General features: G+C 55.8%; 54 protein-coding genes and 1 pseudogene (2 of these 55 running past the window's edge). 26 read left to right on the forward strand and 29 right to left on the reverse strand.

What is annotated here, in order from left to right:
- Positions 1-874 carry the 5' portion of an ADP-glyceromanno-heptose 6-epimerase gene (gene rfaD, locus AAH446_RS18070; RefSeq protein WP_342908060.1) on the reverse strand. Its footprint begins 59 nt before the window's first position, so 874 of the gene's 933 nt are visible here — the first part of the coding sequence; the start codon lies at positions 872-874; its stop codon lies off the left edge, out of view.
- A 231-nt stretch (positions 875-1,105) separates the two neighbouring features.
- Here rfaD and AAH446_RS18075 point away from each other — a divergent pair, with 231 nt between their 5' ends.
- The gene (locus tag AAH446_RS18075) at positions 1,106-2,302 is read left to right on the forward strand and encodes a glycine C-acetyltransferase (RefSeq protein ID WP_342908061.1); all 1,197 of its coding nucleotides are present in this window, start codon (positions 1,106-1,108) and stop codon (positions 2,300-2,302) included.
- A gap of 11 nt (positions 2,303-2,313) precedes the next feature.
- Positions 2,314-3,342, forward strand: a complete 1,029-nt coding sequence (gene tdh / locus AAH446_RS18080; RefSeq protein WP_342908062.1) for an L-threonine 3-dehydrogenase — start codon at positions 2,314-2,316, stop codon at positions 3,340-3,342.
- 55 nt (positions 3,343-3,397) lie between these two features.
- Here tdh and AAH446_RS18085 read toward each other — a convergent pair whose 3' ends face one another.
- From AAH446_RS18085 to envC, 4 genes are all read right to left on the reverse strand, one after another.
- Positions 3,398-4,306 (reverse strand): hypothetical protein, encoded by a 909-nt coding sequence (locus AAH446_RS18085; RefSeq protein ID WP_342908063.1) that lies wholly within the window; start codon positions 4,304-4,306, stop codon positions 3,398-3,400.
- On the reverse strand, positions 4,299-5,534 hold the full coding sequence (locus AAH446_RS18090; protein ID WP_342908064.1) for a glycosyltransferase: 1,236 nt from the start codon (positions 5,532-5,534) through the stop codon (positions 4,299-4,301). Before AAH446_RS18090 ends, AAH446_RS18085 begins: the two co-directional genes overlap by 8 nt.
- Positions 5,535-5,600: 66 nt before the next feature.
- Positions 5,601-6,539, reverse strand: a complete 939-nt coding sequence (locus AAH446_RS18095; RefSeq protein ID WP_463322835.1) for a divergent polysaccharide deacetylase family protein — start codon at positions 6,537-6,539, stop codon at positions 5,601-5,603.
- 3 nt (positions 6,540-6,542) lie between these two features.
- Positions 6,543-7,850, reverse strand: coding sequence for a murein hydrolase activator EnvC (gene envC / locus AAH446_RS18100; RefSeq protein WP_342908065.1), 1,308 nt, complete (start codon positions 7,848-7,850; stop codon positions 6,543-6,545).
- Positions 7,851-8,178: 328 nt separating this feature from the next.
- On the opposite strand from envC, the gene AAH446_RS18105 reads away from it, so the two are divergent.
- From AAH446_RS18105 to cysE, 5 genes are all read left to right on the forward strand, one after another.
- Positions 8,179-8,610, forward strand: a complete 432-nt coding sequence (locus tag AAH446_RS18105; RefSeq protein ID WP_342908066.1) for a rhodanese-like domain-containing protein — start codon at positions 8,179-8,181, stop codon at positions 8,608-8,610.
- Positions 8,611-8,625: 15 nt separating this feature from the next.
- Positions 8,626-8,877 (forward strand): glutaredoxin 3, encoded by a 252-nt coding sequence (gene grxC / locus AAH446_RS18110; protein WP_342908067.1) that lies wholly within the window; start codon positions 8,626-8,628, stop codon positions 8,875-8,877.
- Positions 8,878-8,928: 51 nt separating this feature from the next.
- A complete protein-coding gene (secB, locus tag AAH446_RS18115) occupies positions 8,929-9,393 on the forward strand; it encodes a protein-export chaperone SecB (protein ID WP_342908068.1) in 465 nt (154 codons plus the stop codon).
- The gene (gene gpsA, locus AAH446_RS18120) at positions 9,393-10,412 is read left to right on the forward strand and encodes an NAD(P)H-dependent glycerol-3-phosphate dehydrogenase (protein WP_342908069.1); all 1,020 of its coding nucleotides are present in this window, start codon (positions 9,393-9,395) and stop codon (positions 10,410-10,412) included. The genes secB and gpsA overlap by 1 nt, the downstream gene beginning before the upstream one ends.
- 65 nt (positions 10,413-10,477) lie before the next feature.
- Positions 10,478-11,299, forward strand: coding sequence for a serine O-acetyltransferase (cysE, locus tag AAH446_RS18125; protein WP_342908070.1), 822 nt, complete (start codon positions 10,478-10,480; stop codon positions 11,297-11,299).
- Between the two features lie 55 nt (positions 11,300-11,354).
- On the opposite strand, the gene trmL is transcribed toward cysE, so the two are convergent.
- Genes trmL through cpxR form a run of 3 tightly spaced genes read right to left on the reverse strand, consistent with a single transcriptional unit; the run spans position 11,355 to position 13,951 of the window.
- The gene (gene trmL / locus AAH446_RS18130) at positions 11,355-11,825 is read right to left on the reverse strand and encodes a tRNA (uridine(34)/cytosine(34)/5-carboxymethylaminomethyluridine(34)-2'-O)-methyltransferase TrmL (protein ID WP_342908071.1); all 471 of its coding nucleotides are present in this window, start codon (positions 11,823-11,825) and stop codon (positions 11,355-11,357) included.
- A gap of 54 nt (positions 11,826-11,879) precedes the next feature.
- Positions 11,880-13,256, reverse strand: a complete 1,377-nt coding sequence (gene cpxA / locus AAH446_RS18135) for an envelope stress sensor histidine kinase CpxA (RefSeq protein WP_342908072.1) — start codon at positions 13,254-13,256, stop codon at positions 11,880-11,882.
- Complete coding sequence (gene cpxR / locus AAH446_RS18140) at positions 13,253-13,951, reverse strand: envelope stress response regulator transcription factor CpxR (RefSeq protein ID WP_342908073.1); 699 nt, start codon at positions 13,949-13,951, stop codon at positions 13,253-13,255. The genes cpxA and cpxR overlap by 4 nt, the downstream gene beginning before the upstream one ends.
- A gap of 152 nt (positions 13,952-14,103) precedes the next feature.
- Here cpxR and cpxP point away from each other — a divergent pair, with 152 nt between their 5' ends.
- Positions 14,104-14,613 (forward strand): cell-envelope stress modulator CpxP, encoded by a 510-nt coding sequence (gene cpxP, locus AAH446_RS18145; RefSeq protein WP_342908074.1) that lies wholly within the window; start codon positions 14,104-14,106, stop codon positions 14,611-14,613.
- 189 nt (positions 14,614-14,802) lie between these two features.
- Here the strand turns inward: cpxP and AAH446_RS18150 are convergent.
- A pseudogene (locus AAH446_RS18150) lies at positions 14,803-15,453 on the reverse strand (phage integrase); the annotation flags it as partial.
- Positions 15,454-15,855: 402 nt separating this feature from the next.
- Between AAH446_RS18150 and AAH446_RS18155 the strand changes: the two are divergent.
- The 8 genes from AAH446_RS18155 to AAH446_RS18190 all read left to right on the forward strand — a co-directional run bounded on the left by AAH446_RS18155 (position 15,856) and on the right by AAH446_RS18190 (position 22,341).
- Complete coding sequence (locus AAH446_RS18155) at positions 15,856-16,056, forward strand: multidrug ABC transporter ATPase (RefSeq protein WP_342908075.1); 201 nt, start codon at positions 15,856-15,858, stop codon at positions 16,054-16,056.
- Positions 16,053-16,985 carry a hypothetical protein gene (locus tag AAH446_RS18160; RefSeq protein ID WP_342908076.1) on the forward strand — a complete coding sequence of 311 codons (933 nt, stop codon included), beginning with the start codon at positions 16,053-16,055 and terminating at the stop codon, positions 16,983-16,985. Before AAH446_RS18155 ends, AAH446_RS18160 begins: the two co-directional genes overlap by 4 nt.
- Before the next feature lie 328 nt (positions 16,986-17,313).
- Entirely contained in the window at positions 17,314-17,553 is a 240-nt protein-coding gene (locus AAH446_RS18165; RefSeq protein WP_306209025.1) for an ogr/Delta-like zinc finger family protein, read from the forward strand.
- Positions 17,554-17,670: 117 nt separating this feature from the next.
- Positions 17,671-17,970, forward strand: coding sequence for a TM2 domain-containing protein (locus AAH446_RS18170; RefSeq protein WP_342908077.1), 300 nt, complete (start codon positions 17,671-17,673; stop codon positions 17,968-17,970).
- 214 nt (positions 17,971-18,184) lie between these two features.
- Positions 18,185-19,087 carry a CDF family cation-efflux transporter FieF gene (gene fieF / locus AAH446_RS18175; protein ID WP_342908078.1) on the forward strand — a complete coding sequence of 301 codons (903 nt, stop codon included), beginning with the start codon at positions 18,185-18,187 and terminating at the stop codon, positions 19,085-19,087.
- A gap of 207 nt (positions 19,088-19,294) precedes the next feature.
- The gene (gene pfkA, locus AAH446_RS18180; RefSeq protein ID WP_342908079.1) at positions 19,295-20,257 is read left to right on the forward strand and encodes a 6-phosphofructokinase; all 963 of its coding nucleotides are present in this window, start codon (positions 19,295-19,297) and stop codon (positions 20,255-20,257) included.
- A 144-nt stretch (positions 20,258-20,401) separates the two neighbouring features.
- A complete protein-coding gene (locus tag AAH446_RS18185) occupies positions 20,402-21,394 on the forward strand; it encodes a sulfate ABC transporter substrate-binding protein (RefSeq protein ID WP_342908080.1) in 993 nt (330 codons plus the stop codon).
- 182 nt (positions 21,395-21,576) lie between these two features.
- Complete coding sequence (locus AAH446_RS18190) at positions 21,577-22,341, forward strand: CDP-diacylglycerol diphosphatase (protein WP_342908081.1); 765 nt, start codon at positions 21,577-21,579, stop codon at positions 22,339-22,341.
- 281 nt (positions 22,342-22,622) lie between these two features.
- On the opposite strand, the gene yhjD is transcribed toward AAH446_RS18190, so the two are convergent.
- Both yhjD and AAH446_RS18200 read right to left on the reverse strand, forming a co-directional pair.
- On the reverse strand, positions 22,623-23,627 hold the full coding sequence (gene yhjD / locus AAH446_RS18195; protein WP_342908082.1) for an inner membrane protein YhjD: 1,005 nt from the start codon (positions 23,625-23,627) through the stop codon (positions 22,623-22,625).
- 59 nt (positions 23,628-23,686) lie between these two features.
- A complete protein-coding gene (locus AAH446_RS18200; RefSeq protein WP_342908083.1) occupies positions 23,687-24,586 on the reverse strand; it encodes a LysR family transcriptional regulator in 900 nt (299 codons plus the stop codon).
- 114 nt (positions 24,587-24,700) lie between these two features.
- On the opposite strand from AAH446_RS18200, the gene AAH446_RS18205 reads away from it, so the two are divergent.
- Complete coding sequence (locus AAH446_RS18205; RefSeq protein WP_342908084.1) at positions 24,701-25,459, forward strand: SDR family NAD(P)-dependent oxidoreductase; 759 nt, start codon at positions 24,701-24,703, stop codon at positions 25,457-25,459.
- Between the two features lie 33 nt (positions 25,460-25,492).
- Here the strand turns inward: AAH446_RS18205 and AAH446_RS18210 are convergent, their stop codons facing one another.
- Entirely contained in the window at positions 25,493-26,344 is an 852-nt protein-coding gene (locus AAH446_RS18210) for a PhzF family phenazine biosynthesis protein (protein ID WP_342908085.1), read from the reverse strand.
- Between the two features lie 44 nt (positions 26,345-26,388).
- Between AAH446_RS18210 and AAH446_RS18215 the strand changes: the two genes are divergently transcribed.
- Positions 26,389-27,012 carry a glutathione S-transferase family protein gene (locus AAH446_RS18215; RefSeq protein WP_342908086.1) on the forward strand — a complete coding sequence of 208 codons (624 nt, stop codon included), beginning with the start codon at positions 26,389-26,391 and terminating at the stop codon, positions 27,010-27,012.
- 3 nt (positions 27,013-27,015) lie between these two features.
- On the opposite strand, the gene AAH446_RS18220 is transcribed toward AAH446_RS18215, so the two are convergent.
- Entirely contained in the window at positions 27,016-28,473 is a 1,458-nt protein-coding gene (locus tag AAH446_RS18220) for an aminotransferase-like domain-containing protein (RefSeq protein ID WP_342908087.1), read from the reverse strand.
- Between the two features lie 136 nt (positions 28,474-28,609).
- Between AAH446_RS18220 and AAH446_RS18225 the strand changes: the two genes are divergently transcribed.
- A complete protein-coding gene (locus AAH446_RS18225) occupies positions 28,610-29,191 on the forward strand; it encodes a LysE family translocator (protein WP_342908128.1) in 582 nt (193 codons plus the stop codon).
- A gap of 33 nt (positions 29,192-29,224) precedes the next feature.
- On the opposite strand, the gene AAH446_RS18230 is transcribed toward AAH446_RS18225, so the two are convergent.
- From AAH446_RS18230 to AAH446_RS18240, 3 genes are all read right to left on the reverse strand, one after another.
- On the reverse strand, positions 29,225-31,624 hold the full coding sequence (locus AAH446_RS18230) for a phosphoketolase family protein (protein WP_342908088.1): 2,400 nt from the start codon (positions 31,622-31,624) through the stop codon (positions 29,225-29,227).
- Between the two features lie 303 nt (positions 31,625-31,927).
- A complete protein-coding gene (gene tpiA / locus AAH446_RS18235; protein ID WP_342908089.1) occupies positions 31,928-32,695 on the reverse strand; it encodes a triose-phosphate isomerase in 768 nt (255 codons plus the stop codon).
- A 119-nt stretch (positions 32,696-32,814) separates the two neighbouring features.
- Positions 32,815-33,402, reverse strand: coding sequence for a DUF1454 family protein (locus AAH446_RS18240; RefSeq protein ID WP_342908090.1), 588 nt, complete (start codon positions 33,400-33,402; stop codon positions 32,815-32,817).
- 91 nt (positions 33,403-33,493) lie between these two features.
- Here AAH446_RS18240 and AAH446_RS18245 point away from each other — a divergent pair, with 91 nt between their 5' ends.
- Positions 33,494-33,928: a DUF805 domain-containing protein gene (locus AAH446_RS18245; RefSeq protein ID WP_342908091.1), complete on the forward strand. Its 435-nt coding sequence runs from the start codon at positions 33,494-33,496 to the stop codon at positions 33,926-33,928.
- A 46-nt stretch (positions 33,929-33,974) separates the two neighbouring features.
- Here AAH446_RS18245 and fpr read toward each other — a convergent pair whose 3' ends face one another.
- Positions 33,975-34,721, reverse strand: coding sequence for a ferredoxin--NADP(+) reductase (gene fpr, locus AAH446_RS18250; protein ID WP_342908092.1), 747 nt, complete (start codon positions 34,719-34,721; stop codon positions 33,975-33,977).
- 305 nt (positions 34,722-35,026) lie between these two features.
- Between fpr and emrD the strand changes: the two genes are divergently transcribed.
- A complete protein-coding gene (gene emrD, locus AAH446_RS18255; RefSeq protein ID WP_342908093.1) occupies positions 35,027-36,205 on the forward strand; it encodes a multidrug efflux MFS transporter EmrD in 1,179 nt (392 codons plus the stop codon).
- A gap of 68 nt (positions 36,206-36,273) precedes the next feature.
- Here the strand turns inward: emrD and glpX are convergent, their stop codons facing one another.
- The 3 genes from glpX to AAH446_RS18270 all read right to left on the reverse strand — a co-directional run bounded on the left by glpX (position 36,274) and on the right by AAH446_RS18270 (position 39,908).
- A complete protein-coding gene (glpX, locus tag AAH446_RS18260) occupies positions 36,274-37,284 on the reverse strand; it encodes a class II fructose-bisphosphatase (protein ID WP_342908094.1) in 1,011 nt (336 codons plus the stop codon).
- Between the two features lie 232 nt (positions 37,285-37,516).
- Entirely contained in the window at positions 37,517-39,028 is a 1,512-nt protein-coding gene (glpK, locus tag AAH446_RS18265; protein ID WP_342908095.1) for a glycerol kinase GlpK, read from the reverse strand.
- A 34-nt stretch (positions 39,029-39,062) separates the two neighbouring features.
- The gene (locus AAH446_RS18270) at positions 39,063-39,908 is read right to left on the reverse strand and encodes an MIP/aquaporin family protein (RefSeq protein WP_342908096.1); all 846 of its coding nucleotides are present in this window, start codon (positions 39,906-39,908) and stop codon (positions 39,063-39,065) included.
- 448 nt (positions 39,909-40,356) lie between these two features.
- On the opposite strand from AAH446_RS18270, the gene zapB reads away from it, so the two are divergent.
- Positions 40,357-40,596, forward strand: coding sequence for a cell division protein ZapB (gene zapB / locus AAH446_RS18275; protein ID WP_342908097.1), 240 nt, complete (start codon positions 40,357-40,359; stop codon positions 40,594-40,596).
- A gap of 81 nt (positions 40,597-40,677) precedes the next feature.
- Here zapB and rraA read toward each other — a convergent pair whose 3' ends face one another.
- The 7 genes from rraA to priA form a co-directional block, all read right to left on the reverse strand.
- Positions 40,678-41,163 (reverse strand): ribonuclease E activity regulator RraA, encoded by a 486-nt coding sequence (gene rraA / locus AAH446_RS18280; RefSeq protein WP_342908098.1) that lies wholly within the window; start codon positions 41,161-41,163, stop codon positions 40,678-40,680.
- A 106-nt stretch (positions 41,164-41,269) separates the two neighbouring features.
- Positions 41,270-42,199 (reverse strand): 1,4-dihydroxy-2-naphthoate polyprenyltransferase, encoded by a 930-nt coding sequence (locus AAH446_RS18285; RefSeq protein ID WP_342908099.1) that lies wholly within the window; start codon positions 42,197-42,199, stop codon positions 41,270-41,272.
- 205 nt (positions 42,200-42,404) lie between these two features.
- Entirely contained in the window at positions 42,405-43,736 is a 1,332-nt protein-coding gene (gene hslU, locus AAH446_RS18290) for an HslU--HslV peptidase ATPase subunit (RefSeq protein ID WP_342908100.1), read from the reverse strand.
- Positions 43,737-43,747: 11 nt separating this feature from the next.
- Positions 43,748-44,278, reverse strand: coding sequence for an ATP-dependent protease subunit HslV (gene hslV / locus AAH446_RS18295; RefSeq protein WP_342908101.1), 531 nt, complete (start codon positions 44,276-44,278; stop codon positions 43,748-43,750).
- A 90-nt stretch (positions 44,279-44,368) separates the two neighbouring features.
- A complete protein-coding gene (gene ftsN, locus AAH446_RS18300) occupies positions 44,369-45,211 on the reverse strand; it encodes a cell division protein FtsN (protein WP_342908102.1) in 843 nt (280 codons plus the stop codon).
- A gap of 169 nt (positions 45,212-45,380) precedes the next feature.
- Complete coding sequence (cytR, locus tag AAH446_RS18305; RefSeq protein ID WP_342908103.1) at positions 45,381-46,418, reverse strand: DNA-binding transcriptional regulator CytR; 1,038 nt, start codon at positions 46,416-46,418, stop codon at positions 45,381-45,383.
- A gap of 182 nt (positions 46,419-46,600) precedes the next feature.
- Positions 46,601-48,799 carry a primosomal protein N' gene (priA, locus tag AAH446_RS18310; protein ID WP_342908104.1) on the reverse strand — a complete coding sequence of 733 codons (2,199 nt, stop codon included), beginning with the start codon at positions 48,797-48,799 and terminating at the stop codon, positions 46,601-46,603.
- Positions 48,800-49,013: 214 nt separating this feature from the next.
- Here priA and rpmE point away from each other — a divergent pair, with 214 nt between their 5' ends.
- Positions 49,014-49,226: a 50S ribosomal protein L31 gene (gene rpmE / locus AAH446_RS18315; RefSeq protein ID WP_024966154.1), complete on the forward strand. Its 213-nt coding sequence runs from the start codon at positions 49,014-49,016 to the stop codon at positions 49,224-49,226.
- Positions 49,227-49,301: 75 nt separating this feature from the next.
- Here the strand turns inward: rpmE and metJ are convergent, their stop codons facing one another.
- The gene (gene metJ / locus AAH446_RS18320; protein WP_125290568.1) at positions 49,302-49,619 is read right to left on the reverse strand and encodes a met regulon transcriptional regulator MetJ; all 318 of its coding nucleotides are present in this window, start codon (positions 49,617-49,619) and stop codon (positions 49,302-49,304) included.
- A 244-nt stretch (positions 49,620-49,863) separates the two neighbouring features.
- Between metJ and metB the strand changes: the two genes are divergently transcribed.
- From metB to metF, 3 genes are all read left to right on the forward strand, one after another.
- Entirely contained in the window at positions 49,864-51,024 is a 1,161-nt protein-coding gene (gene metB, locus AAH446_RS18325; protein ID WP_342908105.1) for a cystathionine gamma-synthase, read from the forward strand.
- 2 nt (positions 51,025-51,026) lie between these two features.
- Positions 51,027-53,456 carry a bifunctional aspartate kinase/homoserine dehydrogenase II gene (locus AAH446_RS18330; protein WP_342908106.1) on the forward strand — a complete coding sequence of 810 codons (2,430 nt, stop codon included), beginning with the start codon at positions 51,027-51,029 and terminating at the stop codon, positions 53,454-53,456.
- A 484-nt stretch (positions 53,457-53,940) separates the two neighbouring features.
- Positions 53,941-54,843: a methylenetetrahydrofolate reductase gene (gene metF / locus AAH446_RS18335; protein WP_342908107.1), complete on the forward strand. Its 903-nt coding sequence runs from the start codon at positions 53,941-53,943 to the stop codon at positions 54,841-54,843.
- A 141-nt stretch (positions 54,844-54,984) separates the two neighbouring features.
- Here the strand turns inward: metF and ppc are convergent, their stop codons facing one another.
- Positions 54,985-56,938: the 3' portion of a phosphoenolpyruvate carboxylase gene (ppc, locus tag AAH446_RS18340; RefSeq protein WP_342908108.1), read on the reverse strand. Its footprint extends 698 nt past the window's final position; only the last 1,954 of its 2,652 coding nucleotides appear in the window; its start codon lies beyond the right edge, outside the window; its stop codon occupies positions 54,985-54,987.

The raw sequence follows: 56,938 nt of genomic DNA on the forward strand, positions 1-56,938 counted from the left end.
ACGGCTTGTCGTAGCCCGCCGCGCGCAGTTTAGTCAGGTCGGCAAGGGTGTAAGCCTGATAGCGGCCTTTCAGCTTCTCCGGGAAGGGGATGTACTCAATTTCACCTTTCTGATGATAATTCAGCGCGGCATCCGCCACTTCCTGGAAAGATTCCGCCCGGCCCGTTCCGCAGTTGAAGATGCCCGATACGCTGTTTTCCCAGAACCACAGGTTGACGGCAGCCACGTCTTCCACGTAAATAAAGTCGCGCTTGAAGCCGTCGCTGCCTTCGAACAGTTTTGGATTTTCGCCGTTCGTCAGCTGGGTGTTCAGATGAAACGCAACGCTCGCCATGCTGCCTTTATGTCCTTCACGCGGGCCATAAACGTTAAAATAGCGGAAGCCACAAATCTGCGACTGCGCTTCAGGCAGGACCTCACGCACATAATGGTCAAACAGCATTTTGGAGTAGCCGTAGACGTTCAGCGGCTCCTCGAACTGGCGCTCTTCGATAAAGTTATCGTTACGGCCGCCGTAGGTGGCTGCTGAGGAGGCATACAGGAAGGGGATCTGGTGATCCAGGCAGTAATGAAGCAGCTCCTTGGAGTACTGATAATTATTGTCCATCATGTACTTGCCGTCCCATTCGGTCGTGGAAGAGCAGGCACCTTCATGGAACACCGCCTCCACGTCGCCAAAGTCTTCATCGGCGAGAATGGCGATCTGGAAATCTTCCTTATCCATATAATCGGCAATATCCAGATCGGCCAAGTTGGTGAACTTGGTGCCATCTTTCAGGTTGTCGACCACCAGAATGTCTTTATGGCCTTTATCATTCAACGCCTTAATAATGTTGCTGCCAATAAATCCCGCGCCGCCAGTGACGATAATCATGAGCTTTAACCTTAAAGAGTGAGGGTGAAACGGAAAGTTTCACGCGCTAATGGCTATTATCATAACATCTCATCACGACGCAGACAGCCAGATGACGCCGTAACGGCGGGAGAATGCGCTCTGCTGACGCTAATTATGCTGTGAAACTCACACATCCCGATCGGCTTCCTCGTTCCTTTCCGTTCCGTTCAGTAAGATGTTTCGCTATTCAGCCCCTTTCGGAGGATAAAAATGCCCTCATCTTTCTATCAACAGCTTTCAACCCAGCTTACCGCCCTGCATGACGAGGGCCTGTTTAAAGTGGAGCGGCCCATTACCTCCGCGCAACAGGCCGAACTGACCCTTGAGGGCGGCGGCCAGGCAATTAACTTTTGCGCCAATAACTACCTTGGACTGGCAAACCACCCCTCGCTGATTTCCGCCGCGAAGGAAGGGCTGGATAGCTACGGCTTCGGCATGGCTTCCGTGCGCTTTATCTGCGGCACGCAGGAGACGCACAAAACGCTGGAGAACCAGCTGGCGACCTTCCTGGGCATGGAAGATGCCATTCTCTACTCCTCCTGTTTTGATGCGAACGGCGGACTTTTTGAAACCCTGCTCGGCCCGGAGGACGCGGTTATCTCCGACGCGCTTAACCATGCGTCCATCATTGATGGCGTCAGGCTGTGCAAGGCGAAGCGCTATCGCTATGCCAATAATGATATGGCTGAACTGGAAGCGCGGCTTACCGAGGCGAAAGACGCGGGTGCGCGGCATATTATGATCGCCACCGACGGCGTGTTTTCCATGGATGGCGTTATCGCTAATCTGAAAGGCATCTGCGATCTGGCTGACCGCTTCGGTGCCCTGGTTATGGTCGATGACTCGCACGCGGTGGGTTTTGTCGGTGCGGGCGGACGCGGAACGCATGAATATTGTGACGTGATGGGTCGGGTGGACATTATTACCGGCACGCTGGGTAAAGCGCTGGGCGGCGCTTCAGGCGGCTATACGGCGGCGCGAAAAGAGGTGGTGGAGTGGCTGCGCCAGCGGTCGCGGCCCTATTTATTCTCCAACTCACTGGCGCCGGCCATTGTTTCGGCTTCGCTGCAGGTTCTGGACATGCTGATGGAAGGTGACGGTCTTCGCCAGCGCCTGTGGGAAAACGTGGCGTTCTTCAGAACTGAAATGACTAAGGCTGGCTTTACGCTGGCCGGAGCCGATCACGCCATCATCCCGGTGATGTTAGGAGAGGCGAAGCTGGCCCAGGAATTTTCACGTCTTTTGCAGGCTGAGGGCATCTACGTCACCGGCTTCTTCTATCCGGTGGTACCGCAGGGCCAGGCGCGCATCCGGACGCAAATCTCGGCCAATCACAGCCAGCAGCAGCTGGAGCGGGCGGTAGACGCCTTTACCCGAATTGGTCAGCAACTGGGTGTTATCGCCTGAAAGGAGACGTGATGAAAGGGTTAGCAAAACTGCATGCGAAAGAAGGCATCTGGATGGTGAATGATGCGCCAGTGCCGGAGCCGGGACATAACGATCTGCTGATTAAAATCCGCAAAACCGCCATCTGCGGTACCGATGTGCATATTTATAACTGGGATGAATGGTCACAAAAGACCATTCCTGTGCCGATGATTGTTGGCCATGAATATGTGGGCGAAGTGGTCGCCGTCGGGCAGGAGGTAAAAGGGTTCAGCATCGGCGATCGCGTTTCCGGCGAGGGGCATATTACCTGCGGGCACTGTCGAAACTGTCGCGCAGGTCGTACCCATCTGTGCCGTAACGCTATCGGCGTGGGCGTTAACCGTCAGGGCTGCTTCGCCGAATATCTGGTGATCCCCGCGTTCAATGCGTTCCGCATCCCCGATAATATTTCCGATGAGCTGGCGGCTATCTTCGATCCCTTCGGCAACGCTGTACATACCGCGCTCTCTTTCGATCTGGTGGGGGAAGATGTGCTGATATGCGGCGCCGGACCGATCGGGATCATGGCGGCTGCCGTCTGCCGACATGTGGGCGCCCGTCACGTCGTTATCACTGACGTCAACGACTACCGGCTCGATCTGGCGCGCAAGATGGGCGTCACGCGGGCAGTCAATGTCAGCCACGAAAAGCTGGATGAGGTGATGCGTGAGTTAGGCATGAGCGAAGGCTTTGACGTGGGGCTTGAGATGTCCGGCGCGCCGGCCGGCTTTCGCAGCCTGCTCAGCGTGATGAACCACGGCGGACGCATCGCGCTGCTGGGGATCCCACCTTCGGACATGTCGATTGACTGGAATCAGGTTATCTTCAAAGGGCTGTTTATCAAGGGAATTTATGGCCGGGAAATGTTTGAGACCTGGTACAAAATGGCGGCGCTGATCCAGTCCGGACTTGACCTCACCCCCATTATCACTCACCGCTTCGGCATCGATGATTTTCAGCAGGGATTCGATCAGATGCGCTCAGGACAGTCCGGCAAAGTGATTCTGAACTGGGACTGAGTCATCGGGGTCGGTGGCCGCAGACAGGCAGGCCACCGATCCTTCTCCAGCCAGTTTACTTCTGCTTTTCCGCATCCGTCAGATAGCGGACTTTACGGGTGTAGTCCTGACCTTCGAACGTTAACGGCGTCGCGGCAGATTCGAGATATTTCTGCCATTCCGACAGCGGGAAACCGCCGTGGGCGCCGACCACCTCTTCCGGAATAACGGCGGTGCTGCCGCCGATTTTCTTCGATACCGGCCAGTTCATCCAGTCGCCCAGGTTGACCGTTTTGATATCCAGCAGATCCAGCAGCGCAGCCAGCGGCAGCTGATCGGTCGGCGGCTGGGAATCGTCCATCAGCTCCCAGGTATCCTGAAACAGCGTCAGCCACAGCGGGCAAATGCGCTTCCAGGTCTGGCGCGTCGCCGCCAGAAAGGCACCGTTAACGTGATCGACGATAAAGGGGCGTACGCTGTTGCGGTAATAGGCTGGACGATTCTGTTCCGGGGCATTCATCAGCTTGGCGATCATTTTTCCCTGGCGGAAGCTGGAGTAAATATGGCCGTCATGCATCCGGATTTCCGGCATTTTCAGGAGATTCAGGTCGGAATCGATCATCAAAATCCCTTCCGTCTTCGCCTGTAACGGCGCCTGAAGCTTAATCAGCCGGCTGCGGTAAATCTGTTTATAACGGTAATTTTCTTCGCGGAAAGGCACTACCAGCGTGACGACGCGGGTTTTAGCGGGCAGCTCGCCAAATTCCTCAGCAGACCGGTCGCTGACAATGACGATCTCCTCTGCGCCAGGCGCAAAGCGGGCAGCAAACAGCGCGCTGAGCTTCGCTTCCTCAATGAAATCCACGCCCGTACAGGGAATAACAACTGAGGTGACCGGAACTTCCCCCTGAACGTCTCTGTTCTGGTAGGCGATATTGTGACGGGCACGAATGTGCCGGTACTGAGCATTCAAAAATTCAAACATGCGAGGGTTTTCCATGATCCGCATTTTTCAAAATGAGTTCCACGCCAGAGACATAATGCTCAATGGCGTAGTGCTGTTTCACGCTGGCATTGGCCTGCTGAAGGAGCTGCGTGCGCTTACCGGCGTCAAGCCAGAGCGTTTTCATCTGTTCAAACAGGGTCTGCGTATCGCCATAGTCGAACAGCAGGCCGGTTTTGTTATGTTCGATCAGCTCAGCGGTGCCGGTGACGCGTGAGCCTATCACCGCCGTCTTTAACAGCATAGCTTCCAGCACGACGCGGGGTAACCCTTCACTTTTCGAGGCCAGAATAAAAACGTCAAACGCGGCGAGGTAATCCAGTGCGTTATTGCGAAAGCCAGTGAATACTATGCGATCCTGAAGGCCAGCTTGTTCCGCCTGGCGTTGCAGTGATGAAAGTTCCGGCCCTTCGCCCAGGATGATCATCTGCCAGCGGGCAGCCGGGAAAGCGGCGGCAAACTTTTCCAGCGCCGCCAGAATGTGGTGATTCGACTTTCTGAGGCTGAGCGAGCCGATACTGCCAAATACAAAGGTATCGTCATCCACGTCCAGCAGCTGATGTCGCATCGCCTGGCGGTCTGGCAGCGGCTGCCAGATATCAATAGCGTTAAAGACCGTAAAGCATTTCTCCGCCGTGACGCCGCTTTTCAGTAACTTATCCCGTACGCCATTGGATACCGCGATCACGGCATCGACGCGCCCGTTCACCATCGTCACCAGCTCACGACTGAGCACCGGCTCAATCCGGCAGTGCTGAATCAGCGTGACGGGCAGCGTGTCGACGGCAAGATAGCCTTCCGCGTTCGATCCCGGCTGGTTATTCATATAGAGCACCCCGAACTGCTGTGAGGTCAGAATCGCTCTGATTTTGCGGGCGTTGGGCCGGATGCGCCAGAGCGTATCAACGCGCCGGGTAACGCTGTGTCGCAGCTTACGGCTGAAAAAGAGCAGCGATCGCAGTAGCTCTTTCGTGATTTTCGCCCAGCGGGGTTGCCTGCGCTGAGGGATAAAAATGACAGGGATCCCGAGCGCCTCCAGTACCTGACTGATGGATTCGCCCTGACCACGGGTATAGTTGTGGTAAAAACAGCACTGGATATCGAACTGGTTCCGGTCGATGCGCTTCAGCAGTTCAAGCATGCTGTTGGTGCCGCCGCCCCATTCGTTGCCGGTATCGAGTAAAAGAATTTTTCTATGCTGTTGATCCATCACGCCGCTTCCGTCCCCGTCAGTCCGGCCCTTCCTGTAGGTGGTTCCGGAAAGGAGGCTGAAAAATTAAGGTGTGTTTTCAGGATTAAGCCTTAATCCCGAAAAATATGTTTTTATATACTGCATCCCCCGGCTGTCGGCAATGCTTTCGGTTATCACCGTCATCGCAAGACGGGTGGGAACGGGCTGCAGTTTGACCGGACAGCTCTCCACGCCGTGGAAAGGATTGCGCGGCGGCGCAGGCTTTTTAGCCGGCGGCGATGGCGGCCTGGTGTGGCCTTGCTGGGATTCATTCAGCAGGTCACTCGGGCGCACCAGGGTAATATCCGCCGGCAGGGTGGGCAGCATTTGTTGCAATACCCGTACCGTAGTGGGATGCGGGTGCCCGATGGCAATGGCCGATCCATTCCGCTGCGCCAGGCGCACCGCGCGGCTGAACTGCTTGCGAATGTCAGCTTCGTTCTGCGTATCGTCAAGGAAGACGCGGCGCTTGATCACCTTCACGCTGGTGCCCGCGGCCGCCTTCGTGGACTGGCTGTTACCAATGGTCATGCTGTCCAGAAAGTAGAAATTATAGTGGTCCAGCACCTGCATGACTTTCTGCATGCCTGGAAGGCTGGACGTCATTGCGCTGCCCATATGGTTGTTCAAGCCAACGGCATAAGGCACGTCGGCAATCGCTTGCTGAATGATGCGGCTAATTTCGGTGCCGGACATCGTGGGGAAGAGCGTATCCTTCTCCAGCGGCTGCTTGCTGAGCGGCGCCATCGGCAGATGGATCAGCACTTCATGTCCGCGCTGGTGGGCTTTGGTCGCCATTTCACGGGCGTGCGGCGCATTAGGCAGCACCGCGACGGAGATCGCGGCGGGCATTTGCAGCACCTGATTTTCCTGAGTCGGGCGGTAGCCAAAATCGTCAATGACAATGGCAAGCTTACCCGCCTGGGCGGAACTGGCCATCATCAGGCCGGCGAGCGTAACGCTGAGTGTACGAAGTAATGACAAAAGTTATTTTCCTAACCACGGGAGTGGGTTGACGGCCTGTCCCTGGCGTCGGATTTCAAAATAGAGTGATGGCGTGCCCTGGCCGCCGCTGGTACCGACCAGCGCGATTGGCTCTCCTGCCTTAACCTGAGTTCCCACGCTCACCAGCGCACTTTGGTTATAGCCGTAGAGGCTCATATCCCCTTTGCCGTGTTCAATGACCACTACAAGGCCGTAGCCCTGAAGCCAGTCGGCCATTAACACCCGGCCATCGGCTATGGCTTTAACTTCCCTGCCTTCAGGCGCGTCAATGACCAGCCCTTTCCAGCGTAGTTCGCCCTGCATCTTTTCACCAAAGCGGTGCGCAAGGCTGCCGCGGACCGGCCAGTATGCCTGACCGCCGGGACGACCGAGGCCTCCCGTCCGTGACATAAGCGAGCGCTCGCTTTCCGTTGGCTTATAGGTGGTGCCTTTGCTTTTCGCTTTCGCCTGGCGCTGGCGTACCTGCTCTGCTTCCCGGGCTTCCCGTTCCGCTCTGGCGCGGGCTTCGCGTTCCGCTTTGGCAATTTTGTCGCGCAGACGGCTTTCGTTCTGGCGCATTTCAACCAGCTGCGCCTGCTCTTTCTCCAGCGCAGATTCAAGCGTGGTAATGGTTTTCTTGCGCGCGACACGAGCCCCTTCCAGTTTCTTCTGCTGGGCTTCCTGCTGGGTGAGGAGCGATTTTTGCTGGGTTTGCTTATCCACCAGCGTCGCTTTCTGGGCGGACAGATCGCTGCGCGTCTTTTTCAGGTCGTCGATGGATTGCTGGCGGGCGTCATTCAGATAGCCAAAATAGGCCAGGATACGCTCACTGCGCTGGCTCTCTTCTCCGCTGAGAATAAGCTGGACACCGCTGTGCTGTCCCTGGCGGAACGCCGCATCGAGCTGATCCGCCAGCAACTTTTCCTGCCGGGCCTGCTGCGTTTGCAGCTTGCCGATCGAGGCGGTCAGGGTGGCGATATCCTTATTGATGCTGCTGAGGGTAATTTGGGTTTCGCGCAGCTGCCGACTGGCCTGGGCGATGATTTTTTCCTGACTCTGCAACTGGCTGAGTAGCTTGCTACGCTGCTGTTTCTGCTGCAAAACCCGCTTTTCTTTATCCGCAATATCTTGCTGAAGCGTCGTCAGCGCGGATTTATTATCGTTCGCCGCATGGCTGACTACGGGCAGCAGCAGGATGCCTGCGTAAAACATGCAGGCGGACAGGGTGAACGCGCGCGATCGTGACAGAACGCCTGTGGCCGATCCGTTACCCTGGGTTCGTTGAAATGAAACTGTCGCTTTTTCCCTCATAGGAGGAGGATTATTCCACGATGAACAGCGGCTTACCAGCGATCTGTCGGGGGTTTTGCGTTTCCAACGGTGACAGCGCCCCGCGCTGCGGCGTGATCGGGGCAGGCGGAATCTCTGAAATGGGTGGCTGTTCGCACAATAATTAACCGCTAAGACGGGCCGTTAACAGACGGTGCAGAAAAGCGGCAGGCTACAGGCCTCTTTTTTTTGAAGTTGGGCCTCAGAAAACGTTACTCTGGGGGCTTCACGTCTGTACATGCCTGCACTGGCAGGTATACTCAGAAGCCTTGTTTTAGCTTATTAACCCTTTCGGGAGTTGTTACCCCTCATGCAAGATATTATGCAGTTCGCAGGCAACCATACCATTCTGAGTCTGGCGTGGGTTGTCCTGCTGGTTCTGGTGATCGTGACCACCGTTAAGGGCATGTTCTCCAAAGTAAAAACGGTCACTCGTGGTGAAGCTACCCGCTTAATCAACAAAGAAGAAGCCGTTGTCGTAGACGTACGTGGACGTGATGACTACCGTAAAGGCCACATTTCTAACGCGGTTAACGTGCTGGCTGCCGATATCAAAAAAGGCAGCTTTGGCGACCTGGAAAAACACAAAGCGCAGCCGATCATTGTGGTGTGCGCTAACGGTACCTCCGCCGCTGAACCGGCAACGCAGCTGAACGCAGCGGGCTTCGAGAAAGTTTACGTGCTGAAAGATGGCGTGGCTGGCTGGAGCGGTGAGAACCTGCCGCTGGTACGCGGTAAATAATACAGGAGAGTGGGTATGGCTAATGTTGAGATCTACACCAAAGCAACGTGTCCCTTTTGTCACCGTGCGACAGCACTGCTGAGAGAGAAAGGCGTCCATTATCAGGAGATCGCGATAGATGGTGATGCTGATAAGCGGGAAGAGATGATCAAACGCAGCGGCCGTACCACCGTTCCGCAGATTTTTATTGACGCACAGCACATTGGCGGCTGTGACGACCTTTATGCGCTTGATGGCCGGCAAGGTCTCGACCCGCTGTTAAAATAAGATGGGCGAGTGGCGCGATAACGGATTATTAACCCATAGGATTACGTAACCATGTCAGAACAAAATAATACCGAGATGTCTTTCCAGATCCAGCGTATCTATACCAAAGATATCTCTTTCGAAGCGCCGAACGCGCCTCAGGTTTTCCAGAAAGAGTGGGAACCGGAAGTGAAGCTGGATCTGGACACCGCTTCCAGCCAGCTGGCTGATGAAGTGTACGAAGTCGTTTTGCGCGTTACCGTGACGGCGAGCGTGGGCGAAGAGACGGCGTTCCTGTGTGAAGTTCAGCAGGCCGGTATCTTCTCTGTCTCAGGCATCGACGGCAGTCAGATGGCGCACTGCCTGGGCGCTTACTGCCCGAATATTCTGTTCCCGTACGCGCGCGAATGCATCACCAGCCTGGTCTCCCGCGGTACGTTCCCGCAGCTTAACCTGGCCCCGGTCAACTTTGACGCGCTGTTCATGAACTACCTCCAGCAGTCAAACGAAGGTGCCGATCCGCAACAGGACGCATAATGCCTTTCACTCACGCTTCAATGAGCGTCATCGGTGCCGGATCTTACGGCACCGCTTTAGCGATTACGCTAGCCCGCAACGGCCATCAGGTCGTGTTATGGGGCCATAATCCACAGCATCAGGCACAGCTTCAGGCTGACCGGTGCAACGTCGCTTTTCTGCCCGATGTGCCTTTCCCCGACTCGCTGAGCCTTGAAAGCGATTTAGCCGCCGCCATCTCGGCCAGCCGCGATCTGCTGGTGGTGGTGCCGAGCCACGTGTTCGGCGATGTTCTACAGCAAATTAAGCCGCATTTGCGACCCGATTCGCGCATCGTCTGGGCAACCAAAGGTCTGGAAAAAGAGACCGGGCGTCTGCTACAGGACGTTGCCAGAGAAATTCTTGGCGAAGCGATCCCGCTGGCGGTGATCTCAGGCCCAACCTTTGCAAAAGAGCTGGCCGCAGGCCTGCCCACCGCCATCGCGCTGGCCGCCACGGAGGCGACATTCGCTGACGATCTCCAGGCCCTGCTGCACTGCGGCAAAAGCTTCCGCGTTTACAACAACCCGGACTTTATCGGCGTACAGCTCGGCGGCGCGGTGAAAAATGTTATCGCCATTGGCGCCGGGATTTCGGACGGCATCGGCTTCGGCGCCAACGCCCGGACCGCGCTTATCACGCGTGGCCTGGCCGAAATGACCCGTCTCGGTAACGCACTGGGCGCCGACCCCACGACCTTTATGGGTATGGCGGGCCTGGGCGATCTGGTGCTGACCTGTACGGACAATCAGTCCCGTAACCGCCGCTTCGGCATGATGCTGGGCCAGGGCGCGGACGTGGACAGCGCGCAAAAAACCATCGGTCAGGTAGTGGAAGGTTTCCGAAATACCAAAGAAGTAAAGGCGCTGGCAGCGCGTTACGGCGTGGAGATGCCGATTACCGAGCAAATTTATCAGATCCTGTATTGCGAAAAAAACGCCCGGGAGGCAGCATTAAGCCTGCTTGGACGTACAAGGAAGGATGAAAACAGTCACAGCTGAAAAGGAAGCTTAGCGTCGTAGCGTGTCGGCGTCCGCCGGACGCTATTTTTGATGGGGAGAGAGCAATGCCGTGCGTAGAGCCTGAAAAGGTCTGGGACTATATTAAAGCGGAAGCGCGGGCGCTGGCCGACTGCGAGCCAATGCTGGCCAGCTTTTATCATGCAACGCTGCTGAAGCATGACGATCTCGGCAGCGCGCTGAGCTACATGTTAGCCAACAAGCTGGCGAACCCCATTATGCCCGCTATCGCAATCCGCGAGATCGTCCAGGAAGCTTACCGGCTCGATCCCTCCATGATTCAGTCTGCCGCCTGCGATATTCAGGCCGTACGCCTGCGCGATCCGGCGATCGATAAATACTCCACGCCCTTGCTCTATCTGAAAGGCTTCCATGCGTTACAGGCGCATCGCATCGGTCACTGGCTGTGGGATGAAGGCCGCCGTGCGCTGGCCATCTATCTGCAAAATGAGGTGTCCGTTTCGTTTGCCGTGGATATTCATCCCGCCGCGAAGATTGGGCGGGGGATCATGCTGGACCACGCTACCGGCATTGTGATCGGCGAAACGGCTATCGTTGAAGATGATGTTTCCATTCTTCAGTCAGTCACGCTGGGCGGCACCGGTAAGACCAGCGGCGATCGTCACCCTAAAATACGCGAAGGCGTCATGATCGGCGCTGGCGCAAAAATCCTCGGTAATATCGAAGTGGGGCGGGGTGCGAAAATTGGCGCCGGCTCCGTGGTGCTTCAGCCTGTCCCGCCGCATACCACCGCCGCTGGCGTGCCCGCGCGTATCGTGGGGAAACCCGGCAGCGATAAACCCTCAATGGAAATGGATCAGCATTTCAATGGCACGGTGCCAGGCTTCGAATTTGGCGACGGGATCTGATTTGTACTGCTGACGGCGGACTGCGCCGCCCTGATGGCCACCTTGTAGCGTCCGTTTATTTCCCCTGCGCGCCCGCGTAACCCAGCTGGCGCCACGCCTCATAGACCACCACGGAAACCGCATTCGACAGGTTCATGCTGCGGCTGTCAGGCTGCATAGGGATGCGGATTTTCTGCTGTGCCGGCAGTGCATTGAGGATCTCCGGCGGCAGGCCTCTCGTCTCCGGACCGAAAAGCAGATAATCGCCGGCCTGATAGCTTACCGCGCTATGGGCAGGTGTCCCTTTGGTCGTCAGTGCAAACAGGCGCTGCGGCGCTTCAGAGTCAACAAAAGCAGCATAATCCGCGTGCCGCTGAACCGCCGTAAATTCATGGTAATCCAGGCCCGCCCGTCGCAGACGCTTATCGTCCCAGGCAAATCCCATCGGCTCAATCAGATGGAGCCGGAAGCCGGTATTGGCGCAAAGCCGGATAATGTTGCCGGTATTCGGCGGAATTTCAGGTTCAAATAAAACAATATTCAGCATCGGCGTCGGCCCCCTTTTTCGAGGGCCGAAGCATAGCAAATTTCCCGGCAGGAATCAGGCCTTGCTGGAGTAGAGCGGGAGCCAGAGCGTCAGGCGCAGGCCGCCCAGCGGGCTGTCATCGGCCTTCACCCAGCCGCGGTGCTGCTGAATGGCGGTTTCAACAATCGCCAGACCCAGACCCGTACCGCCAGATTCCCGATCTCTGGCCTCGTCAGTACGATAGAACGGCCGGAAGATCTGCTCACGGTCCTCTTCGCTGATCCCCGGGCCATCGTCATCAACGTGTACCGTGATGCCCAGCTTGTCGACGGAGAAACTGACGGCAATTTTTGAGTAAGAGTAGCGCAACGCGTTGCGCACAATATTCTCAAGCGCGCTTTCCAGCGCGCTGGGGTTGCCATAAAGCGGCCACGGACCTGGCGGATAGGGCACTTCCAGCGTTTTTCCCATCTGCTCGGCTTCAAATATGGCGTCTTCCAGCACGCCCGACCAGAGCTGATTCGCCTTCATTGTCTCACTGACCAGCGCATTTTTATGCTGCGTACGGGAAAGTACCAGCAGGTCGTTGATCATGCCGTCAAGACGCTGCGCTTCCATCTCAATACGCTGTAGCTCCTTCGCTTCACCGTGACGACGGCGCATCAGCGCGGTGGCTAACTGAAGGCGCGTCAGAGGCGTACGCAGCTCGTGCGAGATATCGGAAAGCAGGCGCTGCTGCGCCGTCATCATGCGCTCAAGAGCGCTGACCATCTGGTTAAAGCTGGATCCAGCCGCCAGAAACTCCTGCGGGCCAGCTTCCAGTTCGGGCCGCTGACGGAGATTACCGGCCGCCACGTCGTCGGCCGCGTGTTTCAGCTTACGGGCGGGCTTCGCCAGACTCCAGGCGAGCCACAGCAGCAGCGGGGAGCTGATCAGCATGGTGACAATGAGCAGCAGCAGCGGCCGGTCAAACAGCAGATTGATAAAATCTAGCTGGGAGCTGCCGGCGGGACGGATCAGGTAAAGCTGATAATTATCCTCGCCGTCATGCACTGAGAAAGGCCCGACCATCTCCACCCGGCCATATTTCTTCTTCTGGGGGTGGTCGGCGTTATCGGACTGCCCGATAAAATTACGGATAACCTGCATTTCATTGTGCTGCGCACCGATCACCCGCCCTTCGCTGGTGACCAGCAGCAAACGCTGTCCGGGCGGCGCCCATTTATCGATGGCGCGAAACAGCCTGCGCCACCACATTAAATCGTTCGGCGGATCCTGGATCAGCTCCGCCTCGACGTGTTGTTCGATCATGGTGCCCTGCCGCTGCTCACTGTCGAGCAGCGGCGTTAGCTGACGGGTATCAAGCTTGGGCACCATCAACACCAGCATCAGCACCAGCGCCAGGGTCAGCCAGAAAATGGCAAAGATGCGGGTCGTCAGGCTGGAAATCATGTAGCAGAAACCATCAAATAGCCCCGGCCACGCAGGGTTTTAAACCACGGGTGACCATCCTTGCGTTCAGGGAGCTTCCGGCGAAGATTAGAAATGTGCATATCAATGGCGCGGTCAAACGGCGTCAGGCGTTTACCCAGCACTTCCTGGCTCAAATGTTCACGCGAAACAACCTGACCCAAATGCTGGGCAAGCAGGTAGAGCAGCGTAAATTCTGTGCCGGTCAAATCGAGCGTTAAATCGTCGAAGCTGGCCTCCTGACGGCCGGGGTTAAGACGAAGGTGATCCACCTCAAGGGTTGGTGAACTCGTATCGTGCTGATGCTGCTGCTCGCTCCAGTTCGAACGGCGCAAAATAGCGCGTATGCGGGCCACCAGCTCGCGATCGTTAAAGGGCTTAGGCAGATAGTCATCGGCCCCCAGTTCGAGGCCGAGAACGCGGTCAAGCTCGCTTCCGCGGGCCGTCAGCATAATAACCGGCGTCTGATGCTGCTGACGCAGCTCTTTCAGGGTATCTATGCCGTTTTTCTTCGGCATCATCACGTCAAGTAAAAGCAAATCGATTGTGTTATCCAGTAAGGCCAGCGCCTGTTCGCCGTCACCGGCAACCACCACGTCAAACCCTTCCATTTCCAGTAATTCTTTTAGCAGCGAAGTTAATTCGCGATCGTCGTCAACCAACAAGATCTTATTCATTTTTTATCGCCCTCCGCAGGCAAAATACCGTGAACGAATGCTGTCAATCCATGACTTTACGTAGTTTTACACCCCCTGACGCATGTTTGCAGGTGTCCCCGTAGACTGGCTCTCGTTGAATCGAAATATGGAAACCAACTTGGGAGTAAACGATGCGCAAAGTTACCGCCGTCGTTGTGGTTCCGGCGCTGATGCTAAGCCTCTCCGCCGCTTGGGCTACAGAAGTGATGACGATTGACGGGGTGCATCATGACAACGCAGCGCCACGCATTATGACGCATATTCCGCAGTCTCACATGTTTGATGGCATCAAACTTTCTGAAGAGCAGCGTCGACAGATGCGGGATTTGATGCAGCAGGCGCGTCATGACCGTTCTCCCATAAGCATTAACGATTACGAGCAGCTGCACGAACTGATAGTTGCAGATAAATTTGACGAAGCGGCCTACAAAGCGCAGCTGAACAGGATTACTCAGGCGGAAATGGCTCAACAGGTCGAGATGGCCCGGGTCAGAAACCAGATGTATCACCTGTTAACGCCCGCTCAGCAGGACGTCCTGAAACAGAACCACCGGCAGCGCATGAACGAAATGCGTGAGCTGACGAACATGCAACAGGCATCATCGTTGCAGGCAGTGAGTAGTACCGGCAGTAACCAGTAACATAGTATCCCTGTTTTTCCTTGCCATAGACACCATCCCTGTCTTCCCCGCCATGATGGCGGGGTTTTTTTTATCAATGACTTAGCAAGCTTTCCCTGTTCTTATAATGAATTATAAGATGCTGTTAAGCAGTTAGAGCCAGTTAGAGCCAGTTAGAAAAAGGGCGCGATATGGTCATTTATGGACAGTTTATGGGCACGAAATTCCGCCTTTCAAAGGGTTCAGTGTCACCGCATGTTGAAGAAAGTCTGGCGCGAAATGCGCATAAACCATCGTCTGTTCAATGCTGGCATGACCCAAAATATCCCGCAGCGTGATTATGTTCCCACCGTTCATCATGAAGTGGCTGGCAAAGGTGTGACGCAATACGTGTGTTGCCTGTCCCCTGGGTAAGTCCGGCTTAACCTCCCTCAGCAGATCACAATACTTCTCGTAATCCACCTTAAAAAGTCTCCCCGGCCCTTTGGCTTTCAGCAAAGCCTGAAGTTCTGCTGATATCGGTATGATGCGATTTTTGCCATTCTTGGTGTTCAGGTATCGCACCCTTCTCATGGTGACCTGAGAGGAGGTGAGTTTATCTGCTTCGCTCCATCGTGCGCCGGTACTCAGGCACAACAGGGAAATCAAATGCTCATCCCCTTTTGTGGCTGAGAGCAAATCAGCAATCTCACTGTGTTCCAGATAAACCACATCAGGCTGATCCTGCTTCAGTGGAGGAAGGCCGGCAGCGGGATTTTCGCCGTGAAACTCTTCCAGCTTAATGAGCGTGGTAAACATGCCTGAAAGCCGGTAAAGATCCCGATTAATAGTGCTTGCCGAAATGCCTTCCCTTAAGTGCATTATGGGATGGAGCTTACGCCGTATCGAGCGGACGTTCGATACACTGAGCAAAGGCCGCAATTGAGGGCTGATTTCAGCATTTATCCACTGTTTGCCAGAACGGCGTTGTGAGATAAATGTCTAAAGTATAATCACGAAATGGCGATAATTTACTAAGTGTTACGGCCATTAGTGTTTTTAGAAGGGCTAAACACTACATGTAGTATGTGCAAAAAAAATATTAGCTCAGTGAGTAAATTTTATTGCCCCTTAAGCTACATTGTTATAAAACGTTTGCCCAATTTCACAAAAAACGTCCAAAACATAAGTGAAATTGAACTGTTTATTTTTGGATTACCAGATATCACGCTGAAAAATGTATGTCCGTTATATAGTTAGCGTGGGATTCCCCTAGGAGGTTTCATGAGTTTTCTAACGTTTGCAGGACGTAACCCTTTCAACACGCGCTCAAGCTTGATGAAGGCATTGAAAGAAAACCGTGGCTCTTACACCATCAGCCGCGACGGCCAGGTTTCCCTTGATCTTAACAATGCCTCTGTTAAGAAAAGCATTGCTAAACAGATTTCAAAACTGGGCGGTATTAAGGAAGATAGTTCGAAGTGATAAACACGTTAAGTCTGGCGTTCTTGATTTTAAGTGGTTATATATTCTCGATTAATTCCCTAACAATCCGTTATAAACTTAAGCGCGCCGAAGGTTGGGGCGCTTATTTTTATGTCGCAATGTGGGGCGGGCTATTCTCCGCTTTGTCATGGGTCCTCTGCTCCCTCCTCAGTTATTCTGACGTTCTTCGCGATTTATACAACTGGATGCTGTCGCATCACTTTTTTGATAAAGAACTGGTTGCGCGACTGTTCCCTCTTAACACTAATCATCCTGTACCTGCCGGTAGTGCCGTGACTACCAATGGCAATCTAAGTTTTAGTGATCTTAAAGTGTTGGTTTGGGGCGTTACATCAATTTTGCTGGCTCTAATTACGGCGCGTTTAGTGTTGCCTTTCTTTGCCTGGCTGAGATGGGGTGCAGACCGTAGAGCCTTCGCGCTGGCTTCAGCTGTAAACGACAATCATCAGGAAGCATTGCTTATTGAGGCCTCAGTGAGGCAGTACCTGCTGCTGATAACGCTTGGCTCAAGAAAATTCTATGTTGGCATTGTTATCTGCCCGAAATTTGATAACGGGAAAGCTGAGTATCTTCAAATGATCCCAATGCTCAGTGGTTATAGAGATAAAGACACTTTAGTCACCCATGTCACCTCAAACTACAAGAGATTGTATGTCGAAAGCGGATTGATGACTCCAGAGGGAAAGTTGCTTGAGCCGCCTCCATTACTCGAAGGTCAGGAGGCTAAGCCAAGGGTTGAGATACAGGATTTCCGCACGCTAATTTGTTTTGACGAAATAGAGACAATTTCTTTCTTTGATTCAGATACTTATAATAAATTCAAAGATGCTGAAGAAAAAGATAAAGAGCATTCCAAGTCGCTTACAGCTGACTTGTTACCAAATGGATTACCACAGCAACTCAAATAATTAATATCTAAACAGCGGTATGAAGCCCCTCAGTTGAGGGGCTTTTTTTATGGGGTGCAATCGCTGCAACAAATTGCATTTATTTGCACAGGTTTTGGTTGCTTGCTAAAGCCCTGTGAGGCCAGCACTGGCGCGGTTTCCTGTTGACTGCAAAAGTGCAAAAAAAGGCACCCTTTTTATGCGCGGGCGAGGCGGGGGAGCAGTCGCGCGCTAAGGGGGGTAGGTAACCACATGGGATGCTGATGAAGAAACAAGCGAAACAGAATAGATTTTATATCAGATACGTCTTAAAATGCGCCTGAGTTTAATCATATTGTGGTGAGGTGTTATGTTCACCTGTCCGAAATGTGGTGCCAGCGCGAAAACCCGTACCAGCGTAATGCTCAGCAATGAGGTAAGACGCAGTTACCATCAGTGTAATAATCTCAGTTGTGGTAGTGCTTTTACCACGCTTGATGCCGTAGAGCATTTCCTGAATAACGTAACCCCTGTTGCGGCGCATACAGTGCCAACAGACATTTTCCCGCGGTCAAATTACGGTGAAAACCAGTTAGCCTTATCACTCTGAATTTTATAGATAATTGACCCCGCTCAGCGGGGTTTTTTGTATCAGAACTAAAACAAATCAAGTCAGTGCCGATAACTCAAATGTAACTTTTTAAAATTTATGAAGATGGAGTTTTATATGTCTGGAATGGTTTTTTGTCGTGGTTGTGGAAAAGAAATTCACAGTTCAGCCAAAGCGTGTCCGCATTGTGGGGCAACTCAAGGTTCTGAGGCAGGGCAAAAAAGCAGGATTGCTGCTGCACTTCTGGCTTTCTTCCTAGGTGGTTTTGGGGTTCATAAATTCTATCTGGGGCGGGTTGGCCAAGGCATTTTGTATCTGATTTTCTGCTGGACGTTCATCCCTGCGATCATCGCCTTTATCGAATTCATCCTGTATCTGTGCTCATCTGATGAAGATTTCGCCAAAAAATATGGCTGAATTTTTCGTCTTAAGGCAATAATGAAACCCGCTCAGTGAGCGGGTTTTTTTTATGATGTGGTCAATGCGTGGGCACTGACAGAAATAAATCCTTTTATTTCAACGTCGTGTGTGTAATTTCGGGACACCATCCCTGTCTTCCCCGCCATGATGGCGGGGTTTTTTTTGCCTAAGATCCAGTATACTTACGCCACTTACCTGAACGGAGTGTGGCATGGATAAACACTACGCACGCCTGGTCAATTCGGCGGCGCTGGCGGCGACCTGCCTGGCTTCGCTGCTGCTGTTGGTGAAGATTTTTGCCTGGTGGTACACCGGTTCGGTCAGTCTGCTGGCGGCGTTGGTGGATTCGCTGGTCGATATCGCCGCCTCCCTGACCAACCTTTTCGTGGTTCGCTATTCGCTTCAGCCCGCTGACGAAGAACATACTTTTGGACACGGCAAAGCGGAGTCCCTGGCCGCGCTGGCGCAAAGTATGTTTATTTCCGGCTCCGCGCTGTTTCTCTTCCTGACGGGTTTACAACATCTGGCCTCACCGGCAGAAATGCGCGCGCCGCTGGTCGGTATTGTGGTCACGCTGATTGCCCTGTTCGCCACGCTGATACTGGTGACCTTTCAGCGCTGGGTCGTACGGAAAACCCACAGTCTGGCAATTCGTGCCGATATGCTTCACTATCAGTCCGACGTAATAATGAACGGCGCCATTCTGCTGGCGCTGGCGCTCAGCTGGTATGGATTTAAGCGGGCCGATGCTTTATTCGCACTCGGAATCGGCGTCTGGATCCTCTACAACGCCCTGCGCATGGGCTATGAAGCCGTGCAGGCGCTGCTGGACCGGGCGCTGCCTGATGAGGAGCGGCTGGCCATCGTGGGGATTGCGTCAGGCTGGCCCGGCGTGAACGGCGCGCACGATATTCGCACAAGGCAATCGGGCCCGACCCGTTTCATTCAGCTGCATCTGGAAATGGACGATAATTTTCCGCTCTGTGAGGCGCACAGCATCGCTGAACAGGTCGAAAAAGCCCTGCTGAACAGGTTCCCGGGTTCCGATATCATCATCCACCTTGATCCCTGTTCAGCAACGTTTTCGCCGCCTCAGCATGATGCTGAGTTATAATGTGAAATTAATTAAAAGGTTAGCGTTTTCAGGGCCGAAAACGTGATGCTGAGCAGAAAAAATAGCCGAATGATGCCTGACCTGAATCAATTCAGCTCACAGGCTTTGATATACTATTGCCTTCATTAGTCGGTAAGCTCGCCCTCATGCGTCGAACCCCCCGGCGTCCAGAATTCATAATTTGCATCAACAAGTTCAGAGGTTGTCATGATTAAAAAAATCGGTGTACTGACAAGTGGCGGCGACGCGCCGGGTATGAACGCAGCCATCAGAGGCGTGGTCCGGGCTGCGTTGAGCGAAGGGTTGGAAGTGTGTGGTATTTATGATGGCTATCTGGGCTTATATGAAGATCGTATGGTTAACCTGGACCGCTACAGCGTATCCGATATGATCAATCGCGGCGGGACTTTCCTGGGTTCCGCCCGCTTTCCGGAATTTCGCGAAGAGTCCGTGCGCGCCGCCGCAATCGAAAATATGAAAAAGCGCGGCATTGATGCGCTGGTGGTGATCGGCGGTGATGGATCTTATATGGGGGCCAAGCGTCTGACCGAAATGGGCTTCCCGTGCATCGGTCTGCCGGGCACCATTGATAACGACGTGGCGGGCACCGACTACACCATTGGCTATTTTACCGCGCTGGAAACCGTGGTCGAAGCCATTGACCGCCTGCGTGATACTTCCTCATCCCATCAGCGCATTTCTATCGTGGAAGTGATGGGGCGCTACTGTGGCGATCTGACCCTGGCTGCCGCGATAGCAGGCGGTTGCGAATTCATTGTGCTGCCGGAAATCCCTTATACCCGCGAAGAGCTGGTTTCAGAGATCAAAGCGGGAATTGAAAAAGGCAAAAAGCACGCTATCGTGGCCATCACTGAACACATCTGTGATATCGACGAGCTGGCGAAATATATTGAGGCGGAAACCCATCGTGAAACTCGCGCCACGGTGCTGGGCCACATTCAGCGTGGTGGCGCGCCGGTCGCCTATGACCGTATTCTCGCCTCCCGCATGGGCGCCTACTCTATTGAACTGCTGCTTCAGGGTTACGGCGGCCGCTGCGTCGGCATTCAGAATGAGAAAATGGTCCATCACGACATCATTGACGCTATTGAAAATATGAAACGTCCTTTTAAAGGCGACTGGCTGGAAACGGCGAAAAAACTCTACTAATCCCATCAGGGCGCTGAAATTCCAGCGCCCTTTTTTATGCCTTCATATATTCCTGTAAGTTATTAAGGAATTTTTTTTATTCTTTAATTCATTGACCGCTTTGTGTCACGCTCCCTTTAAGCACTGATTAATGGGGAGCAGGCAATGAAGAAGTGGCAGGCGGGAATAGCGTTATTACTGGTTTCTGGCAGCGTACTGGCAAAGGATATTCAGCTACTGAATGTCTCCTACGATCCTACACGTGAGCTCTACGAGCAGTACAATAAAGCTTTTAGCGCACATTATAAGCAGGAGACCGGAGACACCGTGGTGATCCGCCAGTCGCATGGCGGCTCCGGCAAGCAGGCCACTTCAGTGATTAACGGTATCCGTGCCGATGTGGTTACGCTGGCGCTGGCCTCCGATGTGGATGGTATCGCCGCGCGCGGGCGCATCGACAAAGCGTGGATAAAGCGCCTTCCGGAAAATTCAGCCCCTTACACCTCCACCATCGTTTTCCTGGTACGTAAGGGCAATCCGAAACAGATCCATGACTGGCAGGATTTAATCAAGCCGGGTGTCTCCGTTATTACGCCAAATCCTAAAACCTCTGGTGGCGCGCGCTGGAACTATCTGGCTGCCTGGGGCTGGGCGCTGGATCATAACAATGGCGATAAAGCGAAGGCGCTGGCGTATATCAAAGCGTTGTTCAAAAATGTAGAAGTACAGGATTCCGGCGCGCGGGGCGCGACGAACACCTTCGTTGAGCGCGGCATCGGCGATGTCCTGATCGCCTGGGAAAATGAAGCTTATCTTGCGGTTAACAAGCTGGGCAAAGACCAGTTTGAAATTGTTACGCCTGCGGAATCCATTCTGGCCGAGCCTACCGTTTCCCTGGTCGATAGGGTGGTCGACGACCGAGGCACCCGTAAAGTTGCCGGCGAATATTTAAAATACCTTTACTCTCCGGAAGGCCAGGAGATTGTGGCCCGTAATTACTATCGCCCACGCGATGCTGACGTCCTGAAAAAGTATGCGGATAAATTTGCGCCGGTAAAATTATTTACCATTGATGATCCGAAATTCGGCGGCTGGACAGCGGCGCAGGCAACGCACTTTGCCGATGGCGGTACGTACGATCGGGCGATGAAACGCTAGTCTTGCTGAGGCATCATAACCCGTTTAATGCGTCACTCCGTCGTTAACAGAGGCGCAATTTGAGATAGTAAATGCCTGAATCGTCAGCCGGGATAAAAAGGCGGGGCCCGGCACTGATTTAACATGACCTTCATCTTTGCTTCGATTACATTATGCGCAAATGATGACCAGAGGTTTAGATTATGCAGGGGCGAAGGCGGATCCTGATTACTGTAGCGTTGACGGGTCTGATCGTCACGGCCGGTTGTGGCTCAATGGTGCTGGACTATAAGCAGCGATCCGACGCGTTGTGGAATATCGTCAGTCAGAAGTGCGTTCCGAATCAGCTTCAACATAACGATCCCACACCCTGTCGGCTGGTCGATCTCCATAACGGCTATGTGGTGCTGAAGGATCGCAACGGTCCGTTACAGTACTTACTGCTGCCGGTTGAAAAAATCAGCGGGATTGAAAGTCCTGAACTGCTTAACCCCTATACGCCCAACTTTGTTGCTGAAGCCTGGCGCGCGCGGCATTTTATGGCCCAGCGTTGGGGAAAAGAGATCAAAGACAGTGCCGTCGCACTGAGCGTGAACTCCCGGATCGGCAGAACGCAAAATCAGCTGCATATTCATATTTCCTGCCTGCGGCCGGATATCCGTCAGCGGTTAAACAGCCTGGATAGTTCACTGAGCGCCAAATGGCAGTCGGCACAGTTAGGCGATAACGTCTATCAAATCAGGGCGGTTACCCGGGACGAAATCAAGCGCATGAGCCCCTTTGTCCGCATCGCTAACGAACTGCCGGACGCGCGTAATGAGATGGGGAAATACAGCTTCGCCGTGGCGGCCTTGTCGAATAACCGTCGTGCGCTGATGGTGGTGAAGCGGAATTTAATGTTGCTCAACCCGGCGTCGGCAGAAGAGCTTCAGGATCACAGCTGTCAGCTGCTTAATGCGCTCTCTTAACCTTAGAAAGGTGCTTGCAGCGAACGCCATTGCGCTATCAGGTCAGTAATAAAGAGCGGACTCGCAAACAGATTCTGATTGCGAGTGATACTACCCGCCGCACTTTACCTCTATCCGGCCGCGACAGTGTGCGACAGACGCTCCAGCCCTCTCTGCCAGCGCAGCCTCTATTACTCCAGCCTTCTCTTTTTCCAGTCTATCAGGCGCTTTCCGCCTTCCGGGGCGGCACGGCAGCAGCCTTAAGCCTGCTCAGCTACCGCTGCCTCAGAAGAGGTAAACGCTTATGACTTACTATGACCTGCCTCGATGGGCTTATCATCTTTATACTTCGCCGTCGCGATCCACGCGGCACAGAACAGCGTAAGGCGGGCGAAGAAGTAGAAAAAGGCCATCAGCCCAAGCACCGAGCCGAAGGCGGCACCGGAAGGCGAGGAAGCCAGCTTCGGCAGCGTAAGGGTCATAATGAATTTAATGATCTCAAAGCCAATTGCCGCCAGCAGCGTACCGCGTAACAGCGCTCTCTTACGTGGCTTATGACGCGGCAGAATCCAGAAAATCCACAGGAAGAGCAGGTAGTTGGCAAAAATTGAGATCGACAGGGCGATCAGCGTCATAGCAGGGCGCAGCCACTCAATACCTTCCAGTCCCAGAGCGCGAACGATAGCCGCCTGGGCCGCTCCCGCAATGGACGTCAGCGAAAGCGTCACGATCAGCGCCAGTACCAGGCCCATCAGTGAAATGAGGTCGCGCGTGTACTTAAAATAGATCTTCTCCTGGTCCTGCTTATTACGTTCCCAGACGTCCCGGAACTGGGCCCGTATGGCTTCACGCAGGTTTCCCATCCAGCTTATGCCAGAATAGAGCGCGATAGCTAAACCGGTCAGGCCGACGGTGGTACGCTGCTGAACAGCCGTATTAACGGTATTTTTCAGCGTGGTCGCCAGCGTTGGATCGCTGATGTTGCTCACGATCTTATTGATCAGTTCAGTCAGCAAATCCTGATTGGACGCCAGGACAAACCCCACGCCGGCAAACGACACCATCAGTATCGGGATTAAAGACAGAAACGAAAAATAGGTAATGGCGGCACCGAACTGGCTACCCAGACGGTCGGTAAACCGCTCGCCGGCCCGCAGGAAGTGAGCGACGGCAGGAATGGACTGAAACCAGCTGATAAAACGCGAAACTCGCGAGATGGATTTATCAACCGTAGCGTTTCCGGTCCTGAAATTGATCAGCGGCTTTTCTTCGCCACGCTGGCTTTCTGCTGGTTGATTTTCCTTCATGAGTTCTTCTTCTCTGATCCTTTGTTAAATATCGGCATGGCTAAAATTATAGCCGCTGCTCAGGCGACGTAGCCTTTCATTGCCTGCGTGAGCCATTCCATAAAGACATGAACGCGGCGGGCCAGGTTGCGGCGATGGGGATAAAGCAGCGAAACCGGCAGCGGTGCGGCAAGGAAATGCGGCAGGATTTCGACCAGTTTTTTTTCGTTGAGTGCCTTTCTTACCCCTATTTCCGGCACCTGAATAATGCCCAGGCCCGCCAGACAGGCAGCGCGATAGGACGCCGTACTGTTGACCGTTAACGCACCGCCGGTTTTGATGATATGGCGATTTTTTCCGTCAAAAAACTCAAAGCCCGGCGTCTGCGTGCCCAGCTGCTGACCATAATGCACCACCGCATGCTGCGAGAGATCTTCCAGCGAGCGCGGCGTACCGAAACGTTCAATATAACCGGGACTGACGCAGTTGAGCTGCCTCAGATGCCCCAGCGGTCGCGCTATCAGCCCGGAGTCCTCCAGCGAACCTATACGGACAACACAGTCAAAACCTTCACGTATCACATCGACCCGCCTGTCGCTGCTGCTAAGCTCCAGCTCAATGCCGGGGTAGTGCTGAAGAAAAGCGGGAAGTTGGGGAATAATATAATCACTCGCCAGGTTAACGGGCATATCCACGCGCAGGCGTCCGCTGAGGGTAGCGGGTTCGTGTTGAAACAGCGAATCCATCTCTTCCAGGGTTGCCAGAACATCACGACAGCGTTCGAAGTAGATTTGACCGTCATGGGTGAGTTCAACCCGGCGGGTGGTGCGCTGCAGTAGCCGGGTGCCTAACGCATTTTCCAGCGCCTGTAGCTGGCGGGAAAGGCTACCTTTAGGCAGACCCAGATCCTCAGCGGCCTGCGTAAAGCTCTTTAATTCCGCGACCCTGATAAAGACCCGCATTGCGTGAATTTTATCCATTTTTGCGCTCATTGTTGTTACTAATGAAACAGTAAAGCGTACTTAAGGCAGTTTATAGCTGAACGTGAAGGTAATATGCTTTTTTTGTCCACAGATAACCAGAGGCAAAGAAGAATGAACCAGAAAATTGCAGTGATCAGCGGCGGCAGCCGGGGTTTAGGTGAAAATGCGGCCCTGAAACTGGCGAAAACGGGTGTTGATATCATTCTGACCTGGCGCAGTCAGCAGCAGGAAGCAGAGGCGGTTGTCAGACGCATTGAGGCGACAGGTGCTCGTGCCGTGGCGCTACAGCTGGATGTCGCTGACAGCAGCAGCTTCGCGGCTTTTGCTGAAGCCATCAAAGAACAGCTTAATAAGGTGTGGCAACGCGACACCTTTGATTATTTAGTAAACAACGCAGGCACGGCGCTGCATGCCAGCTTTATGGAAACGACAGAAGCGCAGTTTGATGAAATGGTGAACATCCATTTTAAAGGCCCGTTTTTCCTGACCCAGACGTTGCTTCCGCTGATGGCGGACGGCGGCCGGATACTTAATATCTCCAGCGGCCTGGCCCGCTTCAGCCTGCCCGGTTCCAGCGCCTATGCAGCGGTGAAAGGGGCGATGGAAGTGCTGACCCGCTATCAGGCGAAAGAGCTGGGCGCGCGGGGCATTGCCGTCAATATTCTGGCGCCGGGGGCGATTGAAACGGACTTCAGCGGCGGGATGGTGCGTGATAATCCGGAGGTAAACGCTTTCGTTGCCTCCCAGACGGCGCTGGGACGCGTCGGAAAGCCGGATGATATTGGTGATGCGATCGCGCAGATCCTCAGCGATCGCAGCGGCTGGATCAACGGGCAGCGTATTGAAGCCTCGGGCGGCATGTTCCTCTAGGCGCTCTGAGAACACAGGGCGCTCTTTGCGACGTCAGAGGCGTAGGGTGCCCTCAATCACCGTCAGGGTCTGGCCGCCAATCCAGACGCCATCTGCCGCATAAGTGACGCTCAACCGGCCCGCACGCGCAATCGCCGTTCCCTGACGGACGCGGTAGTCCAGCTCTACGCCCTGCGCCTGGAAATAGCGGGCAAGGCAGGCGTTGGCGCTGCCGGTGACCGGATCCTCCACCAGCGATCCCCGTTCGGTCAGCAGGCCGCGCACCTCATAGCGTTCAGGCTCGCCGTCCAGCGGCCCGAATGGCATCACGCCGTCCACTCTGGCTTTACGCATCAGGCGTTCAAATTCCACCACGTTGGGTTTAATCGCCAGTACCGCTTCGGCTGACGTCATGGGCACCAGCAGCCAGCGAATGCCCATGTCGGCAACGGTGACCGGCAGCTGCGTTTCAATCGCCTCGCTGTTAAGGGCGGCTCCGAGCGGGGCATCGCTGAATCCGGTCAGAATCGCTTCAGGCGCCGCAAAGGCCAGCGCGCCGTCGGCAGCGCATTTAACCGTCACCAGGCCAAGCCCACACTCCTGCACAATCTGACCGGGCGTTTTCAGGGCGATGCCGCTCTCAAGCAGAGCGTGAGCCGTGCCAAGCGTCGGATGGCCGGCAAAAGGGAACTCGGTGTCCGGTGTAAAAATCCTTACCCGGTAATCAGCCTGCGGATGGTCGGGCGGCAATACAAAGGTCGTTTCGGACAGGTTCGTCCAGCGTGCGATCGCCTTCATCTGCTCATCGGTAAGGCCCGCCCCGTCCATAATCACCGCCAGCGGGTTGCCGCCCAGCGGTGAAGAGGTAAACACGTCAACCTGTTTAAATGCGCGTAACTGCGTCATAGTTAAAGCCCTCCGGAAGTAATTTGTTTGAGGGTAACAATATTATGCTGAAAATACTGGGACGCACCTCGTCGATTAATGTCAGAAAAGTACTCTGGACTTGTGATGAACTGGACATCGCCTTTGAGCGGGAAGACTGGGGAGAAGGATTCCGGTCACCGCATGAGGCGGCATTTAAAAAGCTCAATCCCAACGCCACGATCCCGGTTATTCAGGATCAAGATTTTGTTCTGTGGGAATCCAATACCATTATTCGCTATCTCGCCAATGCCCGTGAAGGAAGCTGGCTTTATCCGCTTAACCCCCGTGAGCGCGCGCGCGTTGATCAATGGATCGACTGGCAGGCGACCGAACTGAATACCGCCTGGCGCTATGCCTTTATGTCACTGGTACGGCACTCCCCGGCCCATCGGGATCCGCGCCTGCTGGCCGCAGCCTGCAAAGGCTGGACGTATACGATGGGCATCCTTAACCAGCAGCTGGAAAGCACCGGCGCTTACGTTGCCGGCAGCGCCTTTTCTCTGGCCGATATTCCCATCGGGCTCTCGGTCAATCGCTGGTATGAAACGCCGCTCGAGCACGCTGATCTGCCTGCCGTACGCGCCTACTATGAAAGGCTGACCCAGCGTAAAGGGTATGCCACCTGGGGAAGAAACGGCACGCCCTGACCGTCAGGCCATGCCCGCTGCTATTCCGCTCATTTCACAGGCAAGCGCACCGGTGCGCTTCAGCGCATAGGTGTAGCGTTCGTCAAAGGGATAGCAGCAGGAAAGGCGCAGCGCGCTGCGGCAACGCTCGCTCAGCGTATAGAGTGCGCCCGGCGTCAGACAGATTTTCTCCAGCAGCAGCCGGTGAAACAGCGCCACGCCGTCAACGTTCCCGGGCAGTTCGACCCAGAAAACAAAGCCGCCGCTGGGCAGCGTGGCGCGGGTGCCCTGGGGGAAATGGCGGGCAATAATGCCACGCGCCTCATCCAGCTGGGCCGCATAGCGGCGGCGGAGCGTACGCAGATGACGATCGTAGCCGCCCGAGGCCAGAAAAAGGGCGATGGTTTCAGATAACAGCCGTGATTCAGCCAGCGAAGAGACGGCCTTCAGCCTCGCCAGCTTTTCGTTGAAGCGTCCCGCCGCCATCCAGCCAACGTGAAAATCTGGTGCCAGGGTTTTGGTAAAGCTGGTGCAGTAGATTATCCATCCTTCCCGATCAAAAGCCTTAACGGCAGGCGACAGCGGCCAGCAGAACTGAAGTTCACCATAGAGTCCATCCTCAAGCAGCGGCACCTGATAGTGGTTAACCATGTGCGCCAGCCGCTTTTTGTCCTCCAGCTTCATGGTACATCCCATCGGATTCTGCACGGTGGGCATGGCGATAATGGCCTGGAGACGCTGCTCCTGTAACAGCAGCTCCAGCGCATCCAGCGACATTCCGTACTGGGGATCTGTCGGGATTTCAATAATGTTCAGACCCAGACTGGCAAGCAAAGGAAAGAGATAAAAATAGGTGGGGGTTTCCAGCCCGACGCAGTCGCCGGGGCGGGTCACCGCGCGCAGGGCGAGCTGGAGTGCCTCCATACAGCCGTGCGTCAGCGTAATATCCCCGGCGTTCAGCGTCATACCGACATCCATTGCGCGGCGGGCTACTTCACGGCGCAGGCGTTCACTGCCCGGAGGCAGCGCGTAGCGGCCTGTCAGCGCCGGCTCCCTGCGCAGCAGAGATGCCATAATGCGGTTGAGTTTTGCCGTGGGAAAAAAGTCGCTGTTCTGCGGGCAGGCCAGAGAGATATTGATATAGTCCGGATGATTCTGGGCAGCAAAGACGGCATCGATTAAATCCAGCTTCTCGCTTCCCGGCGAAAGTACCCTGGCGCCATGCTCATTATTCGCTTTCACTGCGGGCAGCACGCCCCGCACATAGTAACCCGACTGAGGGCGGGCTTCGATCAGCCCACGGTCCTCCAGTATCCGGTAGGCTGACAGCACGGTATTGACACTCACCTGGTGATTACTGGCGCAGCGACGAATTGCTGGCAGGCGGCTGGCGGGTGGAAAAGTGCCGCTGTGGATGGCGGAAGCCAGCGTTTCCGCCAGTTGATGATAGAGCGTGCTTTCGGGAGAATCGACAATGGACACAATGGCCTCGCCTGTTGACAGGTACAATCGACAGTCAGGGTTGACTGTACCCATAACAATAGTCTGCTTCTGAATCTGTTACCATCGGCGTTCCGCTTTTAACATGGTGTTCTCTTTGAATGCAGGACACATGACGATGCTTGATCCCTCTTTCTTCAGCTATGTAACCGTAATGTCGATAACGCCAGGCCCAAATAACCTGATGCTGGCCACTTCAGGCGTGAATTTTGGTCTGCGCAGGACGCTGCCCATGTTGATGGGGATCATGGTTGGCTGTGCCCTACAGACGGCGATCGCCGGAATGCTGCTGGAGGTGTTGTTACAATGGATGGGCGCAGTCAGGGTGCCACTTACCTTACTGGGCTGCGGCTATCTGCTCTGGCTCTCCTGGAAAATTTTTCGCGCCGGGGCGCCGGAACTGCGTGAGAAAGCCCGCCCCATGACGATGGCCGGCGGCGCGCTGTTTCAGGCCGTTAATCCAAAGGCGTGGCTGATGGCAACCAACGTGGCGCTGATGTACACCGCCAACAGCGGCATTCTGGCAGTGATGGTGGGTTTTATGCTCCTTAATCTGCCCTGTATTCTGATATGGGCCGCGTTGGGAGACCGGCTGGGAAAGCATTTGCAGGTCGTGTGGAAGCTGCGTTTATTTAATACCCTGATGGCATTTTCGCTGGTGGTCACAACATGCTGGATGCTGGTTGAAGCGTTGTACTGAGGCTGAAAAGGGCGGCTTTATGCCGCCCCACGTTTACTCTGGTGCCTCGCCTTCACTTGCCTGCGATGGCCATTTCCAGTTCTGTACCTCGGGGATGTCCTCGCCATGTTCCCGGACGTAAGCATGGTGGGCCGCCAGTTTTTCTTCCAGCTGGTCCAGCACGTCTGCTGCCCGCTCTTGCAGGCCGGGTACCCGCATAATCGCTTCCTGCGCCAGATGATAACGATCCAGCCCGTTCAGCACGGTCATATCAAATGGCGTGGTGGTGGTGCCTTCTTCATTAAAGCCCCGCACGTGGAAATTAGCGTGATTATTGCGTTGATAGGTCAGCCGGTGGATCAGCGTCGGGTAGCCGTGGAAGGCGAAGATGACGGGCTTATCCTGAGTGAACAGGGCGTCAAATTCCTCCTCACCCAGGCCGTGCGGGTGCTGATCTTTGGTTTGCAGCGCCAGTAAATCGACGACGTTAACCACCCGGACGCTCAGCTCGGGCAGCATCTGTCGCAGCAGGTCTACCGCCGCCAGCGTCTCCATTGTGGGAATATCGCCCGCACAGGCCATCACAACGTCAGGTGAGGTGCCGGGTTTTTCATTCCCGGCCCAGGGCCAGATCCCCATCCCTTTTTCACAGTGCTTAATGGCCTCATCCATACTCAGCCACTGCGGCTCCGGCTGCTTGCCTGCCACGATCACGTTGATACGGTCCCAGGTCCGCAAACAGTGATCGCCGACCCAGAGTAACGTGTTAGCGTCAGGCGGAAGATAAATGCGGACAATATCGGCTTTCTTGTTGGCAACATGATCGATAAAACCCGGATCCTGATGGCTGTAGCCATTGTGGTCCTGTCGCCAGACGTGGGATGAAAGCAGGTAGTTCAGCGATGAAACGGGTTTTCGCCACGGCAGATCGCGCGTCACCTTCAGCCATTTCGCATGCTGATTAAACATGGAATCGATAATATGAATAAAGGCTTCGTAGCAGGTAAAAAGCCCGTGTCTGCCGGTCAGCAGGTAGCCTTCAAGCCAGCCCTGACACTGATGCTCACTGAGGATCTCCATTACTCTGCCATCGGGCGCGAGCTGTTCATCATAGGAGCGGATGGCTTCCATCCAGGTACGGCTGGTGACGTCAAACACTTTGCTCAGGCGGTTGGAGGCGGTTTCATCCGGGCCGAACAGGCGGAAGTTATCCGGGTTCTGGCTGAAAATAGCGCTGAGATAGCTGGCAAGCACCGCCGTTGACTGCTCCTGCGTTTCACCGGGACTGGTCACCTCCACGGCAAACTGACGGATATCCGGAACGTTAAGCTCTTTACGCAGCCGTCCACCGTTGGCGTACGGGCTGGCGCCCATTCGCTTATCGCCTTCCGGTGCCAGCGCTTTCAGCTCGGGTTTCAGGCTGCCCGCCTCATCAAAGAGTTCTTCAGGCCGGTAGCTCTTCAGCCAGTTCTCCAGAATATGGCGATGCTCATCATTCTCCCGGCATGCGGAGACCGGCACCTGGTGCGCGCGCCAGAAGCCTTCAACTTTTTTACCGTCAACCGTTTTGGGACCGGTCCAGCCTTTCGGGCTGCGCAGCACAATCATCGGCCAGCGCGGGACAGCGCTGTGCGCCTGGCCACTTCTGGCTTCCTGCTGGAACTGGCGAATGCGGTCAAAAGCCTTATCCAGCACTTCCGCCATCTGCCGGTGCATAAGCTGTGGATCCTCGCCTTCCACAAACAGGGGTTCATAGCCATATCCGCTAAAGAGCTGCTGTAAATCACTGTCGCTGGCGCGGCCAAGCAGCGTTGGGTTGGCAATCTTATAGCCGTTGAGATGCAGGATGGGCAGGACAGCGCCGTCGCGGGCCGCATTCAGGAATTTTGTACCGTGCCAGCTGGCGGCGAGCGGTCCGGTCTCCGCTTCACCATCGCCGATCACGCAGGGCACAATCAGATCCGGATGATCGAAGACGGCGCCAAAAGCATGAACCAGCGAGTAGCCCAGTTCGCCACCTTCGTGAATGGAGCCGGGCGTTTCCGGGGCGGCGTGGCTGGGAATGCCGCCGGGAAAGGAAAACTGTTTAAACAGCCTGCGCATGCCTTCCGCATCTTCGCTGATGCGGGGGTAAATTTCACTGTAGCTGCCTTCAAGCCAGGTATTGGCCACCATGCCAGGTCCACCATGGCCCGGCCCGCAGATATAAAGCAGATCCAGCTCCCGCTGGCGAATGATGCGGTTTAAATGGGCATAGATGAAATTCAGGCCGGGCGTGGTGCCCCAGTGGCCGAGCAGGCGCGGCTTGATATGTTCAGGCAGCAGGGGCTGACGCAGCAGAGGGTTATCCATCAGGTAGATTTGGCCAACGGAAAGGTAGTTGGCGGCGCGCCAGTAACGGTCAATCAGTGCGAGTTCCCGATCGGACATGGGTGGTGACAAAGTCGTATCCATCGTGCTCCTCCTCAGAAGTAAAGTCTGATAAAAGCATAGACGCCAGAGTCGGTTGTGCAGGAAAAGCGCGTGGAACAGAGCATTATGACAGCACAACTAAAAATTGTTTACACAGCGACGTTGAATCGGGGATGAGAACGATATCAGTTACATAAAGGCCTGGCTGGCGTCCGGCAGAGAAACAGGAAAAGGTTTAGTCAGGCTTTTAGAAATCGCCAGAGTGCGGAAAAGCTAAAGTATCTGGTGGGGCAGAACAAACAGAAGAAGTGATATCCTGCCCCGAAGCCGGGGCAGGATGACGCATCAGGCGTTTTTCGCTGCGGCGGCGGCTTTCACAATCACCGCGAAGGCGTCAGCCTTCAGCGAGGCGCCGCCAACCAGCGCGCCGTCGATGTCCGGCTGAGCGAAGAGTTCAGCGGCGTTTTTATCGTTAACGGAACCGCCGTACTGGATAATGACCTGTTCAGCCACGGCTGCATCCTGCTTCGCAATATGGTCACGGATAAATTTGTGCACGGCCTGAGCCTGTGCCGGGGTTGCCGATTTACCGGTGCCGATAGCCCAGACGGGCTCATAGGCGATAACCACGCCGTTAAACGCTTCCGCGCCCTGAGTCGTCAGCACCGCATCAATCTGGCGCGCGCAAACTTCTTCAGTTTTACCGGCTTCGTTTTCCGCTTCGGTTTCACCGATGCAGAGTACCGGGATCAGGCCAGCATTCTTCAGCACGGCGAATTTCTTCGCGACCAGCTCATCGCTCTCTTTGTGGTAGGTGCGACGCTCTGAATGGCCGATAATGATGTACTTCGCGCCGATGTCTTTCAGCATGTCTGCTGAGACTTCACCCGTGAAGGCACCGGAGAGGTTAACGTCCACGTTCTGCGCGCCCAGCGCGATATGGCTACCGGAGGCGGCGTGCTTTGCCAGATCCAGATACATCACCGGTGGAGCGATGGCTACGCCACAACCGTCAACGGTGCTCAGTTCGTCGCGCAGACCGGCAATCAGCTCTTTGACCAGAGTTTTACTGCCGTTCAGTTTCCAGTTACCCATGACTAGCGGATGTCGCATCTTATCCTCCACGCTTAGCGCGATTCTGTTAAATTACGCTGCCAGGCAGCGTTGTCTGCCAGACAGTATAGAGATCAAAACCCCGAAAGGCTTTGCTTTTCGTCATCTTTACCGGCCGCTCAGTCGGCAGCCAGCGACAGTTTTACCGGCTCAACGGCGAAGGTCAGTCCTTTGTCACCGTTGTCCGCGACCACGTAACGCAATGCCCCAACCGTCTGGGTAAAATAACGCGATCCTTGTCCCTTCTTCAGCAGTTCATCAAGCCGTTTCAGGCTCTGCTCTTCATCCAGATTAGTTTCGAAAAAACGCATCAGCGCAGCCATATAGGCGCGGGCTCTATCCCGGGCCACCTGCGCATCCGGGCCGGGAACCGGTAGCCAGGTAACCTGTAACGTTTTAATTTTACCTGTTCCATGTTCCAGCGCGGTGGACGTGTAAAGATTTTCATTGATCTTGCTGGCGGCTCGGGTCAAATTACTTTTATCACCGCGACTGTCGACGGCACGGTAGTCAGCAATCTGTAACGCCGGGTTGATAGCATTATATTTTTCACGAAACTGACCGATGGTCATATCGAAAGTGGGCGATTCTGCCAGAAGATAGGGCGCGGTTGGCATATGCTCAACGCGAGACTGCGGTGATGGCTTGCTGGCATACGCTGTAGCCTGTATCAGCAGCAGCAGGCCCGTAAAGATCGCTTTTTTCATAGTATTCGCCCCGATCGCTCCATTCAGCAGCAGATTAGAACGGACAATGACCGGCAAAGTCAAAGCCTGCGGCTTTCCTGAGGGATAAAAAATGACCCTGCAAGCGTGGTGTTTTTCATATCGTGGCAGACTGAGGCGGCGGGATCTCTGGATCTGGCTGACGCTCTGGCTGGTGCTGATGACGCTGCTCTTTACCCTGGCGGCAAACGGCTGGCTGAGTTCGCAAAATGCCGCATTTGGTGTGGTTTGCCTGCTATGGCCAACCAGCGCGGTAATAGTGAAACGGCTGCATGACCGCAATAAAGCGGGATACTGGGGGCTACTGCTGATTGTTGCCTGGATGCTGCTGGCCGGCAACTGGGATATGCTCCCCGCCAGCTGGCAGTGGGTGCCGGGCCGCTTTATCCCCACGCTGATTCTGGTCGCCCTCCTGCTGGAGCTGGGCCTCTGTCGCGGAACGCCGGGGGAAAACCGCTTTGGTAAAGCTCCGCAGCCAGTGAATTATACCGGCCGCAGAATGGCCTGATAGGGCTGCGCTGCCGGAACAGGCTGGCTGCGATAGCCGATCGGCGCTACCAGTAATGTTCGCTGGTGATATGTCCGGGTTTACGCTTCAGGTGCTTACGCATTTCCCGCGTATCCTTCAGCAGCTGCTGCGTATCACGCACCATCTGAGGGTTGCCGCAGAGCATGATATGGCTGCTGGCAGCCTCCATGGGCAAGCCTACGGCGGCCTCCAGTTCTCCGCTGGCGATAAGCGCGGGCACCCGTCCCGTCAGCGAGCCGGAAGCCTCTTCCCGGCTGACCACGGTCTGAATCTTTAACTGGCCATCAAAACGCTGCTGGAGCGTCTGCATCAGCGGCAAGTAGCTCAGATCCTGCGCGTAGCGCGCAGCATGCACCAGCACGATATTTCTGAACCGTTCCAGCCCTTTCCCTTCCTGAAGAATGGAGAGATAGGGGCCGATTGCCGTGCCGGTTGCCAGCATCCACAGCGTCTCGCATTCCGGGATCTCATCCAGCACAAAGAAGCCGGCGGCTTCTTTCGTCATCATCACCTCCTGGCCCGGCGTTAACGCATGCAGGCGAGGGCTGAGCTTCCCCTCAGGCACGGTGACCAGGTAAAACTCCAGGTTTTCATCGGAGGGTGCATTCACATAGGAATAGGCGCGCTGCACGCGCTCGCCGTCGATCTCCAGCGCCAGTTTGGCAAACTGGCCGGCGGTAAAGGGGGCGATGGGCGCGGTGACCGTAAGGCTGAACAAGCTCTCTGTCCAGTTATCCATTTTTTTGACTCTGGCATTAACCCATTCGGCCATAAACAACTCCTTAGTCGTTGTGGGGCGGTTGGCATTGACGGGGTATCTTCGCCACTGGGCGCCCTTTTTTCCAGTCTCTGTCAGCAACAAAGCTCGTATCGACAAATTCGCCAGGCAATCCCCTTACTATAACGTACAGTTTGATTTACGGCGCTGCCCGTAAACGCTGACACCTGCCGCCAGGGCATTTTAGGCTCGCCTCTCGCTTTGTCGCCGGTTCCTGATATTTTCCACGCCAACAAGTTTGTTTTTCTGGTCAGTTCATTTTTTAAATGACGTTCTGGCCGCTTATTCTACTGAAGAAAATGAAAAAAATAGAAAACGGGTATCTGCTGATCCTGCTGATTGCGCTGGTCGCTGTCGGACAAATGGCACAAACCATCTATGTGCCCGCTATGACGACCATTGCGGAGGCTTTTAGCGTGCGTGACGGCATGGTGCAGCGCGTGATGGCCGCCTATCTCATCACCTATGGCGGCTCTCAGCTTCTCTACGGGCCGCTGTCGGATAATATTGGCCGCCGTCCGGTGATTCTGGCGGGGCTGAGCATATTTGTTATCGGGACGCTGATTGCACTCTGTGCGCCCACGTTCGACTGGCTGGTCGTGGGAAGTGCGGTGCAGGGGCTGGGTACCGGCGTGGCAGGCGTTATGGCCCGTACCATGCCGCGCGATCTCTATTCCGGCGGCGCGCTGCGCCATGCGAACAGCCTGCTCAATATGGGCATTCTGGTCAGTCCGCTGGTGGCGCCGATTATTGGCGCGGTGCTGACGCATCTGCTGGGCTGGCATGCCTGCTTTGCCTTTTTGCTGGCGCTCTGCCTGGCCGTTGGCATAGCGATGATCCGCTGGCTGCCGGAAACTCGTCCTGCGCCGCTGGAAAAGCGGGCGCTCTTTTCACGCTATCGCCCACTGCTGGCAGACAGCACTTTTGTCCGCTATCTGATTATGCTGATGGGCGCCCTCGGCGGTATTGCGGTATTTGAAGCGAGCTGCGGCGTACTGATGGGGGGCGTGCTGGGTCTGAACAGCCTTACCGTCAGCCTGCTGTTTATTCTGCCGGTGCCTGCGGCCTTCTTTGGGGCCTGGTTCGCCGGTCATGAAAACCGGCCCTTTCCACAGCTGATGTGGTGGGCGGTGAACAGCTGTCTGCTGGCGGGCGCGCTGATGTGGATCCCGGCCTGGTTCGGCGTGATGTCTATCTGGACGCTGATTGTCCCCGCCTCGCTGTTTTTCTTTGGCGCCGGTATGCTGTTTCCGCTGGCGACAACCGGCGCAATGGAGCCCTGGCCTTATGTGGCCGGATCGGCAGGCGCGCTGCTGGGAGGGCTGCAAAATCTGGGGTCGGGCCTGGCGGCGTGGCTGTCGGCCCTGCTGCCGCAGAACGGGCAGTTCAGTCTGGGCATGCTGATGTTTGGGATGGCGCTGCTGATATTGCTCTGCTGGCTGCCGCTTTCCCGGCGACCGGAGCCGCATGCGGTATAGGCGCGGTTATCGGATGATGGGGTGGAAAGAGGCCAGCCTCAGGGCTGGCCTGGCTCATTCACGCTGGGTTACAGAATAAAAGGATGCAGGCTCTCGTCCTTGCGATCCAGATAATGTATGGACTGAATGCGGCGAATAGTTCGCGACTTACCCCGAACCAGCAGCGTTTCGCTGGTGGCGATATTGCCCTGGCGGGTAATCCCTTTCAGCAGGTCGCCGCTGGTGATGCCGGTGGCGGAGAAAATGACATTATCGTTTTTCGCCATTTCGCCCAGCAGCAGGACTTTCCCAGCCTCAATTCCCATTTCGCGGCAGCGTGCCAGCTCCTGCTCGCCAATTTTGCGGTTTTCCGGCGAGTCCCCTTTGACCCGGTGACGGGCCAGTAGTCTGCCCTGCATATCCCCGTCCATGGCACGGATCACCGCTGCGGACACCACGCCTTCCGGCGCGCCGCCAATGCCATAGAGCACATCAACTTCGCTGTCCGGCATGCAGGTCAGAATCGAGGCGGCAACATCCCCATCCGGAATGGCAAAAATGCGCACGCCCAGCTGCTGGAGAGCGGCGATAACGGCATCGTGGCGGGGTTTTGCCAGAAGGGTGACCGTCAGCTCGCGGAGTGGCTTCTGAAGCGCGGCTGCAATATTTCTCAGATTCTCTTCAAGCGGAAGATTAAGGTCAATCGCGCCTTTGGCACCTGGCCCCACAATCAGCTTTTCCATATACATATCAGGCGCGTTCAGGAAAGTGCCTTTATCCCCGACGGCCAGCACCGCCAGCGCGTTAGCCTGACCCATCGCGGTCATGCGCGTGCCTTCGATGGGGTCAACCGCGATATCCACCGCATCACCCTGGCCGCTGCCGACCTTTTCACCGATATAAAGCATGGGAGCTTCATCAATTTCTCCCTCGCCAATCACGATTTGCCCGTCAATATCCACCTTGTTGAGCATAATACGCATGGCGTGCACCGCCGCGCCGTCTGCCGCGTTCTTGTCGCCGCGTCCCAGCCATTTATAGCCAGCCAGCGCCGCCGCTTCCGTTACGCGTGAAAATTCAATGGCGAGTTCTCGTTTCATAATGGGTTCCGGAAAGTGTTGAGGCGGGAAGTCTGGCATGGCAGGAAGGGAAAACGCCAGCATTCTTCATCATCGCGTTACGGTCGCTTATCGCTGAGCAGCTTTGCCGCTTCGGTTCGGCATGAAAATCCAGTGGCGGATTTATTATGGGTTTTGGAAATGGGGTAGCGCGAGAATCATGGCGTGGCGGGGAGGAAAACGCCCGCAATCATGGCGATTGCGGGCGAGGAGGTTACTCTTCGTGGTCTTCCCATGCCTGGGCACGGGCAACGGCTTTTTTCCAGCCGGCATAACGGTAGTTGCGCTCGCTGGTTTCGATGCCTGGACGGAATTCGCGTTCGATCACCGCCTTGGCGCGGACCTCATCCAGATCTTTCCAGAAGCCTACCGCAAGGCCAGCCAGGTAGGCGGAACCCAGCGCGGTCACTTCCAGCACTTCCGGGCGCTCCACGCGGGTGCCCAGGATATCGGACTGGAACTGCATCAGGAAGTTGTTGGCTACCGCGCCGCCATCCACACGCAGAGATTGCAGACGGGTACCGGCGTCATTCTGCATCGCTTCCAGCACGTCGCGCGTCTGGTAGGCAATAGACTCCAGCGTGGCGCGGATGATGTGGTTAGCGTTGGCACCGCGCGTCAGGCCAAAGATGGCGCCACGTGCATAGGGGTCCCAGTATGGCGCGCCAAGGCCGGTAAAGGCTGGCACCATATAAACACCGTTGCTGTCTTTTACCTTCATGGCGAAATATTCAGAATCGGTCGCGTCGCCAATCAGCTTCATCTCGTCACGCAGCCACTGAATGGAAGCGCCGCCGATAAATACCGCGCCTTCCAGCGCATAGTTCACTTCGCCGCGCGGGCCACAGGCGATGGTGGTCAACAGGCCGTTGGTGGAGGTAACCGCTTCCGTACCCGTGTTCATCAGCATAAAGCAGCCGGTGCCGTAGGTGTTTTTCGCCATCCCCGGCTGGACGCAGAGCTGACCATACAGCGCAGCCTGCTGGTCGCCCGCAATACCGGCAATAGGAATACGCGTGCCACCTTTACCGCCGATGTTCGTCTGGCCGTAAACCTCAGAAGAGGATTTCACTTCAGGCAGCATCTCACGCGGGATATCCAGGATATCCAGCATACGCTGATCCCACTCCAGCTTGTGGATGTTGAACATCATGGTACGCGAGGCGTTGGTGTAGTCGGTGATATGCACCCGTCCCTGCGTCATTTTCCAGACCAGCCAGGAGTCGACGTTACCAAACAGCAGTTCGCCGCGCTTCGCACGATCGCGCGAGCCTTCAACATGATCCAGAATCCACTTCACCTTGGTGCCGGAGAAGTAAGGGTTAATCACCAGGCCAGTGGTGTGCTGAATGTACTCTTCCAGCCCCTCTTTTTTCAGTTTCGAACAGTAGTCAGCGGTGCGGGGATCCTGCCAGACGATGGCGTTGTAAATCGGTTTACCGGTCTCTTTATCCCAGACAATTGCGGTTTCGCGCTGGTTGGTAATGCCGATCGCGGCAATTTCGTCAGAGTTGATATCCGCATGGGCCAGCACTTCTACCAGCGTTGAGCTTTGCGAAGCCCAGATATCCATCGGATCATGTTCAACCCAGCCTGGCTTAGGGTAGATTTGCTGAAATTCGCGCTGGGATACCGCCACGATATTGGAGTCATGATCGAGGACAACCGCACGGGAGCTGGTTGTACCCTGATCGAGCGCGACGATATATTTTTTTTCTGTAGTCATAATTCAATTCCTGATGGTGTAAAGGGTTAGCGACTTACGCTTTACGCTGTTCGGCACGCGCTACCGACTTCTCTTCTTTCTCCTCCATGGTCGTTACAGGGAGGTTGCGGGCGATCAAATAACGATAGCCAAATGCGCCGACGCTGGCACCGACGATCGGGCCAAAAATCGGCACGAGGAAATAAGGGATATCACGGGCGCCGGTAAAGGCAACGTTACCCCAACCCGCCAGCCAGGCGAAAATTTTCGGGCCGAAATCACGCGCCGGGTTGAGGGCGAAGCCGGTCAGTGGACCCATAGCGCCGCCAATGATTGCAATCAGCAGGCCGATCAGCAGCGGAGCCATCGGGCCGCGCGGCAAACCGTTACCGTCATCGGTCAGCGCCATGATCAGACCCATCATTACCGCAGTAATCACAGCCTCAACCAGGAACGCCTGACCCACGCTGATATGCGGGTTCGGATAAGTGGAGAAGATGCCGGCCAGGTCAAGGCTTTCTACCGTGCCACGCACCATCTGGTGAGACTGCTCGTAGTCGATAAACAAATTGTAGTAGAGCCCGTAAACCAGCGCAGCGGAGCAGAAGGCACCCGCGACCTGCGCGAGAATATAGGGGGCGACCTTGCGGCGATCGAAACTGGCAAACAGACAAAGTGCGATGGTAACGGCCGGGTTAAGGTGTGCGCCGGAAATGGCCGCGCTGAGATAGACCGCCATAGCCACGGCAATACCCCAGACGATGCTGATTTCCCACTGACCAAAACTGGCGCCTGCCAGCTTCATGGCGGCGACGCAGCCGGCACCAAAAAAGATAATGGTGGCGACACCAAGGAATTCGGCGATGCACTGCCCTTTCAGCGTGCTTGTTGTTTGACTCATGATGGCATTTCCTGAAGGCGAGGTTAAATGTTGTACAGCGCTTTTTTTCTCATTCCCTGAGTCGCCCTAATCTTTTGTAGGGCTGATGTGAATTTATCGTTAACGAGCATAAACGAGAAATAGCGAAATCAAAAGTTGTGCTCTGCGTCAAAAAAATGAGCGTTTTCGCGTCTTTTGGCTTTCCTGAAACATCATTTCCCGTTTCGTTTAGCGGTTTTTTGTCTCACGCTGTTAACTAAACACTTACTTTTAACGTTGGCAAGGTTGCCAATTCCAGGTCTGCGCCGAAAATTGTTACAGACTGCACCCTGTACAGGTTCCCTGCTGGACTTGGCGGGCGGGTCTACTTACAATCGGTGTATCGTTGTTATCCGCGGAATGCCGGCTTACCCCTCATGATCTGCGGCTAGCATCATCAACGCCTTGCGATTAGGAGAGGTCATTTACAATGTCATTTGAAGTATTCGAGAAACTGGAAGCAAAGGTACAGCAGGCGATTGATACCATCACTCTGCTGCAGATGGAAATTGAAGAGCTGAAAGAGCAGAACAACAATCTGAATCAGCAGGTTCAGCAGGCTGCGGGAAATAGCGAATCTCTGGTGCGTGAAAACCAGCATTTAAAGGAAGAGCAGCAGGTCTGGCAGGAACGTCTGCGTGCCCTGCTGGGTAAAATGGAAGAAGTCTGATTTTTACGGACGTAAAAACGGGTGCCGCTGGCACCCGTTTTTGTTACTGGCTTAGCGCTGCCATGCTCAATGGCCGCACTGTTATTCGAGGTCGAGCGGATCTTCTGACAGAATAATGCCGGTATTGTCAGCATAAAGATGGTCACCAGAGAAGAAGGTAACGCCGCCGAAATTAACCCGCACGTCGCTTTCGCCAATGCCTTCCCCGGCTGCGCCTACAGGGATCGCGGCGATGGCCTGAATACCGATATCAAGCTCTTCAAGGTCGTCCACCTGACGCACCGAGCCATAGACCACAATACCTTCCCACTCATTCTGCACCGCCAGCTGTGCCAGCGCCGCATCAACCAGCGCCCGGCGAACGGAACCACCGCCGTCAACCAGCAGCACGCGACCACGGCCGTTTTCCTCCAGCAAATCAAAGAGCAGCCCGTTGTCTTCGAAACATTTTACCGTGATGATTTGCCCGCCAAACGAGGTGCGCCCACCGAAGTTTGAAAAGAGCGGTTCAACGACGTTCACATCTTCATGATAGATGTCGCAGAGTTCAGAAGTATCATATTTCATAAGGGGTTCGTCTGTTTGCAGCAGGAAAGCTAAGTATATCGCTTTCCCAAGGGTGTTGGCAAAATCATCAATTGTTAAAAGTTGCGATGGGTCAACCACATCGCAATTAAGCGAGGAGCAGCCCGAGTGAAAAAAGCACGTTGACCAGCAGGGCGGCTTTGACGGTTTTACCCAGCATCGGTCGCATGGCGACGGGCGCAGTCTGCCGGAAAATGAAGCGTCCCTGGCTGGCGAGCAGCGGCGCTGAAAGCATAAACAGCCAGCCGTTCAGGCCCTGGCAAGCGACCAGCGCGAACAGGCTCAGGCAGAGGAGTGAACCGGCCAGCAGGGCGGCGTGGTAGCGTCGGGCGTTAAGCGCGCCCAGTCTCACCGCAAGCGTGTGTTTGCCATGCTGCTGGTCGCTTTCAATATCGCGCATATTATTGACGTTCAGCACGGCGACAGCGAGCAGGCCGCAGGCGGTGGCGGGTAAGAAGAGTACCGGCTGCAGGCTGTGGGCCTGGAGATAATAGCTGCCGATAACGCCCAGCCAGCCAAAAAATATCAGCACGGAAACGTCGCCCAGCCCCAGATAGCCGTAGGGTTTTTTACCGACCGTGTAGGCAATTGCCGCCGCGATCGCCAGCGCACCCAGCGCGAGGAATCCCAGTATATCGCGGAGCGACTGACAGGAATAAAGCACCAGCAGCAGGCCTGAAACGATCGTCAGCGTGACGACAATGCCCAGCGCCGCGCGCATCTGCGGCAGCGTTATCGCCCCTTTTTGCATCCCCCGAAGCGGGCCAATACGCGCTGGCGTATCGCTGCCTTTCAGCGCATCACCATAGTCATTCGCCAGGTTAGAGAGGATTTGCAGCAGGACTGTGGTGAGCAGGGCAAGAATGGCTATCGGGAAGCTGAAGGTGTTCTGCCACCAGGCCAGCGCTGACCCGGTCAGAATTGACGCACAGGCCAGCGGAAGCGTCCGCAACCTTAAGCTCTCCAGCCAGGCGCGCGGCAGGGTGAGAGCAGGAGCTGAGTGAATGTTTTCCGTCATAGTCGCATCGTCCCGGCGGGCAAAACGGGCCTGAGCCCGGTTGATTTGCCGCCAGTTTACTGGCTGCCCCCGGTGGAGGAATTAATCTTCGTCAAGGATACAGGCGGACACTGCGTCTTTTTCACCGTCTGGGGCAGAAAAAGGAGGGATTTCAGGCGTAAAAAAGGAGGCCGGAGCCTCCTCTCATTCAACGTGATCTGCCGGGTTAAAGAATAAAGCGGCTTAAGTCTTCATCCGCGACCAGCTCATCAAGATGTTTACTCACGTACTCAGCGTCAATCGTAATGGATTCGCCATCCAGATCGCTGGCGTCATAGGAGATATCTTCCATCAGACGCTCCAGCACCGTATGCAGACGACGCGCGCCGATATTTTCAGCCGTTTCGTTCACCTGCCATGCCGCTGCCGCGATACGGGAGATCCCATCCTCGGTGAAGTGAATATCCACGCCTTCCGTTTTCATTAGCGCTTTGTACTGCACGGTCACGGAAGCGCTCGGTTCAGTCAGAATACGTTCGAAATCGTGCGTGGTAAGAGCCTGAAGCTCAACGCGGATAGGTAAACGACCCTGCAATTCCGGGATCAGATCTGACGGGCTGGCAACCTGGAATGCGCCGGAAGCGATAAACAGAATATGATCGGTCTTCACCATGCCATGCTTGGTGGAGACGGTGCAGCCCTCAACTAGCGGCAGCAAATCGCGCTGAACGCCTTCACGGGAAACGTCCGGGCCTGAGCTTTCGCCACGCTTACAGACTTTATCGATCTCATCAATAAACACGATGCCGTGCTGCTCAACCGAATCAATCGCTTCCTGCTTCAGCTCTTCAGGATTAACCAGCTTGGCGGCTTCTTCTTCCACCAGCATTTTCATCGCGTCTTTGATCTTCAGCTTGCGGGGCTTCTGCTTCTGGCCGCCCATATTCTGAAACATCGACTGCAGCTGGCTGGTCATCTCTTCCATGCCCGGCGGTGCCATGATCTCCACGCCCATCGGCGCAGCGGCCAGGTCGATTTCGATCTCTTTATCATCCAGCTGGCCTTCACGCAGCTTCTTGCGGAAGGACTGGCGTGCAGCAGAAGGTTCAGACGCGCCTTCAGACTGGCCCCAGTTGTTTTTAGCCGGTGGGATCAGCACGTCAAGGATGCGCTCTTCCGCCATCTCTTCAGCGCGGTAGCGATTCCGCTCAATGGCCTGAGAACGCACCATCTTAATGGCTGAATCGGTCAAATCGCGGATAATAGAATCCACTTCTTTGCCCACATAGCCCACTTCAGTGAACTTGGTCGCTTCTACCTTGATGAAAGGCGCATTGGCCAGCTTGGCCAGACGGCGGGCAATTTCTGTTTTACCTACGCCGGTCGGGCCGATCATCAGAATGTTTTTCGGCGTGACTTCATGGCGCAGCTCTTCATCGAGCTGCATGCGGCGCCAGCGGTTGCGCAGGGCGATCGCGACGGCGCGTTTAGCGCCTTCCTGGCCGATGATAAATCTGTTCAGTTCGCTGACGATCTCGCGCGGGGTCATTGCAGACATAATTAGGATCCTTACGCTTTAGACGGTAATTCTTCGATGGTGAGATGATGGTTGGTGTAAATGCAGATATCGCCTGCAATACCCAGCGCTTTTTCCACAATGTCGCGTGCGCCGATCTCGGTATTTTCCAGCAGCGCACGGGCCGCAGCCTGCGCGTAAGGACCACCGGAACCAATGGCAATCAGATCGTTTTCAGGCTGAATAACGTCGCCATTACCAGTAATAATCAGAGAGGCATTCTCATCCGCTACCGCCAGCAGGGCTTCCAGTTTGCGCAGCATGCGATCGGTACGCCAGTCTTTGGCCAGTTCAACGGCCGCCTTCACCAGATGACCCTGATGCAGTTCCAGCTTGCGTTCAAAGAGTTCAAACAGGGTAAAGGCATCTGCGGTACCGCCGGCAAAACCGGCAATGACTTTGTCATTATAGAGACGACGCACTTTTTTGACGTTGCCTTTCATCACGGTGTTGCCGAGGGTAGCCTGGCCATCACCGCCAATCACTACCTGGCCGTTGCGTCGAACACTTACAATTGTTGTCACGGGCAGACCCCTTGTTGCAGTAAGAAGATGTCCCCACACTTTTTATGTGGGGCATTGATGCAACCAGATATGGGGCGGGTTTGAAGGGTTTCAACCCCCGATAGAGAGAGGAATACAATTTGTGTGGCCAGAACCGCGCAGGCGTTTCAGCGTGCTGTCCGCGCCTGAGCGATTATTGTACGGCCCGATAACCACACGATTCCAGCCGCCGCCGGTCGTGATATGGCTTTCAAACCCTTCGAAGGCCAGCTGAGCGCGAATGGATTCGGCCTGATCGGTACCTTTAAAGGAGCCGCACTGCACCATCCAGCGCTGCGGATCTGCCTTTTTCACCTCTTTTGGCTTCGGTTCCGCTTTTGGCTGAACGCGGCCTTCCGGCGCCTGGCGAACCGGTTCACGCGGCGCGACGGGCTGAGGACGGGTAGGCGGCGGCTGAGTGCGCGACTGCTGCTGGAGCTGAGTTTGCTGACGCTGAAGCGTCTGCTGCTGCTGTGCAGGGGACTGCTCGTTCCAGGGAACTTCATTCAGCTGGGTTGGCTGCTGACGCATATCCGCCTGCATCTGTTCCAGCAGCTGGCGCTGCTCGTCGGTGAGCTGCGTCTGAGAATGGACTTCGCCGCCCGCTGAGGGTTCTTTTGGCGCAGGGACGGTGATCTGGCGGTTTTCCAGTTCTTTGATGTAGCGCCAGCGCTCTTCCGGCTTGGGCGGCAAGCCGTTACCGACCGCTTTATGGTCCGGCACCGGCGTCTCTTCTTTCTTCTGATGCGCGATAAACCATAAACCGCCGATAAAGGAGACCAGTACCGCAACGGCAAGCACCATCATTATCTTCGATACCCCTGAACCACTACTGCGCTTTTTACTGCGGCTGTTGGTCTTTTTGCGACGCGTCCCTGTCGAACGCCCGCGGCCTACGTAATCTTTTTGTGCCACTATCGTTCCGCTAATAATCAATAAAAGGTGAGGCTGGGAAAAACAAGATGTCGCGCCCGGCTGTCAGCTCGCCATGTTACTCAAGGGCCGGAAGTTTGACCAGCAGCGATACCATTAAGAATCTGCTGATTCTCGTTTTTGCGGTCAACTGCGCAGCGGATTGACGCGGCTAACGCTTCTCCCGCAGGTATGGGGCGGTGCTGCCCCGGATTTTCAGTTCAAAATCCAGCAGGCGTGAACCGCTGTTCACCTTTTTCCCCTGAAGCTGCTCCAGCAGCAGACTCATTGCTTCACGTCCGATATTGAAACGCGGCTGGGCAACGGTGGTGAGCTGAGGATCGCTGTAGCGGGAGAGTTCGATATCATCAAAGCCAATCAGCGAAAGATCCTGAGGAATGCGCAGGCCCATTATTTTTGCCTGCGACATGGCGCCAAGCGCCATAATATCGCTATGGCAGAACAGCGCATCGGGCCGCTGGGGCAGCGTCATCAGCTGTTTCATGGCGCGGCTTCCGGCATCAAAGGTAAAGTCGCCGCGGACAATATAGTGGGGATCAACCGGTAAACCGTTGCGTCTGAGCGCCTGAATATACCCCTGTAAGCGGTACTGACAGAGCGGCATTTCATGGGGGCCGGCGATGCAGGCGATACGGCTGTGTCCCAGCTTAAGCAGATGATTGACGGCCTCAAACGCCGCCGTCAGGTTGTCGATGTGAACGGTCGGCAGCTCCAGCTCAGGGGCAAACTCATTGGCCATCACCATCGGCGGCAGATTCCGCTGCTCTTCAAGGCTGGTATCAAAAGGGACCTGTGAGCCCAGCAGCACCATCCCGTCAATCTGGCGGGTAAGCATTAGGTTAAGAAAAGATTTTTCCTGCCTGTTCTGGTGCGCACAGTCACCAATAAGAACCAGATAGTCCTGCTCCGCCGCCACGACCTCAATACCCCGAATCATCTCACTGAAAAAAGGATCGCAGATGTCCGGTACGATGACCAGGATGGTGCGTGACTCGCTGCGCTTACTGGCCCTTGACAGAGCGTGAGGAGAGTAGCCAACGGCAGTGACCGCCAGTTCTACTTTTTGACGCGTGGCAGCAGAGACCTTTTCCGGGTTCATCAGCGCGCGGGAAACGGTCGCTGTTGATACACCTGCCTTTTCAGCCACGTCCTTCATGGTCGCGCCTGCTGTCTCCTGATTCTGCTCCAACGCTGCTCTCCTCGCCCGAACGGCTTCTCTTCGGGGATAATTCGGGTTAATAAGGTGGGGGACCATCAATTTGCTGACAACCATCACATTTTAATCAGATGTCAGGGCGGCTCGTTACTTAATTTGCATAAAAAATGTGACCTGTAAGACGTTTTTCGATGCGGCTCCCAACATTTGAGGGATTATCCCTCCGTTGGATCCACGTCCAGCGTCCATTTTACCTTGCGGGACTGCGGCAGCGTGCCGATGAGCGGCAGCGTGTTTTTAATCAGTCGCTGGAGTAAACCCCGTGAAGGATGCTGGACCAGCAGCTGCCAGCGATACCGGCCGCCACGCTTTGGCTGCAGCGCCGGCACCGGCCCCATCACCCAGAGCGCTTCATCCTTTAGCGGACTGGCTTCCAGCAAATTGCGGAGCTGCTGAAGAAACAGCGCTGACTGCTGGTTGTCGTGATCTTCCGAACGAAAGAGAATATGGCTGGTAAACGGCGGCAAAAAGACGGCTTCCCGCTCGCTCAGCGCCTGCTGCGCAAAAGCGTCATAGCCCTGATGCATCAGCGTCTGCAGCAGCGGATGATCGGGATGGTGAGTTTGCAGCATCACTTCACCCTGCTTACCGGCCCGTCCGGCGCGACCTGCCACCTGCGTGTAAAGCTGGGCGAAGCGCTCGGCGGAGCGGAAGTCTGCTGAGAACAGCGCACCGTCCACGTCGAGCAATGAAACCAGGGTCACATCGGGGAAGTGGTGGCCTTTGGCCAGCATCTGCGTACCGACCAGAATGCGCGCCCCGCCACGATGTACATCGGCAAGGTGCTGCTCAAGCGCCCCTTTGCGGCTGGTAGTATCCCGATCGATACGGGAAAGGGGAACCTCCGGAAACAGGCCGGTCAGGTTCTGCTCCAGCTGTTCGGTGCCCAGGCCGACCGGCACCAGCTGAGTTGAGCCACACTGCGGGCATTGATGCGGAATCGGGCGCTGGCTGTCGCAGTGGTGGCAGCGAAGCTGCCGCTGATGCTGATGCAATGTGTAGTAGCGATCGCAGCGCTGACATTCGGCCAGCCAGCCGCACTCATGGCACAGCAGGGCCGGCGAGAAGCCGCGCCGGTTCAGAAACAGCAGAACCTGGTTGTCCGCTTTCAGGTGCTGGCTGATTTTTGCGATCAGCATCGGCGAGAGTCCACCCTGCAGCTTCACGCCTTTCAGATCGATCAGCTGTTGGGTCGCCTGACGTGCATTCCCGGCCCGTTTACTCAGATTGAGCTGGCGGTATTTTCCCATTCGCACATTGTGCAGCGTTTCCAGGGCGGGCGTGGCGGAGCCCATAACGATGGGGATATCCTCCTGGCGGGCGCGGAAGACGGCCAGGTCGCGCGCCTGATAGCGCCATCCTTCCTGCTGCTTGTAAGAGCTGTCGTGTTCTTCATCAATAATGATGACGCCAAGGCGGGCAAAAGGGGTGAACAGCGCAGAGCGGGTGCCAATGATAATCGCCGTTTCACCGCTGCGGGCCCGCAGCCAGACCGCCAGCCGCTCGCTGTCGTTAAGGGCGGAGTGCAGCACATCTACCGGCGCGTTGAACCGCTCGCGAAAGCGGGCGATGGTCTGGGGCGTCAGGCCAATTTCAGGCACCAGCACCAGCGCCTGCCCGCCGGCCGCCAGCACGTTTTCCAGCACGCTGAGGTAGACCTCTGTTTTTCCGGAACCGGTAATGCCCGCGAGCAGCCAGGCGGCAAAATGATCGTCCTCGCTGCGCATGGCGCCGACGGCCGTCGCCTGCTCGGTGTTCAGACGCAGCCTTTCGCCGATTACGCGGTAGTTAGTACGCCAGTCCTGATGGGCACGCGGCTGCGAGCGGAGTTCGCACAGTCCTTTCGCCTTAAGCGCCTGTAGCGTGGCGTCGGTAATGTCATGCTGGCTGATTTCGTGTCGATAAAGGCTGCGCTGGCGTAATGCAGCAAGCGCCTGCTGCTGTTTCGGCGCGCGCTTCAGGCTTTCCTGAGGTGTGGCCCGTCCCGTCTCGCTGATCGTCCACTGATAAAGCGGCGCTTCAGCGGCGGGCTTTCCCTGACGCAGCAGCACCGGCATGGCATGGAAAAGCACCTCACCCAGCGGATAATGGTAGTAGTCCGCGGCCCAGAGCAGAATGCGCCAGAGCGAGGGCGGATAGAGTGACGCCTCGTCCAGAACCTCATGTACTGCCTTAAGCTGATCGAGGGGAAAATCGCTGGTTTCACTCAGGCCGACCACCACGCCTACCGCTTTGCGCTTGCCGAACGGGACGCTGACGCGTGCGCCCACTGCTGCCGCAGGCAGGTGAGGCGGCAACAGATAGTCAAAGTTTCGGGCTAGCGGGACCGGCAGGGCGACCTGAACAACGGGCATGAATTCATCCAGATGAAATTGTGAGCGGGATAGTGTACACTGTGTGTTCCTGAATGTGCGGATTCGATTGCAGCGAGCGGTTACTTTCTGTATAGTTCGCCGCCGTGATACGGCATTTTGGTATCATTACACCTGAAATATTAATCCTCGTGTGGTGCCGGTGCAGGGTCAACCCTGGCACGGGAGAGCGACACGGCCTTAACTGAGGTTTCCCATGAAAAAAGGTATTCACCCAAATTACGCTGAAGTTACTGCTAAATGTTCTTGCGGTAACGAGATCAAAACCCGCTCAACCGTGGGTCACGACCTGAACCTGGACGTGTGCGGCAAATGCCACCCGTTCTACACCGGCAAGCAGCGTGATGTTGCCAGCGGTGGTCGTGTTGACCGCTTCAACAAGCGTTTCAGCATCCCAGGCAGCAAATAAGCAACCTGAACGAGACGCAAGTTTCGGATGCAGCGAAAAAACCCAGCTTCGGCTGGGTTTTTTTATACCTGAAAATCAGTATTCCCAGGTATCGGGATCGACACCCATTTCCCGCATGATGGCTTTCGCCGCTTCCGGGATTTCATCACTGCGCTCTTTACGCAGATCGACATCATCCGGTAAAGGCTGGCCGGTAAAGGCGTGCAAAAACGCTTCACACAGCAGTTCACTGTTGGTCGCGTGCCGCAAATTATTCACCTGACGACGGGTACGCTCATCGGTTAAAATTTTCAGCACTTTTAACGGGATAGAGACCGTTATCTTTTTTACCTGCTCGCTCTTTTTACCGTGCTCGGCGTAAGGGCTGATATATTCGCCGTTCCATTCAGCCATGGGTTACCTTAATCATTATCAAATTATTGAAATGCCGAAATTCTGCTAATTATGCCCGAAGTTACTGCCCACCACACCGCATTGGCGCAACTTTCTGTTAGCTATAGCGTCATAATCTTAACGGTTATTGCCGGATTGCTCAATCTATACGCAAAGACATTTAGATGTCCAGATGTGTTGACGTCTATTCCTGCCCTGTTATGCTAAGCACTCTTCCTTAATCTGATTCTGGAACACTGGCACCATGACGCGTAAACAGGCAACCATCGCAGTACGCAGCGGTTTGAATGATGACGAGCAATATGGCTGCGTTGTCCCGCCGATTCATCTCTCCAGCACCTATAATTTTACTGACTTTAACGAGCCCAGAGCGCACGACTATTCCCGTAGGGGGAACCCAACCCGTGACGTCGTGCAGCGTGCGCTGGCCGAGCTGGAGGGCGGTGCCGGTGCGGTGATGACCAATACCGGGATGTCTGCGATCCATCTGGTCTGTACTGTTTACCTGAAGCCGGGAGATCTGCTGGTCGCGCCCCATGACTGCTATGGCGGCAGCTACCGGCTGTTTGACAGCCTCAGCAAGCGCGGAGCCTATCGTGTCAAGTTTGTCGATCAGGGCGATGAGGCGGCGCTTCAGGCGGCGCTGGCAGAGAAGCCAAAGCTGGTGCTGATTGAAAGTCCAAGCAACCCTCTGCTGCGGGTGGTGGATATTGCCGCCATCTGTCGGGCGGCGACGGAGGCCGGCGCTGTCAGCGTGGTGGATAACACCTTCCTCAGCCCTGCGCTGCAAAATCCTCTGGAGCTGGGCGCCGATCTGGTGCTTCACTCCTGCACCAAGTACCTGAACGGGCACTCAGACGTGGTGGCAGGGGCGGTCATTGCAAAAGATCCGGCCCGGGTAACGGAACTGGCCTGGTGGGCCAATAATATTGGCGTAACGGGGGCCGCTTTTGACAGCTATTTACTGCTACGTGGCCTGCGTACGCTGGCCCCGCGTATGGCGGCCGCACAGCGCAACGCGCTGGCCATTGTGGCGTATCTGAAACAACAACCGCTGGTCAAAAAGTTGTATCATCCTTCCCTGCCGGAAAACGCAGGTCATCAGTTCGCGGTTCGTCAGCAGAAGGGCTTTGGGGCCATGCTCAGTTTTGAACTGGACGGCGACGAGCAGACGCTGCGGCGCTTCCTGAAAGCCCTTGAGCTGTTTACCCTGGCGGAGTCGCTGGGCGGCGTTGAAAGCCTGATTTCCCATACGGCAACCATGACCCACGCAGGAATGTCGGCTGAGGCGCGCGCGGCGGCAGGAATTTCTGAAACGCTGCTTCGCGTTTCAACGGGAATTGAAGATCACGAAGATTTAATCGCCGATCTGGATAATGCATTCCGGATAGCGGCCGAGAGGTAAGCATGAGTCAGTCAGCAGTGGCAGCGGGCACACGCCAGCTGCATAAATTCGGCGGCAGCAGCCTTGCCGATGCTAAGTGTTATCAGCGCGTCGCCGGAATTATGGCGGAGTACGGCTTACCGGGAGATGTGATGGTGGTTTCCGCCGCCGGAAGCACCACCAACCAGCTGATTAACTGGCTTAAGCTGAGCCAGAGCGACCGCCTGTCGGCTCATCAGGTGCAGCAGACGCTGCGTCGTTACCAGAGTGAGCTGATTAGCAGCCTGCTGCCTGCCGCGCAGGCTGATACGCTGATTACCGAATTTATCCACGATCTCGAAAGGCTCGCGACGCTGCTCGACAGCAAGATAACCGAAACGACCTACGCCGAAGTGGTGGGACATGGTGAGATCTGGTCTGCCCGACTGATGGCAGCCGTGCTGAACCTCCGGGATATGAAAGCCTGCTGGCTGGATGCGCGGGATTTTCTGCGCGCCGAACGTGCCGCGCAGCCTCAGGTAGATGAAGGCAAATCCTGGCCTCTGCTGCAGCAGTTGATCGCACAGCATCCCGGCGAACGTCTGGTGATCACCGGCTTTATTTCCCGCAATGACGCGGGCGAAACCGTCCTGCTGGGCCGTAACGGCAGTGACTATTCGGCTACGCAGATCGGTGCGCTGGCCGGTGCGTCACGCGTGACAATCTGGAGCGACGTCGCCGGCGTGTACAGCGCCGATCCCCGAAAAGTGAAAGATGCCTGTCTGCTGCCGCTGCTGCGGCTGGATGAAGCCAGCGAGCTGGCGCGTCTGGCGGCACCGGTTCTGCATACGCGAACGCTTCAGCCTGTTTCCGGTAGCGACATCGATCTGCAGCTGCGCTGTAGCTATCAGCCTGAACAGGGTTCAACCCGCATTGAGCGCGTGCTGGCATCCGGTACTGGCGCACGTATCGTGACCAGTCATGATGACGTCTGCCTGATTGAGTTTCAGGTTTCGCCGCAGCATGACTTTGCCACGCAGAATAAAGAGATCGACCATCTGCTCAAGCGTGCGCAACTCCGTCCGCTGGCGACCGGCGTTCATCCCGATCGTAATCTTCTCCAGCTCTGCTATACCACTGAGGTGGTTAACAGTGCGCTGGCGCTGCTTCAGGATGCCGCGCTTCCCGGTCAGCTTAAGCTGCGTGAAGGGATGGCGATGGTGGCGATGGTGGGGGCGGGCGTCTGTCGGAACCCTTTGCACAGCCACCGCTTCTGGCAGCAGTTGAAAGATCAGCCTGTTGAGTTTATCTGGCAGTCTGAAGACGGGATCAGCCTGGTAGCGGTGCTGCGCGTTGGCCCAACCGAGCATCTGGTACGGGGGCTGCACCAGTCTCTGTTCCGTGCCGAGAAGCAGGTAGGGCTGGTACTGTTTGGCAAAGGGAATATCGGTTCCCGCTGGCTTGAGCTGTTTGGACGTGAGCAGGAGACGCTGTCGGCGCGAACCGGCTTTGAGTTCATCCTCGCCGGCGTGGTGGACAGCCGCCGCAGCTTGCTGAACTATGACGGCTTAGACGCGAGCCGTGCGCTGGCCTTCTTTGAAGATGAAGCGGTGGAACAGGATGAGGAGTCGCTCTTCCTGTGGATGCGCGCCCATCCGTTTGACGATCTGGTGGTGCTCGATGTGACCGCCAGTGAACCTCTTGCTAATCAGTATCTTGATTTCGCCAGCCACGGTTTCCACGTGGTCAGCGCCAACAAGGTGGCGGGCGCCTCAAGCAGTGACCGCTACCGGCAGATCCGCGACGCTTTTGCCAAAACGGGCCGCCACTGGCTTTATAACGCGACCGTGGGCGCTGGCCTGCCGGTCAACTACACGGTGCGTGACCTGCGCGAGAGCGGCGACAGCATTCTCTCTATCAGCGGTATCTTTTCCGGCACGCTCTCCTGGCTTTTCCTGCAGTATGACGGCACGGTGCCCTTTACCGAACTGGTCGATCAGGCCTGGCAGCAGGGGCTGACGGAGCCGGATCCGCGCGTGGATCTGGCCGGTCAGGATGTGATGCGTAAGCTGGTGATCCTGGCCCGTGAAGCTGGCTACGATATAGAACCCGATCAGGTTCGCGTCGAATCGCTGGTGCCGAAAAGCTGTGAGAATGAATCCGTCGATCACTTCTTTGAAAACGGTGAAGTGCTGAATGAGCAGATGCAGCAGCGCTATGAGGCGGCCTGCGAGATGGGGCTGGTGCTGCGTTATGTGGCGCGCTTTGATGCCAACGGCAAAGCCCGCGTGGGCGTTGAGGCGGTCAGAGACGATCATCCGCTTGCCGCATTGCTGCCCTGCGATAACGTGTTTGCTATTGAAAGCCGCTGGTACCGCGATAACCCGCTGGTGATCCGCGGGCCGGGGGCGGGGCGGGATGTGACCGCTGGCGCCATTCAGTCCGATCTCAACCGGCTGGCGCAGCTGCTTTAGCAGAAGGGCGGAGGCGAAAGCCTCCGCTGAGTATGCGCAAAGTCCGCAGGCCCCCAAGCCGTTTATAACGTCGTTTCAAGTCTTACGATGAAACGCTTTATTTTCTGCCTGGGTTTCCGTTTTTTACTGTCACCGGACTTTTTTCGGAAATGTCCTCACCAGCACACAACGTTTAACTCGCTACATCACAGCCTGCCATTTATCTCGCTTACCTGTAGCTCAGGAATGCGCTTCGTCACCTTACCCTCTGGTTTCTCAGGGAAAGAGCGTGAGTATTGTTAAACGCGCTGCCCATCGCACCTTCCTTGCTTCTTAAGCAGAAGAAAAATATTCATCGCACCCTGAAAAAAAATCACGCGCAGGAACAATCGCCGCTGTTGACAAAACCAGCGATTCAGGTCATTTTGAATGTCTGGACGTCTAAACGTATGGATGTTTAGTAAGTTCTTCTTTCGATAAGCCGCAAGCGATGAGGTAAGCAGGTATGAGTTTTTTCCACGCCAATCAGCGCGAAGCGCTGAACCAGAGTCTGGCTGAAATTAGCGGGCAAATTAACGTTTCCTTTGAGTTTTTTCCCCCGCGCACCAGTGAAATGGAACAGACCCTGTGGAGCTCTATCGATCGCTTAAGCAGCCTGAAACCCAAATTCGTCTCGGTCACCTACGGGGCAAACTCCGGTGAGCGTGATCGTACGCACAGCATCATCAAAGGTATCAAGGATCGTACCGGTCTTGAGGCGGCACCGCACCTGACCTGCGTTGACGCCACACGGGACGAGCTGCGCGCTATCGCTCAGGATTACTGGAATAACGGTATCCGTCATATTGTCGCCCTGCGCGGCGATTTACCGCCCGGCGGCGGCAAACCCGAAATGTACGGTGCCGATCTGGTCGGTCTGCTCAAAGAAGTGGGCGATTTCGATATCTCCGTGGCGGCTTATCCTGAAGTGCATCCGGAAGCCAAAAGCGCGCAGGCTGATTTGATCAACCTGAAGCGTAAAATCGATGCGGGAGCAAACCGCGCCATCACCCAGTTCTTCTTTGATGTGGAAAGCTACCTGCGCTTTCGCGATCGCTGTGTGGCGACCGGCATTGACGTGGAGATCGTACCGGGCATCCTGCCGGTCTCTAACTTTAAGCAGCTTCAGCGCTTCGCCACGCTGACCAACGTTCGCGTACCGGGCTGGATGACCAGCATGTTTGCAGGGCTGGATGACGATCCGGAAACCCGTAAAATGGTTGGAGCCAACGTGGCGATGGATATGGTGAAAATCCTCAGCCGCGAAGGGGTGAAGGACTTCCATTTCTATACGCTTAACCGTGCCGAAATGAGCTACGCCATCTGCCATACGCTGGGCGTGCGCCCCGCAGGCGTCGCTGCCGCCTGACGCAATGCCGAAAAAAAGCCATCCTGTGAAAACAGGATGGCTTTTTGCTGTCCGCAGATCGCCCGTTTTGATGCACACAGTCTGGTAACCGGCTGCTGACAGGCGGGCGTTTCTGCCATTCAGGCAAAAACGCCCTGACGATCAGCCTGTATTACGCATTCCCGCTGCCACGCCGGCAATGGTCACCATCAGCGCCTGCTCTACGCGGGCATCTGGCTCATCGCCCTGCGCTTCCTGCTGGCGTGAACGGTGCAGCAGCTCTGCCTGAAGAACGTTCAGCGGATCGGTGTAGACGTTACGCAGCGCAATGGACTCGGCAATCCACGGCTGGTCAGCCATCAGGTGGGCATCATTGGCGATGGTCAGTACCGCTTTGATGTCGCTATCCAGCTGCTCGCGCAGCTGCCGGCCCAGTGGCCACAGCGATTGATCAACCAGGCGCTGATCGTAGTACTCCGCCAGCCACAGGTCCGCTTTTGAGAAGACCATTTCCAGCATGCCCAGGCGGGTTGAGAAGAAGGGCCAGTCGCGGCACATCGCTTCCAGCTGATCCTGATGACCGGCTTCCATCGCGCTTTGCAGCGCGGCGCCCGCGCCCAGCCATGCGGGCAACATCAGACGGTTCTGCGTCCAGGCGAAGATCCAGGGAATGGCGCGCAGCGATTCCACACCGCCGGTCGGCCGGCGTTTGGCCGGACGCGATCCCAGAGGGAGTTTGCCCAGTTCCTGTTCCGGCGTGGCTGAACGGAAGTAGGGAACGAAGTCGGCATTCTCACGCACGTAGCCGCGATACATCTTGCAGGAATCTGCCGAGAGCTGATCCATGATGTCGCGCCATTTCGGCTCAGGTTCCGGTGGCGGCAGCAGGTTGGCTTCCAGAATGGCACCGGTATACAGCGAGAGGCTGCTGATGGTGACTTCCGGCAGACCGTACTTAAAGCGGATCATCTCTCCCTGTTCGGTCACGCGCAGGCCGCCTTTCAGGCTGCCTGGCGGCTGGGAAAGCAGTGCCGCCTGGGCAGGCGCACCGCCGCGTCCAATGGTGCCGCCGCGACCGTGAAACAGCGTCAGCGCTATGCCGGCTTTGTCGCAGGTTTTGATCAGCGCGTCCTGGGCCTGGTACTGCGCCCAGCTTGCCGCCATCACGCCCGCATCTTTTGCCGAGTCGGAATAGCCGATCATCACCATCTGCTTGCCCTGAATAAAGCCGCGATACCAGTCGATATTCAGCAGCTGGCTCATCACATCATTGGCATTGTTCAGGTCGTCGAGCGTTTCAAACAGCGGCGCAACCGGCATCGCAAAGGTGATGCCCGCTTCTTTTAACAGCAGGTGTACGGCCAGCACATCAGACGGCGTTTTGGCCATCGAGATGACGTAAGCCGCAATAGAGCCTTTTGGCGCTTCCGCCGCCACGCGACAAGTTTCCAGCACTTCCAGCGTATCCGCGCTCGGTTCCCACTGACGTGGCAGCAGCGGTCGCTTGGAGTTAAGTTCGCGGATCAGGAAGGCCTGCTTGTCCGCCTCCGACCAGCTTTCATAATCCCCCAGGCCGAGATAACGGGTGATTTCAGCAATCGCTTCGGTGTGGCGGGTACTCTCCTGACGGATATCAATACGCACCAGCGGCACGCCAAAGCATTTCACGCGGCGCAGCGTATCCAGAAGCTGTCCGTTGGCAATAATCCCCATACCGCACGCCTGCAGAGACTGATAGCAGGCATAAAGTGGATCCCACAACTGATCGTTGGAGATAAGCAGGTTAGCCGGGCGCGGCAGACGCTCGCCTTTCAGTTTGCGCTCCAGGTAAGCCTGAGTGCTTAACAGCTGACCGCGCAGATTTTTCATAATCTCACGGTAGGGCTCCAGCGCTTCAGGGTTGCCGCACAGTTCGCGAACTTCCGGGGTACATTCAGACATCGACAGCTCGGACACCAGCACGGCAATGTCACGCAGAAAGAGATCGGTCGCCTTCCAGCGGCTCAGCTGCAGGACGTGGCGGGTAACGTCTGCGGTGACGTTCGGGTTGCCGTCCCGGTCGCCACCCATCCAGGAGGTAAACTGGACGGGCACAAAATCGACCGGAAGTTTGACG

The organism is Erwinia psychrophila (assembly GCF_039023475.1).
Classification (GTDB): Bacteria; Pseudomonadota; Gammaproteobacteria; order Enterobacterales; family Enterobacteriaceae; genus Erwinia.

Bases quoted from the DNA above. Each gene is read 5' to 3' on its own strand.
- rraA (WP_342908098.1), bottom strand. From the start codon at position 41,163: ATGAAATATGATACTTCTGAACTCTGCGACATCTATCATGAAGATGTG.
- AAH446_RS18155 (WP_342908075.1), top strand. From the start codon at position 15,856: ATGAGTTTTCTAACGTTTGCAGGACGTAACCCTTTCAACACGCGCTCA.
- AAH446_RS18190 (WP_342908081.1), top strand. From the start codon at position 21,577: ATGCAGGGGCGAAGGCGGATCCTGATTACTGTAGCGTTGACGGGTCTG.
- tpiA (WP_342908089.1), bottom strand. From the start codon at position 32,695: ATGCGACATCCGCTAGTCATGGGTAACTGGAAACTGAACGGCAGTAAA.
- AAH446_RS18075 (WP_342908061.1), top strand. From the start codon at position 1,106: ATGCCCTCATCTTTCTATCAACAGCTTTCAACCCAGCTTACCGCCCTG.
- emrD (WP_342908093.1), top strand. From the start codon at position 35,027: ATGAAAAAAATAGAAAACGGGTATCTGCTGATCCTGCTGATTGCGCTG.
- AAH446_RS18105 (WP_342908066.1), top strand. From the start codon at position 8,179: ATGCAAGATATTATGCAGTTCGCAGGCAACCATACCATTCTGAGTCTG.
- AAH446_RS18330 (WP_342908106.1), top strand. From the start codon at position 51,027: ATGAGTCAGTCAGCAGTGGCAGCGGGCACACGCCAGCTGCATAAATTC.
- secB (WP_342908068.1), top strand. From the start codon at position 8,929: ATGTCAGAACAAAATAATACCGAGATGTCTTTCCAGATCCAGCGTATC.
- cysE (WP_342908070.1), top strand. From the start codon at position 10,478: ATGCCGTGCGTAGAGCCTGAAAAGGTCTGGGACTATATTAAAGCGGAA.
- AAH446_RS18240 (WP_342908090.1), bottom strand. From the start codon at position 33,402: ATGAAAAAAGCGATCTTTACGGGCCTGCTGCTGCTGATACAGGCTACA.
- metB (WP_342908105.1), top strand. From the start codon at position 49,864: ATGACGCGTAAACAGGCAACCATCGCAGTACGCAGCGGTTTGAATGAT.
- gpsA (WP_342908069.1), top strand. From the start codon at position 9,393: ATGCCTTTCACTCACGCTTCAATGAGCGTCATCGGTGCCGGATCTTAC.
- AAH446_RS18210 (WP_342908085.1), bottom strand. From the start codon at position 26,344: ATGACGCAGTTACGCGCATTTAAACAGGTTGACGTGTTTACCTCTTCA.
- AAH446_RS18245 (WP_342908091.1), top strand. From the start codon at position 33,494: ATGACCCTGCAAGCGTGGTGTTTTTCATATCGTGGCAGACTGAGGCGG.
- fpr (WP_342908092.1), bottom strand. From the start codon at position 34,721: ATGGCCGAATGGGTTAATGCCAGAGTCAAAAAAATGGATAACTGGACA.
- fieF (WP_342908078.1), top strand. From the start codon at position 18,185: ATGGATAAACACTACGCACGCCTGGTCAATTCGGCGGCGCTGGCGGCG.
- glpK (WP_342908095.1), bottom strand. From the start codon at position 39,028: ATGACTACAGAAAAAAAATATATCGTCGCGCTCGATCAGGGTACAACC.
- tdh (WP_342908062.1), top strand. From the start codon at position 2,314: ATGAAAGGGTTAGCAAAACTGCATGCGAAAGAAGGCATCTGGATGGTG.
- AAH446_RS18090 (WP_342908064.1), bottom strand. From the start codon at position 5,534: ATGGATCAACAGCATAGAAAAATTCTTTTACTCGATACCGGCAACGAA.
- AAH446_RS18185 (WP_342908080.1), top strand. From the start codon at position 20,402: ATGAAGAAGTGGCAGGCGGGAATAGCGTTATTACTGGTTTCTGGCAGC.
- pfkA (WP_342908079.1), top strand. From the start codon at position 19,295: ATGATTAAAAAAATCGGTGTACTGACAAGTGGCGGCGACGCGCCGGGT.
- grxC (WP_342908067.1), top strand. From the start codon at position 8,626: ATGGCTAATGTTGAGATCTACACCAAAGCAACGTGTCCCTTTTGTCAC.
- metJ (WP_125290568.1), bottom strand. From the start codon at position 49,619: ATGGCTGAATGGAACGGCGAATATATCAGCCCTTACGCCGAGCACGGT.
- AAH446_RS18230 (WP_342908088.1), bottom strand. From the start codon at position 31,624: ATGGATACGACTTTGTCACCACCCATGTCCGATCGGGAACTCGCACTG.
- AAH446_RS18085 (WP_342908063.1), bottom strand. From the start codon at position 4,306: ATGTTTGAATTTTTGAATGCTCAGTACCGGCACATTCGTGCCCGTCAC.
- AAH446_RS18285 (WP_342908099.1), bottom strand. From the start codon at position 42,199: ATGACGGAAAACATTCACTCAGCTCCTGCTCTCACCCTGCCGCGCGCC.
- AAH446_RS18225 (WP_342908128.1), top strand. From the start codon at position 28,610: ATGCTTGATCCCTCTTTCTTCAGCTATGTAACCGTAATGTCGATAACG.
- cpxP (WP_342908074.1), top strand. From the start codon at position 14,104: ATGCGCAAAGTTACCGCCGTCGTTGTGGTTCCGGCGCTGATGCTAAGC.
- AAH446_RS18170 (WP_342908077.1), top strand. From the start codon at position 17,671: ATGTCTGGAATGGTTTTTTGTCGTGGTTGTGGAAAAGAAATTCACAGT.
- zapB (WP_342908097.1), top strand. From the start codon at position 40,357: ATGTCATTTGAAGTATTCGAGAAACTGGAAGCAAAGGTACAGCAGGCG.
- glpX (WP_342908094.1), bottom strand. From the start codon at position 37,284: ATGAAACGAGAACTCGCCATTGAATTTTCACGCGTAACGGAAGCGGCG.
- cpxR (WP_342908073.1), bottom strand. From the start codon at position 13,951: ATGAATAAGATCTTGTTGGTTGACGACGATCGCGAATTAACTTCGCTG.
- metF (WP_342908107.1), top strand. From the start codon at position 53,941: ATGAGTTTTTTCCACGCCAATCAGCGCGAAGCGCTGAACCAGAGTCTG.
- rpmE (WP_024966154.1), top strand. From the start codon at position 49,014: ATGAAAAAAGGTATTCACCCAAATTACGCTGAAGTTACTGCTAAATGT.
- AAH446_RS18165 (WP_306209025.1), top strand. From the start codon at position 17,314: ATGTTCACCTGTCCGAAATGTGGTGCCAGCGCGAAAACCCGTACCAGC.
- AAH446_RS18205 (WP_342908084.1), top strand. From the start codon at position 24,701: ATGAACCAGAAAATTGCAGTGATCAGCGGCGGCAGCCGGGGTTTAGGT.
- envC (WP_342908065.1), bottom strand. From the start codon at position 7,850: ATGAGGGAAAAAGCGACAGTTTCATTTCAACGAACCCAGGGTAACGGA.
- cpxA (WP_342908072.1), bottom strand. From the start codon at position 13,256: ATGATTTCCAGCCTGACGACCCGCATCTTTGCCATTTTCTGGCTGACC.
- AAH446_RS18270 (WP_342908096.1), bottom strand. From the start codon at position 39,908: ATGAGTCAAACAACAAGCACGCTGAAAGGGCAGTGCATCGCCGAATTC.
- priA (WP_342908104.1), bottom strand. From the start codon at position 48,799: ATGCCCGTTGTTCAGGTCGCCCTGCCGGTCCCGCTAGCCCGAAACTTT.
- yhjD (WP_342908082.1), bottom strand. From the start codon at position 23,627: ATGAAGGAAAATCAACCAGCAGAAAGCCAGCGTGGCGAAGAAAAGCCG.
- hslU (WP_342908100.1), bottom strand. From the start codon at position 43,736: ATGTCTGCAATGACCCCGCGCGAGATCGTCAGCGAACTGAACAGATTT.
- trmL (WP_342908071.1), bottom strand. From the start codon at position 11,825: ATGCTGAATATTGTTTTATTTGAACCTGAAATTCCGCCGAATACCGGC.
- AAH446_RS18200 (WP_342908083.1), bottom strand. From the start codon at position 24,586: ATGGATAAAATTCACGCAATGCGGGTCTTTATCAGGGTCGCGGAATTA.
- AAH446_RS18215 (WP_342908086.1), top strand. From the start codon at position 26,389: ATGCTGAAAATACTGGGACGCACCTCGTCGATTAATGTCAGAAAAGTA.